Below are 56665 nucleotides of genomic sequence, written 5' to 3' on the forward strand. Positions count from 1 at the left end.
ATCGTTGCGCCTGCTGCGACCTGGCGGCCTGGTGTGCTTCGAGGGCGTCTTCGCGGACGGCCGCACGGTCGACTCCGCGGCCCAGCCCGCGGAGGTGCTGCGGCTGCGCGAGCTGCTGCGCGCGGTCCGTGAGAGCCAGGAGCTGATGGCCACACTGCTGCCGGTGGGCGACGGCCTGCTCTGCGCCGTACGGCGGGGCTAGCCCCGCTCGTCCGGATCGTGCCGGGCGGCCAACTCGTGCCCGCCCGCCCCTGATCCGCAGCGGGACGCCCGGGCGCCGGACACCTTCCCCGGAGGACCGCCGCAGCGGCCTCGCACGTCACCGGACGCACCGCTGCCCCGGCACGGAATCCGTACCGGGGCAGCAGCGAAGTATGGGCGCCTCTGCGTCAGCCGACGACCTTCTTGAGGGCATCGCCGAGCGCGTCGGCCTCGTCCGGAGTCAGCTCCACGACAAGCCGACCGCCGCCTTCGAGCGGAACGCGCATGACGATGCCCCGCCCCTCCTTTGTCACCTCGAGCGGGCCGTCGCCCGTCCGCGGCTTCATGGCCGCCATGCTCGTTCCCCTTCCTGAAACCAGCTCATCGCAACCGGCGGCCCCATGACAGGCGCTGCCTCACCGGCATCGAACACACATTGCTTCCAGGTCATTATCCCGCATCACAGACCCCGATGACCAACATCGCTCTGCATCGCTTGCGCAACGCGCTCACTCAAAACCACTCAATTCGGCGATCCGACTGCGATACTCCGGCCCCCTCACCCCTCCATCGGAGCGGAATTGTTAGACGCAGGTCACATGTTCGCCCTCGCCGAAGTCGGCCATGCTTGCCTCGACAGGCTTTGGACAAGGTGCAAAGGGGACCGCAAATGGCCGATCACGCCGACGCAATGGCCGACACCGTGCTCTTCGAGGTGAGCGACGGACTCGCGACGATCACGATCAACCGACCCGACGCGATGAACGCCATGAACACGGCGACCAAGGTGGCGCTGCGCGACGCCCTGCAGTCGGCCGCCGCCGATCCCGCCGTGCGGGCGGTTCTGCTCACCGCGGCCGGCGGGCGCGCCTTCTGTGTCGGCCAGGACCTCAAGGAGCACGTCTCCAAGCTGTCGGAGGCCCGCGAGTCGGGCAGCGGCAACGCGCTGAGCACCGTGCAGGAGCACTACAACCCCATCGTGCGGGCCATCACCGAGATGCCGAAGCCGGTCGTCGCGGGGATCAACGGGGTCGCGGCCGGTGCGGGCTTCGGCTTCGCGCTCGCCTGCGACTACCGGGTGGCAGCCGACACCGCGTCGTTCAACACCTCGTTCGCCGGGGTCGCCCTCACGGCCGACTCGGGGGTGTCCTGGACGCTGCCCCGGCTGATCGGCCACAGCCGCGCCGCCGACCTGCTGCTCTTCCCGCGTTCGATCTCCGCGCAGGACGCCCATGACCTGGGCGTCGTGAACAGGCTGGTGCCCGGCGCCGAGCTCGCGGCCGAGGCCGCGGCGGTGGCCCGCGCGCTGGCGGACGGCCCGACGGTGGCCTACGCGGCGCTCAAGGAGTCGCTCGCCTACGGAGCGGGTCACACCCTGGGCGAGGCGCTGGAGAAGGAGGACGAACTCCAGACACGGGCGGGCGCGTCGCAGGACCACGCGATCGCGGTGCAGGCCTTCCTCAACAAGGAGAAGCCCAAGTACCTGGGGCAGTAGCCGCGCCCCAGGGTCTGGCCCTAAGCCTCGGTGCCGCGTGCCACGCAGTCGGCGAGATGGTCGTCGACCAGCCCGCAGGCCTGCATCAGGGCGTAGGCCGTGGTGGGACCGATGAAGCGGAGTCCGCGTTTCTTGAGGTCCTTGGACAGCGCCGTGGACTCCGCCGTGACCGCCGGTACGTCCCCGAGGGTGCGCGGGGCGGGCCGGGCGGCCGGGTCCGGGGCGTGGGACCAGATCAGCTCGTCCAGCTCGCCGCCCTGCCAGCCGGCCAGCACCTTGGCATTGGCCAGGGTGGCGTCGATCTTCGCGCGGTTGCGGATGATGCCCGCGTCGGCGAGGAGCCGCTCCCGGTCCGTGTCGGTGAACTTCGCCACCGCGGGGATGCTGAATCCGTCGAACGCGCTGCGGAAGCCCTCCCGGCGGCGCAGGATCGTCAGCCAGGACAGCCCGGACTGGAACGCCTCCAGGCACAGCCGCTCGAAGAGCGCGTCGTCGCCGTGGACCGGGCGACCCCATTCGGTGTCGTGGTAGATGAGGTAGTCCTCGGTGGACAGGCCCCACGGGCAGCGCAGTCCGCCGTCCGCCGCCTCTTCGGCGCCGCCGCTCATCGCCCGGTCTCCTCGTCGGGGTACGGCGCGTCGGCCGGCGGCTGCTCCGGGGCGTGCCAGGCCGTCTGGGGGCGCTCCTGCGGCTCCTTGAGGAGGTCGGGGCGGCCGGCCCTGGTGGCCTGGGCGCCGGCGAGCGCCGACTCCAGCTCGGCGATCCGTGCGTCCCGCTCGGCGAGCTCGGCCCCGAGCCGGCCCAGCGCGTCGTCGACGTCCGCCATCCGGTAGCCGCGGGCGGCGACGGGCAGCCGCAGCGCCTCGACATCGGCGCGGCCGACCGGGCGCGTCGTGGGCAGCGGATCCGTCAGCTGCTCGGGCGCCACGTCCTGCAGGATGGCACTCTTCCCTCCGCCGACCACCGCGAGGGTGACCGCGGCAACCACCACCACCATCGCGAGCAGCAAGAACCAGAACACGCGTATCTCCCCGGGAGCGGAATTTCGTCCGGGTCCGATCGTGCCATGCGGCGCTGACAGCGGGTGCCTCGCCCGGCACGACAGGGCGGACGGCGCCGGACGAGGCATTAGGGTCGCAGTCGGTCCCGGCGGGTGATCCGCCGGCGGAACACACAGGGAGAGACACGGGATGCGAAGCGGTGCGCTCAGGGTTGGGCGGCGCGAGTTCGGTGCGCACGAGCCGGTGATCATGGCGATCGTGAACCGCACCCCGGACTCCTTCTACGACCAGGGCGCGACCTTCCAGGACGAGCCGGCCCTCGCCCGGGTCGAGCAGGCCGTGGCCGAAGGCGCCGCGATCATCGACATCGGCGGGGTGAAGGCGGGCCCCGGCGAGGAGGTCACCGCCGAGGAGGAGGCCCGTCGCACGGTGGGCTTCGTCGCCGAGGTGCGCCGGCGTCACCCGGATGTGGTGATCAGCGTCGACACCTGGCGCCACGAGGTCGGCGAGGCGGTCTGCGAGGCCGGAGCCGATCTGCTGAACGACGCGTGGGGCGGTGTCGACCCGAAGCTCGCGGAGGTCGCCGCACGGTACGGGGCGGGGCTGGTGTGCACGCACGCGGGCGGCGCCGAGCCGCGGACCCGGCCGCACCGGGTCGGGTACGAGGACGTGCTGGCCGACATCCTGCGGGTGACCGTGGGGCTGGCCGAGCGGGCCGTGGACCTGGGGGTCCGGCCGGACGGGATCATGATCGATCCCGGTCACGACTTCGGGAAGAACACCCGCCACTCGCTGGAGGCGACGCGCCGCCTCGGCGAGATGGCGGAGACGGGCTGGCCGGTGCTGGTCTCGCTGTCCAACAAGGACTTCGTGGGCGAGACGCTCGACCGCCCGGTGAAGGAACGCCTGATCGGCACGCTGGCGACGACCGCGGTGTCCGCGTGGCTCGGCGCGCGGGTGTACCGGGTGCACGAGGTGGCCCAGACGCGGGACGTCCTGGACATGGTGGCGTCCATCGCCGGGCACCGGGCGCCTGCCGTGGCGCGGCGCGGGCTGGCGTAGCCCCGGCGCGGGCCCCGGCCGCGCGGGGTACCGGGGCTCGGCCCCGGCCCGCTCCCCGGCCCGGTCCGGTCCGGACGGAAGGCCCTACCGCCCGACCTCCTTGGTCACCAGCGCGACCGCCTCGTCCACGTCGTCCGTGACGTGGAACAGCAGCAGGTCCTTCGCGGACGCCTTGCCCTGCGCGACCACCGTGTCCCGCAGCCAGTCCACCAGCCCGCCCCAGTACGCGGCACCGAACAGCACGATCGGGAAGCGCGTGACCTTGCCGGTCTGGACGAGAGTGAGGGCCTCGAAGAGCTCGTCCAGCGTGCCGAGGCCGCCGGGCAGGACCACGAAGCCCTGCGCGTACTTCACGAACATCGTCTTGCGTACGAAGAAGTAGCGGAAGTTGACGCCGATGTCGACGTGCGGGTTGAGGCCGGACTCGAAGGGCAGCTCGATGCCCAGTCCGACCGAGACGCCCTTCGCCTCCCGTGCCCCCTTGTTCGCCGCCTCCATCGCTCCGGGCCCGCCGCCGGTGATCACCGCGAAGCCCGCCTCGACCAGCGCCCTGCCGAGCCGTACACCGGCCTCGTACTCCGGCGCGTCGGCCGGGGTGCGGGCGGAGCCGAAGACGCTGATGGCGCTCGGCAGTTCGGCGAGCGCGCCGAAGCCCTCGACGAACTCCGACTGGATGCGCATCACCCGCCACGGGTCGGTGTGCACCCACTCGGAGTCACCCTCGGAGTCCAGCAGCCGCTGGTCGGTGGTGCCGGGCTGTACCTGGTCCCTGCGGCGCAGCACCGGTCCGAGTCGCTGTTCCTCGGGCCTGACCGCGCCCTCGGGGACCTCCGCGCCCTCAGGGATCCGTGCGTCCTCGGGGTTACCCATGACCTGCTCCCTACGCCGGCGTAAGAGACGCCCTTCGGCGCTCTGTCTCAGGCCAGCGTAGATCGCCGGAGGTTACGTGCAGGGGAATGCCGGAGGTCAGATCGTGAGCCAGGAGCGGAGCCGCTCCTCGCAGTGGGTGATCCGTTCGACCGCCACGTGCTCGTTGCGCTTGTGGGCGAGGATCGGGTCGCCGGGGCCGTAGTTCACCGCGGGGACGCCGAGCGAGCCGAAGCGCGACACGTCCGTCCAGCCGAACTTGGGCCGGGCGGTGCCGCCGACCGCTTCCATGAACGCCTTGGCGGCCGGGTGGGAGAGGCCGGGCATGGCCGCGCCCGAGTGGTCGTCGACGACGAATTCGGCGACGCCGCAGTCGGCGAATACCTCGTGGACGTGGGCCAGGGCCTGCTCGGGGCCCAGGTCGGGGGCGTAGCGGTAGTTGACGACGACGGTGCAGGCGTCGGGGATGACGTTGTTGGCGACGCCGCCCTCGATCCGTACGGCGTTCAGTCCCTCGTGGAACTCCAGTCCGTCGATGACCGGGCGGCGCGGCTCGTACGCGGCGAGCCGGGCGAGGATCGGCGCGGCTCCGTGGACGGCGTTGGAACCCATCCAGCTGCGCGCCGAGTGGGCCCGCTCCCCCTCCGTGCGCAGCAGGACGCGCAGGGTGCCCTGGCAGCCGCCCTCGACCTCGCCGTTGGACCCCTCCAGGAGGACGGCGAAGTCGGCCGTCAGCCAGTCGGGGTGGGCCTCGGCGATGTGGCCGAGGCCGTTGAGGTGGGCGGCGACCTCTTCGTTGTCGTAGAAGACGAAGGTGAGGTCGCGGTTGGGCTCGGGCACGGTCGCGGCGATCCGCAGCTGGACGGCGACGCCCGACTTCATGTCGGAGGTTCCGCAGCCCCACAGCAGGCCGTCGGCGTCGAGCCGGGAGGGGACGTTGTCGGCGATCGGCACGGTGTCGATGTGCCCGGCCAGGACGACGCGTTCGCCGCGGCCCAGGTTCGTCCGGGCCACGAGGTTGTTGCCGTGCCGGTCGACGGTCAGGTGCGGAAGGGTCCGCAACGCCGATTCGATGGCGTCTGCGAGGTCCTTCTCCTCCCCGCTGACCGAGGGGAAGTCGACGAGCCGTGCGGTGAGCGCGGGCCCGTCCAGTGTGAGGTCAAGGGTGCTTTCGGCCATGGCTACGACCCTAGTGCCTCGCGTACGGTGGCCCCGTGCCCCGGACCGATTCCGCTGCCCGCCGACACACCGGCCGCAGCCGCCGCCTGCGTGTCGTGGCCGCCTTCGCCGTACTCGTGGCGACGGGCGGTTATCTGGCCGTTCAGTACCTTTCGGGCGGAAAGAGCTCGGAGCAGTGCACCGTGCAGTCGGCGGACGGTTCGTCCGGCGAGGGGCGCACCTACCGCCTGAACTCCGAGCAGGCCGCGAACGCCGCGACGATCTCCGCCGTCGGCACCGCCCGGGGGATGCCGGAGCGCGCGGTGACGATCGCGCTGGCGACGGCGCTCCAGGAGTCCGGGCTGCGCAACATCGAGCACGGCGACCGGGACTCGCTCGGGCTGTTCCAGCAGCGCCCCTCGCAGGGCTGGGGTACCGAGAAGCAGATCCTGGACCCGGTCTACTCGGCCGGGAAGTTCTACCAGCACCTGGCCGAGGTCCCGGGCTACTCGCGGCTGCCGCTGACGGTGGCCGCACAGCGCGTCCAGCGCAGCGGTTTCCCGCAGGCGTACGCGAAGCACGAGCCGGATGCCGCGCTGCTGGCGGCCGTGCTGACCGGCCGGACGCCGGCCGCGCTGAACTGTTCGCCGCCGCGCACCACTGCCGGGACGGGCGAGGCGTCGAAGGTCCGGGCCGCGCTGGTGCGCACCTTCGGCAAGGACGCCGCACCCGCCGGGGACGCGGCGGATTCCCGGACCCCGGCGGCGGGCGCCACGGCTCCGGGCACGCTCGCGGTGCCGGTGCGGTCCACCCGTGACTCCGGGGACGGCAGCGCGCCGCAGCACGGCTGGGAGCTCGCCCACTGGGCGGTCGCGCAGTCCGAGGCGCTCGGCATCGACGAGGTCGCGTACGGGGGCCGGGTGTGGGACGCCGGGTCGGGCTGGCGGGACGAGGGCAAGGAATCGGACACCGCAGAGGTCCGTATGCGCCTCGTCCATTAGTGCGGACGGTCACCCGTACGGGGGGTCCGAGCATTCCCTGAGCGACCCCCGCGCAGCAGTTCGCACGACACCTTCCGCGCGCAGCAATTCCCTTGCGGAGAAAGCGAAGTGACGGTTCGTCGGGTGACCGGGGAATGCAATGTTTGCCCGGGTTCCTCCGTTTCGGATTATCCGACGCATTACCCACTCTTTACCTCGGTGCACCGCAACCTCCCCCGCCCCCACGACGGTTGTCATGGCGTCCGGTCCACGGACAGCCAGATTCCACACCCTGTCGAAGGAGCATCATGTCCCTCCCCCTGACCCGTCGGATCGTCCGTACCGCGCTGCTGATCGCGGCGGGTGCGGCCCCCGTGGTCGGTGCGGCCGGCGCCGCAGGTGCCGCGGAGCTCCCGCAGGCCCCGGAGCTCGGCGGTCTCACCACCGTCGACGGCGCCGGTCTCGGCAAGGCCGTCGACGGCGCGTCCCAGCAGGGCGCCGTCGCCGGCGGCAAGGTCGTCGGGACCACGCTGCCGGTGGCGACCAAGACCGTCGGCGACACGGGTGCCAAGGCCGCCCCCGCCGCCGCGAAGTCCGTCGGCAAGGCGACGGCCGGCGACACGACCGCCGCCCTCGGCGACGCGACCGGCGCCGTGACCAAGGGCGGCCTGCCCACGCAGGGCCTGCCGATCGGCTGACCCGCCGCGCGCCCGCAGATACGCGTGAGGGCCTCGGGAGTGCGCACTCCCGAGGCCCTCACGCGTATGCCGGCGTGGCGTCAGCCCAGCCGCTTGACCGCGGCCGCCACGCGCTCGTCCGTGGCCGTGAACGCCACGCGGACGAAGCGGTCGCCCGCCGGTCCGTAGAAGTCCCCCGGCGCCACCAGGATGCCGAGTTCCGCCAGGTACGCCACGGTCTCCCAGCACGGCTCGTCGCGGGTCGCCCACAGGTAGAGGCTCGCCTCACTGTGCTCGATCCGGAAGCCGTGCGCCTCCAGCGCGGTCCGCAGCGCCACCCGCCGGGCCGCGTACCGGGCGCGCTGCTCGGCCACGTGCGTGTCGTCGCCGAGCGCCGCGACGGCCGCCGCCTGGACCGGTGCCGGCGTCATCATCCCGCCGTGCTTGCGGATCAGCAGCAGTTCGCCGAGGACGGCGGCGTCGCCCGCGATGAAGGCGGCCCGGTACCCGGCGAGGTTGGAGCGCTTGGAGAGCGAGTGGACGGCGACGACACCCTCGTACGTGCCGCCGCAGACGTCGGGGTGGAGCACGGAGACCGGCTCGGCCTCCCAGCCCAGCTCCAGGTAGCACTCGTCGCTGAAGACGAGCACGTCGTGCTCGCGCGCCCAGGCGACGATCCGGGTCAGCTCGTCCTTGGCCAGCACCCGGCCGGTCGGGTTGGACGGCGAGTTGAGCCAGAGGAGCTTCAGTCCTGCCGGGTCCAGCTCGGTCGGATCGTCGTACACGACGGGCTCGGCGCCGCAGAGCCGGGCGCCGACCTCGTACGTCGGGTACGCGAGCCGCGGGTACGCCACCTTGTCGCCCGCGCCGAGGCCCAGCTGGGTCGGCAGCCAGGCCACCAGCTCCTTGGAGCCGACCACGGGCAGCACGTTCCCGTGTCCCACCGAGACCGCGCCCAGGCGCCGCTCCACCCAGCCGGTGAGGGCGTCCCGCAGCGCGGCGGTCCCCCACACCGTCGGATAGCCGGGACTGTCCGCAGCGGCGACCAGTGCCTGCTGGATCAGCTCGGGCACCGGGTCGACGGGGGTGCCGACGGACAGGTCCACGATGCCGTCCGGGTGGCCCTCGGCCGTCGACTTGTAGGGCACGAGCCTGTCCCAGGGAAAGACCGGGAGGCGGGAGGAGACTGCTGCGGACACGGATCTCTGCTTTCTCGTACGGGGTTCACGCTTCACGCTGATGACACGGCGAGGCTCAAAACGCCTCGGTCCCGCACGGTGACGAGCCGTACGGGACCGGGGCGACGCACGTGCCGGACGCTGTTACTGGTTCTGCGGCGGCAGCGCTGCGATGAACGCGTGGTCGCGCTCGATCAGACCCAGCTTGGAGGCACCACCCGGCGAACCGAGGTCGTCGAAGAACTCGACATTCGCCTTGTAGTAGTCCTTCCACTCCTCCGGGGTGTCGTCCTCGTAGAAGATCGCCTCGACCGGGCAGACCGGCTCACAGGCTCCGCAGTCGACGCACTCGTCCGGGTGGATGTACAAGGACCGCTGGCCCTCGTAGATACAGTCGACGGGGCACTCTTCGATGCAGGCCTTGTCCTTTACGTCGACACAAGGCTGCGCGATGACGTAGGTCACGCTGTCGTTCCTCCTCGGTAGGGCGTTGGCTCTCGCGCGGGAGCGCGGCGTCGTCGATGCCCGCACCTAGTATCTCCGTTCCCGGGCACGATCCGAACATGAGGGGCGGACAGAGCTGTGGAATTCACGATCGGCGGACAGCTGGAGGTCCGAATTACACCGGCTGACGTGGGCAAACGGGTATCTGTCCGGCGTCTACTCCAGGACGGTCCCCAGGGCCCGCAATTCACCGACACGGTCGGTGTTCTCACATCGTGGAACAACGGTGTGCTCTCAGTCACACCCAAGAGCGGCGAGTCGGTCCGCATAGTGGAATCCTCCCTGGTGGCGGGCAAGGTCGTACCGTCCGCGCCGGCCCGCAGACGAGGCCCCGCGGCCTCCTTCGGCGAACTCGCCCCGGTGTGCGCGCGGGCCTGGCAGCCGGTGGAGAGCGAACCGCTGGGCGACTGGCTGCTGCGCGCGGCCGGGGGATTCACCCGGCGCGCCAACTCCGTACTGCCGCTCGGCGATCCGGGCGTGCCCCTCGAAGCGGCGCTCGCGCGGGTCCGGCAGTGGTACGCGGACCGCGGTCTGCCGGCCTACATCCAGGCCACGACCGGCGCCGAGGGCACCCAGGAGAAGCTGTGCGCGGCGCTGGAGGAGCACGGCTGGCGGCGTGAGGTGACGGCCCAGGTGCGGATCGCGGCGCTGGCACCGATCGGTGATCTGCCGGCCGAGGTCTCCCGGGTGCGGCTGAGCCGGACGGTGGACGCCTCGTGGCTCTCCGCCTATCAGCGCTCCGGGACCTCGGCCCCGCAGGCGCTGCACGTGCTGGGCAGCGGTCCTTCGGTGTGGCTCGCCACCGTGCCGGGCGACACAGCGGACGATCCGCCCGCCGCGATCGGGCGGTGTGTGGTGGACGGCCGGTGGGCCGGTTTCACGGCCGTCGAGGTGACTCCCGCGCACCGGCGCCGGGGACTTGCCACCACCGTGATGACCGCGCTGTCGCGGCAGGCGATGGACGAGGGCGCCTCGGCGGCGTGGCTGCAGGTGGAGGCGGAGAACGAGGGCGCACGGGGGCTGTACGACGGGATGGGCTTCGCGACGCACCACCTCTACCACCACTTCCGGCCGGCGTAGCGCGATGGCTCCCCAAGGACAGGACAAGGACGAGCTCCGCCGCCGCTTCGCCGCGGAGGCGCGGGCCGAGCGGCCGGACCTGGCGCTGCTCTGCCTGCTGCTGAGCGCGGAGGCGGACCCCGCACTGGACGTGCACGGGACGGACGCGGCGCAGATCGAGCTGGACCGGCTCGCGGGTCTGCTGCCGTACGGACTGCGCGGCGGCCGCGCCTGGGCCTCCGCGCTGGCCGAACTGCTCGGTGAGCGGTACGGCTTCGAGGGCTCGTCGGCGGACTACGAGCACCTTCGGTCCTCGCTGCTGCACGAGGTGCTGCGGCGGCGGCGCGGGCTGCCGATCCTGCTGTCGGTGGTGTGGATCGAGGTGGCGCGCCGGGCCGGCGCGCCGGTGTACGGGGTGGCGCTGCCGGGCCATTTCGTGGTGGGTTTCGGCGAGCCGGAGGAGCGGGTGCTGGCTGATCCGTTCGCCGGTGGCCGTCCACTGACGGGCGAGGACGCTGAGCTGCTGGTGACGGGCGCGACCGGGGAGCCGCTTGAGCCTTCGATGCTGGTGCCGGCGCAGCCGCTGGAGATCGTGCTGCGGATCCTGAACAACATCAGGGCCTGGGCGGCGGCCCGCCCGGAGCGGACGGACGTGGCGCTGTGGGCGGTGGACCTGTCCCTCCTCCTCCCGTCGCACCCGGCCCGGCTGCGGTACGAACGGGCCCAGCTGCTGGTCCGGAGCGGGGAGTTCCTGCGCGGGGCGGCGGAGATGGAGGAGTACGCGGACGTGGTCGCTGAGGTCGAGCCGGCCGTGGCACAGGCGGTACGGCGCAGCGCGCAGGCGGCCAGGGCCCGGCTGAACTGAGCCCCCTTCGGGACGAGTGGTGCCGGGACCGGCAGCACCAGGCCTTCGGGCGAGTGATGCGCCGGGGCCGTCCGGCGGCCGGTCCTTCCGGGACCGACAGGGCCATGGGTCCGGAACGACCGATTCGGCCGGCTGCGCTTTGGGGGCGGCCGGCCGAATCGGTCAGTGCGCGGAGGTGAACCGACTGCCTAGAGGGTGGAACGCGGACGCCGCCTCTTCAGGATGAGGAGAGCGGAGCCGGCCAGGGTGAGCGCAAGCGCCGAACCGGCCGCGACTGCCACTTCCCCCTTCGGTCCCGTCTCGGCGAGCTGGTCCCGGCCCTTGCCGCCGTGAGCGCCACCGCCGTTTTCGCCGCCGCCCTGGTCGCCACCACCGCCGTGGTCGCCACCCTGGTCGCCACCGCCACCGCCACCGCCGTGGTCGCCGCCCTGGTCGCCACCGCCACCGTGGTCGCCGCCCTGGTCGCCACCGCCGTGGTCGCCACCGCCACCGCCGTGGTCGCCACCGCCACCGCCGTGGTCGCCACCGCCACCGCCGTGGTCACCGCCACCACCGCCGTGGTCACCGCCGCCACCGCCGCCACCGCCGGCGCCTGTCGGACCCGCGGGGCCTGCCGGGCCAGCAGGACCCGCCGGACCTGCCGGACCTGCAGGACCCGCCGGGCCCGCCGGGCCGGTGGCACCGGTGCCACCGTTGGGGCCCGTCGCGCCGTCCGGCCCCGTAGCACCTGTGCCACCCGTCGGACCCGTGCCGCCCGTCGGACCCGTGCCACCCGTCGGACCCGTGCCACCGTCAGGGCCCGTGGCACCCGTCGGACCGGTGCCGCCGTCGGGGCCCGTGGCACCCGTCGGACCCGTGCCACCGTCAGGGCCCGTGTCGCCGGTCGGACCCGTGCCACCGTCAGGACCCGTGCCACCCGTCGGACCGGTAGGTCCGGTCGGTCCCGTGGGCCCGGTAGGACCGACGGTGCAGGCCGCCCTGGTGATGGTGTTGGTGTCCAGCGTGACCGCACCGTTTCGCGCCAGGGCCCGGCCCTCGATCGCGGTGCCGGTCTGCGCCGCGATGGACGTCAGCGCCAGGATGTTTCCCTTGAAGAACGAGTTGGTCCCGATGGTGGCCGAGCTGCCGACCTGCCAGAAGACGTTGCACGCCTGAGCCCCGTTGATGAGGCTGACGTTGCTTCCGGAGCCGGTGATCAGGGTGCTGGCGATCTGGAAGATGAAGACCGCGCTGGGGTCGCCCTGGGCATCGAGCGTGACGGTTCCGGTGAGCCCCAGGGGGCCGGTGGAGTTGTAGACGCCTGCCGTCAGCGTCTGCCCGGTGAGGTCGCCCGCCACACTGGCGGTCGGCGCCCGGCCGGCCGCGTCGTCGTAGGCGGTCACCAGGTCGGCCTGGGCCTGAAGAGCAGGAGCATCGGCCTGGTGGATGGCACCGTTCACAATGCCGGGCGGAAATCCCGTGACCGCGGAACCCGGGCTGACCCCGAGGTCCCCGTTGATGACGGAGGGGCCGGTGTTGGTGACCGTCGAGCCGCCCAGCACCGCGTAGCTGGTGTCCGTCCCCAGCCCCACCGGGGCTTCGGCCGCGTACGCGGCAGGCGTGAACAAGGTGTTGGTGCTCAGCACGGTCACGCCCGACAACACGGCGAATGTGGCTCTGAGCCAGATACGTCTACGCCGGACGGACATCCGGTCAGGTGCGTGAGGGATCGAGGTCGGGGCAGCCACAGCCATGAAAGGTGGCCTTTCTGTTCCGGGAGGGTGATGCGGCTGCCGACCCGTAGTCAGTGAGTTCGGCCCTGGAAGGCCGACCTGATCTCACTGAGGCCGCTGGAGCGGGAGACCGCGGAACGCGCAACGAGATTCGGACAGCGGAGCTTGGACGCAGCCGTTCACTCGGCACGATTTATAGGAACATAAGATGAAACTAAAACCGGGAGGCGCGGTGTCCTGTGTGCGTCATATGACGCGCTGTCACACCATCGGCCTCATCCACGTCCCCTCCGGGGGCGGCGGTTCGAGGTGCTGGACGCCGCCCGGACCGCCCCCCGGTAGCTACCGGCAGCCCCCCTGGGATCCCACCCGCCGCACCGTGTGAAGCAGGTACTCCGCGCGATCGAGAGGGTTGTGGTCCGTGCGCGGCCGCTCCGGGGCGGTGCCGGTGACCGGCCGGTAGGAGGCGAACGCGGATTCCAGTACTCCTTCGCCCCGGGTGAGCCCCGGGAGCTGTTGCTGCAGTTCGTGCACCCGGGCTGCCGGGATCTCGCCGTCCAGCACACAGAGCGCGCCGTCCAGGGAGGGTGCGCCCGGGACGGCCCTCAGCCGGGCGAGTACCGACAGGAGCGGGCCGAGCGCGTCGGTGGGGAGTTCCAGCCGGAAGCGGTGCATCGGCTCGCACACCGTGGTGCCCGCCCGTTCGAGCGCCGCCATCAGGACCAGGGGGGTCAGATTGCGGAAGTCCCCGGCCGTGCTCGACATGGACTTGTCGAAGACGGCGTGCGAGTGACTCTGGCGGGGCCAGTAACCGGAGTGCGTCATGGTGACCGTGCAGTCCGTCACGCGCCATCCGCACAGACCCTGTTCGAGCGTTTCGACGACGGTTTCCTCGACCGCTCGCATAAGGGAGTACGGCATGGAGCCGAGTTCCACCTCCAGCCGGTAGTCCACGCCGCTGCCTACCGGGGCGGGGTCGACGCGCAGGCCGACCGTCGCAAGGAAGGGATTGTCGTCCGTGTCGATGATCTCGAATGCGGCGCCGGTGCCGGACGGGCGTTCCAGGCAGATGGTCGTGGTCCCGCGGAAAGTGACGTCGATACCGAATTCCTCCGCGAGCGTTGCCTGGATCACTTCCTTCTGCACTTCGCCGTAGAGCGATACGGACACTTCTTTGCGGATGTCGTCCTGCCGCAGATCGATCAGCGGATCCTGTTCGGCGAGTTGCGCCAGCGCGAAATGCAGCTCTCCCCTGGAGGCGGGCGCTGTGGGCACCACCACGGATTCCAGTGTCGGCGGGGCGAAATGGTGTTCCTGCGCCGCTTTCCGCGGGACACCGACCGCATCGCCGATCCTGATGTCGCCCGGTCCGCGGAGCTTCGCGATCCGGCCCGGTCCGACCGAGTCGCTGCGGATGTCCGCACCGTGCGCGAAGACGTCGATCCCGGTCACCTTGCCCTCCGCGACGGCGACCGGCCCCCGCGCGACCGGCAGCCGGTCGCGGGTCCGTACCGTCCCGGAGAACATCCGGACGTACGCGAGCTTCTCGCCCGCCGGTCCGCGTTCGACCTTGAAGACGGTGCCGGAGACCGGCCCGTCCGCATCGCCCCCGGCCGCGGGCAGCAGTTCCCTGATCCCGCGGGTGAGGGCGGTGATGCCCGCGCCCGTCACGGCCGAGCCGAAGTACACCGGGTGGACCAGCGCCCGCTTGGTCTGCGCCGCCAGCTCCTCGTGGAGCCGGGTGGGCGCGACCGACTCGCCGCCCTCGACGCAGGCGGCGAGCAGGGCGTCGTCGTGCTCGGTGAGCAGGTCCGTCAGCCGGCCGGTGAGCCGGCGGTCGTCGTCGGCGTACGGCGGGCAGCTCGCGTCGCGGGTGCCGAGGCCGGTGACCGCCGGGCCCATCGCGACGGCGTTCGGCGTGAGCTTCTCCGAGATGCTCCGCAGCACCTGTTCGTACCGGGCTCCGGCGCGGTCGGTCTTGTTGACGAAGACGAGCGTCGGAATGCGCAGCCGCTGCAGGGTCCGCATCAGGATCCGGGTCTGCGCCTGCACGCCCTCCACTGCGGAGATGACCAGCACCGCGCCGTCGAGCACGCTCAGCACCCGTTCCACCTCGGCGATGAAGTCCGGGTGGCCGGGGGTGTCGATCAGGTTGACGGTGACGTCGTCGAGGGCGAACGAGACGACCGCGGACTTGATGGTGATGCCTCGGCGGCGTTCGAGCGCGAGGGAGTCGGTCCGGGTGTTCCCGTCGTCGACGCGTCCGATCTCGTCGATGATTCCGGCGGTGTGGAGCAGCCGCTCGGTCAGGCTTGTCTTACCGGCGTCGACATGCGCCAGAATGCCAAGATTCAGCGTGTGCACAGAACTCCATGTTCTCAGTTTCGGTGTGAATTCCCGTCTGAATGAACATGTGAGATCGGCGCATCGAAGTCTCCTGGTCCTGTCGGCTGATGCGGCGAGTACAGCAGCCGGCCGACCGGCCGCGCAACAGGTTTTCGGCGGGACCCGATTCCCGTCCCGGCGCGGTGAAGCTCCGTCAGCGAACGAGTGATCCGGAAAAGTCCAAACCTCGCCTCGGCGCGTCGTGCCGTCCAACGGGTGATTATCCGCCCTCCGCCACTCGATGAGCCCACGGCGTAGCTCCAATGCGGCGCTCTCCGATGGCGCGCCCCGGTGTTCCGGCTGACGGTGGATCACGTAGCCACTGCGCCACTACGAGTCGGCATTCCGCCGCTCTTCGCAGTCGCGACGAAAGGAAATGTGTTCAGATGCGCTCTGCCCGCACACTGTTCGCTTCGGCCGCCGTCACGGCGGTCCTCACGATCACCGCTCCCTCCGCCTACGCCATGACCGTGGCCGGCGACTGGGAGCACGACAGCGGCTCGTCCTCCAGCAGCGACGAGCACGGCAAGTCCGACGACGGCGGCTGGGAGAAGGACAAGCCGAACGGCGGCGTCCACACCGGCGGCGGCGCCCTGGCCAAGACCGTGACCGGGGACCACGACAGCGACGAGCACGGCAAGTCGGACGACGAGGGCTGGAAGAAGGACAAGCCCAGCGGCGGCGTCCACACCGGCGGCGGCGCGCTGTCGCTGACCGTGGCCAAGGAGTGGCAGCCCGGCAACGACGACGAGGGCGGCAAGTACAAGGACGAGGACAAGGAGAAGCCGCACGGCGGCGTCCACACCGGCGGCGGCGCCCTGTCGCTGACGGTCGCCAAGGAGTGGCAGCCCGGCAACGACGACGAGGGCGGCAAGTACAAGGACGAGGACGACGAGAAGCTGCACGGCGGCGTCCACACCGGCGGCGGCGCCCTGTCGTCGACGGTCGCCAAGGAGTGGCAGCCGGGCAGTGACGACGAGAGCAGCAAGAGCGACAAGTCGGCGAAGTCCGAGAAGTCCGAGAAGAGCGACGAGGGCGGTTACCAGAAGTCCGAGGACGAGGGCTGGAAGAAGGACAAGCCCAGCGGCGGCATGCACACCGGTGGTGGCGCGATGGCCATGACCGGCAGTGGCCTGGCGGCCGGATCGCTGCTGCTCCTCGGTGGTGTCGGTGTCGGCGCGTACAAGCTGCGCCGTCGCCAGGCGACGGGTGGCGCGATGGCCTGACCGGACCGCACCGCCGGCCGGTCGCTCCACTGTCGCGGCCGCCGTCCCTCCGGACGGCGGCCGCGGCGCCTTCGTTTCCCCCCACCACCCGCACCGCAGCCACGCACCGCTGCTCCGCACGGACGAAAGGCTCGTTCCCATGGCCGCCCCGCAGTCGCCCGGTTCATCCTCCTCCCGGACTGCCTCCGACACCATCACGCTCGGCCGCGCCCTGCTCTGGCCCGCCGCAGCGGCCGGGCTCGGCATGCTCCTCATCTACAACTCCATCGGCTTCCCGGCCGACGACAAACCACCCGCCCCGCCGTCGATGGCCGCACCGGCCCCCCTCTACGTCTCCAGCGCCGCCCCCAGTGCCTCCCCGAAGCCGGCCGCCCCGAGCGTCGGTCCGGCCCTGCCCCGGTCCGTACCGACGCGACTGCGGATCCCGGCCATCGTGGTGGACGCACCGTTCACCCCCTTGTCCGTGGGCGCCTCGGGCCGGCTCGACGCCCCTCCCCCGAACGACAAGAACCTGGCCGGCTGGTTCAAGGACGGCGCGACGCCCGGTGAGCGCGGGGCCGCGATCGTGGCGGGCCACGTCGACACGACGACCGGTCCGGCGATCTTCCTCCAGCTGCGCTTCCTGCGGCCCGGTGCGACGGTCGACATCACGCGCGCGGACGGCACCGTGGCCACCTTCAAGGTCGACACCGTCGAGACGTTCAGCAAGGCGAAGTTCCCCGACAAGCGGGTCTACGCGGACACTCCGGACGCCCAGCTGCGGCTGATCACCTGCGGCGGCAACTACGACAAGAAGGTCAGGGACTACGAGGACAACGTGGTCGTGTTCGCCCACCTCGACTCGGCCAGGAAGGCCTGACCCGCCGTGCCCGGACGCCCCGGACGCCCCGGACGAAAAAAGACCCGCGCGGACTGCCGCGGCCCGCTGCTAGCGTCGCCCGTATGAAGCGCGCTGCCATGACGACGACGCCGGAGAGTGTCCCGGCGCGCTGACTGCTGACAGTCCGAAGCCCCGGGGCGAGTGCCCCGGGGCTTCTGCTTGCGGTGACTCGCCCTTCGTACGCGAGGAGACCGCCATGCACGACCACCGCAGACTCGGCCGCGAGCTGGAGCTGTTCGACACCGACCCGCTCATCGGGGCGGGGCTTCCCTACTGGCTCCCCGACGGCGCGGCACTGCGGCACACCCTGGAGGAGTACATCCGCACCGCCGAGCGGCGGGCGGGCTACCGGCACGTGTACTCGCCGGTGCTCGGCAAGCGGGAGCTGTACGAGATCTCGGGACACTGGTCGCACTACAGCGACGACATGTTCCCGCCGATGGAGCTGGGCGGCGAGCAGGTCGTGCTGCGGCCGAGCCTGTGCCCGCACCACGCGGTGATCTACCGCTCCCGCTCGCACAGTTACCGCGAACTCCCCCTGCGGATGGCCGAGCTGGGCGGCATGTACCGCTCGGAGCTCTCCGGGGTGCTCGGCGGGCTGACCCGGGTGCGGGCCATCCAGCTGAACGACGCGCACATCTTCTGCACCCTGGACCAGGTCGCGCAGGAGGCGCAGGCAGCACTGGACATGATCCGGCGTGCGTACGAGGCACTTGGCATCCGCCCGGCCCGCTTCCGGCTCTCCCTGCCGGGTCCGGGCGGGAAGTACGTCGCCGCGCCGGAGATGTGGCAGCGCTCGACCGCGCTGCTGACCGGGGTCCTTGAACGTTCGGGGCTGCCGTACGAGTCGGCCGGGGGCGAGGCCGCGTTCTACGGTCCGAAGATCGACGTCCAGGTCGCCGATCCGGCGGGCCGCGAGTCGACCCTGTCCACCGTCCAGGTCGATTTCCACCAGCCCGAGCGGTTCGACCTGCACTACATCGGCGCGGACGGGGCGAAACACCGCCCGGTCATGGTGCACCGCAGCATCGTCGGCAGCGTGGAGCGGGCCGTCGCCCACCTCATCGAGCAGCACGGCGGCGCGTTCCCGGCGTGGCTCTCCCCCACCCAGGTCGTGATCCTTCCGGTCTCGGACGCCGAACTGCCGAACGCCGAGGCGCTCGAGCGTCGTTGCACCGCGCTCGGGCTGCGCGCGGAGGTCTCCGGCCGGGAGCGCGGCAGTCTGGGCGCCCGCGTCCGGGAGGCCCGCCTGATCCCGTACCAGGCGGTCATCGGCGCCGCGGAGGCCGCCGGCGACCACGTCGCGCTGCGGCTGCGCGACGGCCGGCGGCTCGACCCGCGGCCGGCCGGGAACGCGCTCGCCCGGATCGGGGCGCTGGTCGCGGCGCACAGCACCGCGCTGTGGGAGGAGGAGGCCGGCGAACGCCCCTGAAGCGGGTGATTCAGGGGGCGGTCCGATCACGCCCCTGCCCCCGGCCGACGCCGCCCGCACCTCCCGGCGGCCGGGACCGAGCGCCCCGGCCAGGGCCGAGGCGACGATCAGCAGGGCGAGGACGACGGTCATCGTGAGCCGGAGCCCGAGGTGGTCGGCGAGGAAGCCGAGGCCGGGCGGGCCGACGAGGAAGGAGACGTACCCCGCGGTGGCGACCGCCCCGACCCGCGCCGCCGCGTCGTGCGGGTGGTCGCCCGCCGCGGAGAGGGCGACCGGGAAGCCCAGCGAGGCACCCAGCCCCCACAGCACCGCGGCGACGCCCGCCACCAGCGGGCTGGGCGAGACGATCACCAGCACCAGCCCCACGGCGGCGGTCCCGGCGCTGAACCGGACCACCCGCACCCGGCCGAACCGCCTGAGCAGCGGGCCGCCGGCGAAGCGGCCGAGCGTCATCGAGGAGGCGAAGGCCAGAAAGGTCAGCGAACCGGCCGTGGCGCTCACGTGGTAGCCGTCCACCATGAGCAGCGGCAGCCAGTCGTTGGCGGCGCCCTCCGCGAACGCCACGGCCAGGACGATCACCGCGATGAGGACCAGCCGCCGGTCCTGCCACACCCGCAGCTGCCCTCGCCGGCCACCCTGCCGGGGCGCGGCGCCGGCCGGCGCCCTCCCGGTGCCGTGCGGGATCCGGTGCACAGCCCTGACCGCGGCGGCGGCTATGAGCACCGCGACGAGCGCGAGGTGGCGGCCGACGGGGAAGTCGGCCGCGGTCAGCGCCATGCCGAGCAGCGCCCCGAGCACGGTGCCCAGGCTGAAGCAGCCGTGCAGCACCGGCAGGACGGGCCGGCCGATCACGCTCTCGACGGCCGCCCCCTCGATGTTGAACGCGACCTCGGACAGCCCCATCCCGGTGCCGAACAGGGCCAGTCCGCAGAAGACCCCGCCCGCCAGCGACAGGCTCGTGCCCGCGGCGACGACCAGCAGCCCGGCGACGATCAACGACGCGCCGAGGCTGATCGTCGCCCGTCCCCCGTGCCGTCGTACGAGCGGGCCCGAGGCCGTGACGCCTGCCATCGAACCGGTGGACAGGCCGAACAGGACGAGGCCCATCGAGCCGGTGGACACATCGAGGCCGTCCCGGACGGCCGGGGTGCGGGCCACCCACGAGGCCATGCCGACGCCGGCGGCCAGCATGAAGAGGAACAGGGCGGCTCGCCGGCGGCGAGTGGCGGCATCCATGGGTAGCGGGGCCTCAGCAGACGGATCGAAGAAGGGGAACGAGAGGAGCGTACGATCGTACGCCTTGAGTGTACGATCGTACGCATGACGGACCACTTCGCGGGAGACCCCCGTACCAACCATGAGCGGATGCTGGCCGGAGACCTCTACATCGCCGACGACCCGGACATCGCCACGGCCCAGCAGCGGGCGGTGCGACTGGCCGCCAGGTACCTGGCGGCGTACACGGAGGACGCCGGCGCCGCGCAGCCGCTCGTAGCCGAACTCCTCGGCGGGCTGGGCGCGGGCGCCCACATCCGGCCGCCGCTGTACGTCGACTACGGCACGTACCTCACCGTCGGCGAGGACACGTTCATCAACTACAACCTCACCGCGCTGGACGTCGCCCCCATCACCATCGGCCGCGACTGCCAGATCGGGCCGAACGTACAGTTGCTCACCCCCACCCACCCGGTGGAGCCGGAGCCGCGCCGGGACAAGCTGGAGGCGGCCGAGCCGATCACGATCGGCGACAATGTCTGGCTCGGCGGCGGGGCGATCGTGCTGGCCGGGGTGACCATCGGGGACAACAGCGTCATCGGCGCCGGAGCCGTCGTGACCAAGGACGTCCCCGCCAACGTGGTCGCCGTGGGCAATCCGGCCCGGGTGATCCGCTCGATCTAGGATCTCCCGTCCGGATCAGGGACCGGAACACGCCGGCCCGGCCCGATCCGGACGGGAGGCCCTGGAGCTCAGAAAGGCAGGCACGTGGCGACCGGACAGAACGACCCCGAGCGGCGGGAGCGCATCATCACCGCCGCGCTCGACCTGATCGCGGAAGAGGGGGTCGCCGGCACCTCGCACCGCAAGGTCGCCGCCCGCGCCGGAGTGCCGCTCGGATCGATGACCTACCACTTCGGCGGCATGGACGAGCTGCTGCGGGAGGCGTTCGTCCGCTTCTCCAGCAGCATCGTCGCCGTCTTCGAGGAGCGGCTCGGCGCCGCGCACACACCCGCCGAGGCCCGGGAGGCGGTGGCCGGTCTCGTGCACCACCTGTCCGGCGGCAACCAGCGCGAACTGGTCCTCACCCACGAGCTGTACACCCTCGCCGCCCGCAAGCCCGCCTACCGCGAGCTGACCCGGGAGTGGATGCGCCGGAGCCGTCGTGCGCTGGAGTGGCACTTCGACCCGGCGACGGCCCGCCAGCTCGACGCGCTGATCGAGGGCCTGTCCATCCACCGCGCCCTGGAGACCGAACCGCACGACCGCGCCCTGACCGTCGAGGCGATCGCCCGCATCACCCAGGGGTGAGGCGGGCGGTCAACGTCCGGCAGGGGCCCCGCGGGGAGCGGGGACGTCGGCGGGCCGGCGGCCGGACAGGCATGCCGAGGGCCACTTCGCGCCCTCGCCCGTCATCCGCGCGGTGACGGCGAGCCCGGCCCGCTCCAGCAGTTCGCCGACCCGGTCGGGCGACAGCAGGTGGATGTCGTAGGACGTCCCGTCCTCGCGCTCGCGCCCCGTGTACGGCTCGTCCTCGCCGGCGTGGAACCCCAGCAGGAACCGGCCGCCCGGAGCCAGCACCCGGTGGAACTCGGCGAAGAGCGCCGGGAGCAGCTCCGGGGGCGTGTGCATGATCGACCACCAGGCGACGACCCCGCCGAGCCCGCCGTCGGGGAGGTCGAGCGCGTTCATCGAGCCCACTTCGAACCGCAGGTCCGGGTAGCTCCGGCGGGCGATGTCCACCATCCGCGGCGACAGGTCCACCCCGGACACGGAGACGCCGAGGGCGGCCAGGTGCGCGGCCACGTGCCCCGGACCGCAGCCGAGATCGGCGACCGGCAGCCCGCCGTCGGCGCGTACCTCCTCGGCGAACGCGCCGAGCATCGCACGCCCGGTCACATCCTCGGCGAAGAGGCTCTGCACGCGCCCGGCGTAGTCCTCGGCCACGGCGTCGTAGTAGGTCCGGGTCGCGTTCAGCGGGGGGAGGTCCGTCATACCGCACGACCTTAGGGCGTCGACCCGGCTGCGGCGGACCCTGCAGGGGCTCCCCCGGGTCCGAACAGGCGCGTACCGCCGGCTCCGTAGCGACCCCCCGCAACCCAACATCAACTCCTAAAGCCAACCGCACCCGGAACTGAGCGCAGAACGGGCCAATTGCCTTTCTGCTGGCGTTAATTGTTGCGATCAGGCGGATCTGGTGAGGCTCATGTTGCACACCTCTTGACGTTTCCCGGGTAACGGCGGAACCATCAACTCCCGTCGGAGAGCGCTCTCAGAGCGCTCTCCGAGAAGCTCGTCGTGTCACCCGTACCACGACTCAGGAGACGTACGTCTATGCATGCTCCCCCCACGGAAACCCCCGCGGCACCCCCCACCGCACCCCGTCGCAGGCGCCGTACCCGCTCGTTCGGGTTCGCCGCTTTCGCCGTCTCGCTCCTCATGGCCGTCCCCACCGCGCAGAACGCCTTCGGCGCCGACGCGCAGGCCATCGAGGGCGGTGGCGACCTCGGTCCCAACGTCATGGTGTTCGACCCGTCGATGCCGGACATCCAGGCCAAGGTCGACGACGTGTTCAAGAAGCAGGAGTCGGCGCAGTTCGGTGACGGCCGTTACGCGCTGATGTTCAAGCCGGGCACGTACAACAACCTCAACGCGCAGATCGGGTTCTACACCTCGATCGCCGGTCTCGGCCTGAACCCGGACGACACCACCTTCAACGGTGATGTGACCGTCGACGCGGGCTGGTTCAACGGCAACGCGACGCAGAACTTCTGGCGTTCGGCGGAGAACCTCGCGCTCAACCCGGTGAGCGGCACGGACCGCTGGGCCGTGTCGCAGGCCGCCCCGTTCCGCCGGATGCACGTCAAGGGCGGGCTGAACCTGGCGCCCGACGGCTACGGCTGGGCGAGCGGCGGGTACATCGCCGACAGCAAGATCGACGGCCAGGTCGGGCCGTACTCGCAGCAGCAGTGGTACACCCGTGACAGCTCGGTCGGCAGCTGGGGCAACGGCGTCTGGAACATGACGTTCTCCGGTGTCGAGGGCGCACCCGCCCAGAGCTTCCCGGAGCCGCCGTACACCACGCTGGAGAACACCCCGGTCTCCCGCGAGAAGCCGTTCCTGTACCTGGACGGCGACGACTACAAGGTGTTCGTCCCCGCCAAGCGCACCAACGCACGTGGCACCTCGTGGGGCAACGGCACGCCGCAGGGCGAGTCGATACCGCTGGACCAGTTCTACGTGGTGAAGCCCGGCGCGACCGCCGAGACGATCAACGCGGCGGTGGACCAGGGCCTGCACCTGCTGTTCACGCCCGGCATCTACCACGTCGACCAGACCATCAACATCGACCGCGCCAACACCGTGGCGCTCGGCCTCGGTCTTGCCACGATCATCCCGGACAACGGGGTGACCGCCATCAAGGTCGGTGACGTGGACGGCGTGAAGCTCGCCGGCCTGCTCGTCGACGCCGGTACCACCAACTCCGAGTCGCTGATCGAGGTCGGCCCGCAGGGCGCGTCCGCGAGCCACGCGGACAACCCCACCTCGCTGCAGGACGTGTTCATCCGCGTCGGCGGCGCGGGGGCCGGCAAGGCCACCACCGGCATGGTGGTCAACAGCAACGACACGATCATCGACCACACCTGGCTGTGGCGTGCCGACCACGGCGAGGGCGTCGGCTGGGAGACCAACCGGGCCGACTACGGCCTCCAGGTCAACGGCGACAACGTCCTGGCGACCGGCCTGTTCGTGGAGCACTTCAACAAGTACGACGTCCGCTGGTCCGGGGAGAACGGCAAGACGATCTTCTTCCAGAACGAGAAGGCGTACGACGCCCCCAACCAGGCCGCCGTCCAGAACGGTGACGTCAAGGGGTTCGCGGCCTACAAGGTCGACGACTCCGTCACCACCCACGAGGGCTGGGGCCTGGGCAGTTACTGCTACTTCAACGTCGATCCGACGATCCGCCAGGACCACGGCTTCGAGGCACCGGTGAAGCCCGGCGTGAAGTTCCACGACCTGCTCGTCGTCTCGCTCGGCGGCCAGGGCCAGTACGAACACGTCATCAATGACACGGGATCACCGACATCCGGGACGACCACCGTCCCTTCGAATGTGGTTTCCTTCCCGTAACGAGACAGGCGTGGGGGGCCGGGTCGCCGACGGGCGGCCCGGCCCCTTCGTGCTTACCGGCCCGCGGACTTGGCACGCGCTTTACGCGCCGCCTGCAACCGCCGGGCCCAACTCCCTGTCTCTGTAAATGTTGAATCCTTGATGTAGTGACGCGAGTGGAGCAGGACATGCGGCGGGGCAAGGGCGTTATAGGGATCGCGTTGCTGGTCGGTGCGGTACTGGCGGGGACGAGCGCGTGCGGTGGCAACGCGTCGGACTCGGACAGCTCCCACGACAGTGCGAAGGGTGGTGCGTCCGGGCGGGCGTCCGCGAGTGCACGCCCCTCGCCCACGCACCCCACGGGTCCGCCGATGCTGCTGGACTCGATCGCGCCGCTGGACAAGGCGACGGTCGGCGTCGCCATGCCGATCTCCGTCGTCTTCACCAACCCGGTGGCCGCCTCGGCCCACAAGAACATCGAGAAGCACCTCAAGGTCTCCGCCTCGGTCCCCACCACCGGCGCCTGGCACTGGATGGGTGACAAGCGGGTCGACTGGCGCCCGGAGCAGTACTGGAAGTCCGGCACCAAGGTGCGGCTCGACGCCGACCTGAAGTACGTCTCCAACGGCAGCGGCCGGTACGGCACCCACCCCTACACCCACTCCTTCACCATCGGTGACGACGTCCGGGCCGACGCCTCGGTCACCGGTCACACCATGAAGATCACCCGCAACGGCTCCCCGGTGCGGACGCTCTCCATCAACGCGGGCAGCACCGAGTACCCGACGTGGAACGGCACGATGGCGGTGATCGACAAGCAGGAGAAGGTCCACATGACGTCCTGCAGCGTCGGCATCAGCTGCAACAAGGGCGATGCGAACTACTACGACCTGACCCTGCCCTGGGACATCCACCTCACCCAGTCGGGCACCTACGTCCACTACTCCACCGGCGACACCAACCCGGGCAGCGGCAGCGCCCGCGGTTCGCACGGTTGCGTCCACCTCTCGCTGTCCGACGCGAAGTGGTTCTACGGACAGGTCAAGCAGGGCGACCCGATCACGGTCACCGGCTCCCCGCGCGCCAAGGCGCCCGCCGACAACGGCTACGCCTCCTTCAACCTGTCGTGGTCGCAGTGGCTGGCCGGCAGCGCGAACGGCGGGCAGACCACCGCCGCCCTCTAGGGTCCCTGACGGCCGACACCGGCCCTCTTGCGAGCGGGGACCTGTACGGCAACAGGTCGGCAAGCCGCCCGATGCCGGGGCCTGCGAGGGCCCCGGCATCGGGCGGCCGGTCCGGTAGCAGGATGTCCTGGCACCACCCCGTACGGACCGCGCGGGCTCAGCCGTGCAGCGCCAGCGCGCCCTTCGCCGGTACGGTCGCCGTCAGCGTGCCGCCGTCGCCCACCTGCACCGTATTGCCGTCGCACGCGTCCGGGGCGGCGGCGGCGACGTTGCAGTAGGTGCCCGCGGGAAGCGAGGTGGTGAACGTCTGCTGGAGGGCGCCGTCACCGTTGTTGACGGCCACGAAGCCCTTGTCGCCGCGGCCGAAGGCGATGGCCGACGAGCCGTTGTCCCACCAGTCGGTCAGTCCGGCTCCCGCGGTGGCGTTGTGGAAGCCGACCATGCCGGTGATCGCCGTCCGCGCGTGCATGCAGGTCCAGCCGCCGCTGTCGCAGCCGGCCGCGCCGCCGTTCGGCGGGCCCGCGTCCTTGTCCGACCACTCGTAGCCGGAGAACACGTTCGGGGAGCCGTAGGGCGAGGCAAGCATGAAGACGTTGGCCAGGGTGTAGGCCGCGCCGTCCTTGTACGTCAGCGTGGACCCGTTGCGTTCGGTGTCCCAGTTGTCGACGAACGTACGGGCGGCGGCGCTCGCCAGCTTGCCGTCGGCGACGTTCTTCAGCCCGGCGATCGAGCCGCCCTGGAAGGCGCTCTTGAGATGGCCGCCGTAGCGGAACTCGTCGACGTCGCCCACGCCCGTGTACTCCTCGGGCTGGACGGCCTCGCCGCCGCCCTGGATGACCTCGCTGACCCAGAAGCCCGGGTCGGCCATCTTGCCCTTGATCGCGGCGATGTCGTCGGCGGCCATGTGCTTGGCCGCGTCGATGCGGAAGCCATCGACGCCCAGGGTGCGCAGGTCGGAGAGGTAGGCGGCGATCGTCGAACGGACGGCGTCGCTGCCGGTGTCAAGGTCGGCCAGGCCGACCAGCTCGCAGGTCTGGACGTCGTTGCGGTCCCCGTAGTTGCTGATGTCCTTGCGGCAGGCGTGGAAGTCCTGGTCCTGGAAGTAACCGGGGTAGTCGTACTTCGTGTACGCGGTGCCGCCGGTCCCGGTGCCGGAGCCGGACGACATGTGGTTGATGACGGCGTCGGCGACCACCTTCACCCCGGCCCCATGGCAGCTCTCCACCATCGACCGGAACGAGTCGCGGTCACCGAGCCGGCCGGCGATCCGGTAGCTGACCGGCTGGTAGGAGGTCCACCACTGGTCGCCCTGGATGTGCTCGGAGGCGGGCGAGACCTCCACGTAGCCGTAGCCGGCCGGACCCAGCGAGTCCTTGCAGGCCTGGGCCACCGCGTCGTACTTCCACTCGAACAGGGTGGCGGTGACGGTCTTGTCGCCCGGTGGGGTCGCCTGGGAGGTCCAGGGGGCGAGGGCGGTGATACCGGCGGCGGCGAGCAGGCCGGCCAGTGTCGCGCGAGCGGCGCGGGAACTCAATTGCGGCTCCTTCGGTCGCGGGTACGGAAGTGGGGTCCGTACCCGGTGTGGGTGGCCACGCGCCTGGCCACCGTGGGGTGGTCGGAGCCTGCCGTCCCGGCGATGAACACGTCAAGAGGTCACGCAAGAATTTCCAGCATGTTTCTGAAATTCTTTGCAGGCAAGGCGAGTGGGAGACCCGGGTGGGGCGAGCAGATGCCCCGCCACCCACCGTCACTGGTCTCGGCGGTGCACCGCGACCGTCGCGACCACGCCCGCCAGCAGAGCCCAGGCCGCGTAGACCGTCCAGGCTCCGGAGACCGTCCACGGGTAGAGGACGGACGCATGGAGATCCGAGGCCGACAGCCGCTCCCACGCGCTGAAGGGCAGCGTGTGCTGGAGCACCGCCGTGAGATGGCGACGGTCGCTGAGGACATTGGGGAGCAGGAGCAGCACCACCACGCATCCGATGACGGAGCCTCCGGTGTGGCGTATCACCGCACCGATCGCCAGGCCCGCGAGGCCCGCCACCGGGGCGAGCAGCGCGGAGGCCACCACGACGCGCAGGGCGCCCGGGTGGCCGAGGGTCACCGACGCGCCCCGGCCGGAGAGGATCGCCTGCGTCGACGCGAAGGACGCCAGGGCGACGAGTGCGCCGAAGACCGTGGTGACGGCGGCGAGTACGAGGGCCTTGGCGGCCAGCACCGAGCGGCGGGCCGGGACGGCGGTGAACGTGGTGCGGATCAGGCCGGTGCCGTACTCGCCGGTGATCGACACGGCACCGATGGCGGCGACGGCCAGCACCAGCACCATGGCGGCGTTCCCGGTGAAGGCGTCCATGAGGGGCGAGCCGTTGGCAATGAAGGACTCGCGGCCGCGGTCGCCGTACTGGTACCAGTACTTGTAGTGGTCGTAGGCCGTACCGGCGTTGAACGCGATGACGGCCAGCGCGGTGATCGCGTACATCCAGGAGGTGGAGCGCAGCGACCACGTCTTGAGCCACTCGGCGGCGAGCAGGTCGCGGAAGCGGGCGCGGGGTTCGTCGTCGCTCACCCGGGCGGATGGCGCGGTCGTGGCCTGTGCCATGGTCATCGGGGGTCTCCTGCGAGGTATTCGACGCTCTCTGCGGTCAGTTCCATGAACGCCTCCTCCAACGAAGCTCCGACCGTGGTGAGTTCGTGGAGCAGCAAGCGGTGGTGCAGGGCGAGCTCACCGACGCGGGCGGCGGTGAGCCCGGTGACCGTGAGGCGGTCGCCGTCCCGGACCACCTCGGCTCCCTCTGCGGTGAGCAGTGGGGTGAGCGCTGCGGAGTCGGGGGTGCCTACGGTCACGCTGAGGCGGGTGCTCCGGGCGGCGAACGCGGTCAGGCTCTCGGCCGCGATGAGTTTGCCGCGGCCGATGACCACGAGCCGGTCGGCGGTGTGCTCCATCTCCGTCATCAGGTGACTGGAGACGAACACGGTGCGCCCCTCGGCGGCGAGCCTGCGGAACAGGCCGCGCACCCACAGCACACCTTCCGGATCAAGGCCGTTGAGCGGTTCGTCGAAGAGCAGCACCGGCGGGTCGCCGAGCAGTGCGGTGGCTATGCCGAGGCGCTGGCGCATCCCGAGGGAGAAGCCGCCGATGCGCCGACGCGCCGCCCCCGCGAGGCCCACGTCCTGGAGAAGTTCGTCGACCCGGGTCCGCGGGATGCCGTTGCTGCGGGCCAGCATGGCCAGGTGGGCGCGTGCGGTGCGGCCGCCGTGCACGTCGCCCGCGTCCAGGAGGGCGCCGACGTGCCGCAGTCCGCGCGGATGGCCGCGGAACGGCCGGCCCTGGAGGGTGGCCGTCCCGGCGGTCGGCTCGACCAGGCCCAGCAGCATGCGCAGCGTGGTGGTCTTGCCGGCCCCGTTGGGTCCGAGGAAGCCGGTGACCTCGCCGGGCCGAACGGTGAAGGTGAGGTCCTTGACGGCGCTCGCGGCACCGTATCGCTTGGTCAGTCCGTTGACTTCGATCACACCGTCAACTGTGGCTTCCGCAGCTCTTGTTCGTCGTCGGACCACCGGTGACACCTGTCGGGTCCGGTGTCGACCCCGGGTGTACAACCGTGGTCCGATGCCGGTCCGGGGGGCGGTGGCTACGATCGGCGCATGTCCCACTTGCCTTCCGTTCCGCTGATGAAGCGCGTGCCGCCGGGTTGGTGGGTGGCACTGGCCTGGTACGCGGGCGTGCTGCTCACCTTCCTCGTGCGGGTGCGGTTGCCCGGGGAGTACGCACCGTCTGTCCGGCCCGGGGTCCTGTTCTACCGGTGGGACGGTCTGCTGACCCAGCTGCTCTCCACGGCACTGGCGATCGGCGGCTGCTTCGCCATGGAGCGACGCCCGTTGCAGGGCCTGGCCATGGTGCTGGGAGCCGCCGCACTCGCCAGCACCTCGCTGAGCGTGTCGGAAATTCCGCTCGCCCAGTTCCTGGCCGCCGACGTGGCGCTGTATTACGTCACCGCCACCCGACCGCGACGGACCGGACTCATAGCCCTCGCTATGGCGCTCTTCGTCGTCACCGGCTTCCTGGCCGTCCGGCTGCTGGCCGGGTGGCCTGCGGGAACGTCTGCGGGGCTGGTCGTCGCCCTGACCGCGGTCGTCGCCTGGCTGGTGGGCGGCTCGGCGTATGAGGCGCGCCGGCACGACGAGACCCTGACCGCACAGGCGGCCGAACAGGCGATCGTCGAGGAAAGGCTGCGCATCGCCCGCGAGATGCACGACATGGTCGCGCACAGCGTCGGCATCATCGCCCTCCAGGCGGGTGCGGCGGCCCGGGTCGTGCACACCCAGCCGGACGCCGCGCGCGAGGCGATGAGCGCGGTGGAGAGCGCGGGCCGGGAGACGCTGTCGGGGCTGCGCCGGATGCTCGGCGCGCTGCGGCAGACCGGGCCGGGGCAGGACGGGCCGGGGCAGGACGGGCCGGAGCGGGAGGCGGCTGTGCTGCGGCCCACGGAGGGGCTCGCCGACGTCGAGCGGCTGGCGCGGGCCACGACCGCGGCCGGCGTCCGGGTCGACGTGCGGTGGCGCGGAGACCGGCGGCCGCTGCCGCCGGACATCGACCTGTCGGCGTTCCGCATCATCCAGGAGTCGGTGACCAACGTGGTGCGGCATGCCGCCACCGGATCCTGCCGGGTGTCCGTCGAGTACGGCCCCGAGGATGTCGCGATCGAGGTGGCGGACCGCGGCCGGGGCGTGGGCAGCCCCGCGGACACCGGGTTCGGCCTGGTCGGCATGCGGGAGCGGGTCGCCCTGCTGCACGGCGAGTTCGCCGCCGCCCCGCGCCCGGACGGCGGATTCCGGGTCACGGCCCGGCTGCCGGTGCCGGCGCAGGACACGGCATGAGCGAGGAACGGACACCGGCCGGTACGGCCCCCGCGATCCCGGCCCCGATCCGGGTACTCCTCGCCGACGACCAGCCGCTGGTGCGTGCCGCACTGCGCATGGTCATCGCCGACCTCCCCGACATCGACGTCGTCGGCGAGGCCGGGACGGGCGACGAGGCGGTACGGCTGACCGGTCAGCTGGTCCCCGACGTGGTCGTGATGGACATCCGGATGCCGGGCCTGAACGGCATCGAGGCCACCGAGCTGATCACCGCGGGCTCCGGCCCGACGCATGTGCTGGTCCTGACGACGTTCGACGACGACGACTACGTCTACGGCGCGCTGCGCGCCGGCGCGGCCGGATTCCTGGTCAAGGACATGGCGCTGGAGGACATCCTGGCCGCGGTACGGGTGGTGGCGGCCGGGGACGCCCTGATCGCGCCGAGCGTCACCCGGCGGCTGATCAAGGACTTCGCGAGCCGCCCCGGCTCCGCGTCGCCGCAGCGGCCGCTCACGGCGATCACGGACCGGGAGCGCGAGGTGCTGGTGCTGGTCGCCAGCGGGCTGTCCAACACCGAGATCGCGGAGCGGCTGTTCATCAGTGTCGCCACCGCGAAGACCTACCTGACCCGGCTGCTCGCCAAGCTCGGCGCCCGGGACCGGGTGCAGCTCGTCATCATCGCGTACGACGCGGGGCTGGTGTCGCCGACGCAGTGACGCGGTGACGCCGCTCCCGCCGGCATGGGTGGGCTACAGCCAGCCCTTCTCGCGTGCCATCCGGACCGCCTCCGCGCGGTTGCGCGCCGCCATCTTCTGGATCGCCGTCGAGAGGTAGTTGCGGACCGTGCCCTGGGACAGGTGCAGCGACGCGGCGATCTCCGCGTTGGTCGAGCCGTCCGCCGCCGTGCGCAGCACCTCGCGCTCCCGGTCGGTCAGCGGGCTCGCCCCGTCCGCGAGGGCGGCGGCCGCCAGGGTGGGATCGATGACGCGTTCGCCGGCGAGTACCTTGCGTACCGCTTCGGCCAGTTGGGACGCCGGGGCGTCCTTCACCAGGAACGCGTCCGCGCCCGACTCCATCGCGCGGCGCAGGTAGCCGGGGCGGCCGAAGGTGGTGACGACGACGACCTTGACGTCCGGGAGTGCGCGGTGGAGCTCCCCGGCCGCCTCGATACCCGTCATGCCGGGCATCTCGATGTCCAGGAGGGCCACGTCGATGCTGTGCTCCCTGGCCGCGGCGAGCACCTCGTCACCGCGGGCCACCTGGGCGACCACCTCGATGTCGGGCTCCAGGCCGAGGAGCGCCGCCAGGGCTTCGCGCACCATGGACTGGTCCTCGGCGAGGAGAAGTCTGATCATGCTCATTCCCCGGATCCTAGGCCCGATCCGAACGGCACGCCGATGGCCATGGTGAAGCCTTTGCCGGAGCGAGAGTTGGTGGCCCGGGTGATCAGCGTCCCGTCGACGGTGGCGAGCCGCTCGGCGATGCCGGTGAGACCGTTGCCGGGCGTCGTGCCGGAGGTGCCGCGGCCGTCGTCGGCGACGGTGAGTTCGAGGATGCGTCCGTCCAGGGTCTGGCGCGGGGCCAGGGTGACCGTGCAGTGCCGGGCGTTGCTGTGGCGTACGACGTTGGTGACGGCTTCCCGCAGCGCCCACGCGAGCACCTCCTCCGCCTTCTCCGGGAGGTCCTCGGGGGCGTCGGCCGGGATGTCCGCGGTGATCCCCGCGGCGGCGAGGGCGGTGCGGGCGCCGGCCAGTTCGCCGGGGAGCGTCGGCCGGCGGTAGCCGGTGACGGCGCCGCGTACGTCCACCAGGGCCTGCCGGCTCACCTGTTCGATGTCGGCGACCTGGGCGGCCGCCTGGTCCGGGTGGTCGGGGAGCATCCGTCCGGCCAGTTCACTCTTGAGGGTGATCAGGGAGAGGGAGTGGCCGAGCAGGTCGTGCAGATCGCGGGCCAGCCGCAGCCGTTCCTCGTTGGCGGCGAGCTGGGCAACGGTCGCGCGGGCCTCGCGGAGCTGGTTCGTGGTGAGGATCATCTGCCGGACGCCGGTCATCGAGAACCCGCCGAGCAGGGCCGGGAAGACCAGGGCGGTGATGATCTCGCGGGGGTGGTCGCCGGTCAGACCGATGCCGACGAGCACGGCGGTGACGGCGGGGATGATCCAGCGGGCGCTCCGCAGGGGCAGGGTGGCCCCGGCGGAGACCGAGACGTACACGAACAGGACCAGCCACGGGGTGCCGAGCGCCAGGGACAGGAGGACGGCGAGGGCACCGAGGAAGCTGAGCACGACCCGGACCTGGAACGGGTTGAGCATCTTCGGGGCCGGGCGGAAGACGAGGACCAGATAGGAGCCGACGAAGACCGCCAGCCCGAGGGTGCCGAGCGCGGTCGCCCACGCGGTGTGGGAGCCGTCGGCGAGATCCTTGACCGGCGCGCTCATGAAGGCGAGCCAGACGCCGATCCAGAGGCCCTTGATCCCCACCTGCTTGCGGGTCTCCGGCGGACGCCCGATACCCACGGACATCTCGTCCTCGTTCACGCTTTCAGGGTGTCCTTCCGGTAGAGCCAGGCCGCACCGCCCGCGAAGAGCAGGAAGTAGCCGCAGAGGATCGCGACGTCCTTGCCGTGGGGTGCGCCGCCCAGCTCGATGGCCTGGCCGAGTGCAGCGTACGCGTGGGTGGGCAGCCATTCGGAGATGTTCTGGATCCACTGCGGGAAGGTCGCGCTCGGCATCCACAGGCCGCCGAGGATCGAGAGCACGAAGTAGATGATCATCGTGATCGGCCGGACCGCGTCACCGCTGGCGATGTAGCCGATGGCGACGCCGAGGGCGGCGAAGACCAGCGAACCGGCCCAGATGACACCGGCCAGGGCGAACCACTGCCAGGCGTCGAACCGCACGTGCTTGCCGACCGCGGCGACGAGGAAGACGACCACGATGCAGGGCAGGGTGACCATCGCGGCGCTGGCGATCTTGGCCAGGACGTACCCGCGGCTGGGCAGTGCGGTCAGCCTGAGCTGGCGGACCCAGCCCTTCTCGCGCTCCTTGGCGATGCGCTCGCTGTTGCCCATCAGTACGGCGGTCAGCGCGCCGAAGGAGGCCATCGAGACCATGAAGAAGGACTGCAGGGTCAGATCGGTGTGCGGCACCTTGTCGGTGGTGTTCTGGGTGCCGGAGATCAGCAGGTAGATCACCGACGGATAGATGATCGAGAAGAACATGAACTTCTTGTTCCGCAGGGTGCGGGTCACTTCGAGCCTGATGAGGGCCCACGAGAAGAAATTCAGCATGCGGTCCTGGCCTCCTCGGCCTCGGTGATGGCGACGAAGGCCTGCTCCAGTCCGAGTCCCGCGACTTCGAGTTCGCGCGGGTAGAGACCGAGGCCGTAGACGGCGTGCACGGTCGCGTCGGCGTTGTGCGACTGGATACGGATCCGGCGGCCGTTGATGTCGAGCGCGGCGAGGAACGGCAGGGCCCGCAGGGCCTCCTCGTCGACCGGGCCCTCCAGCTCGAAGGAGATCCGGCGGGCCCCGGCCATCGCCTTGATCTCGGCCGCGGTGCCGTCGGCGAGGATCCGGCCCTTGTGCAGGACCAGGACGCGGTCGGCGATGGCGTCGGCCTCTTCGAGATAGTGGGTGGCGAACAGGACGGTGCGGCCCTGGTCGGCCTGCTCGCGCATGGTGGCCCAGAAGGCCTGGCGGGCGGTGACGTCCATGCCGGTGGTCGGCTCGTCGAGCACGATCAGGTCGTTGGCCCCGGCGGTGGCGAGCGCGAACCGTACGCGCTGCTCCTGGCCGCCGGACAGCTTGTTGACCATGCGGCCGGCGATCGACGCGATGCCGGACCTGGCCAGCACCTCGCTCACCGGGTAGGGCTTGGGGTGCAGGGCGCAGACGAGCCCCACCAGCTCCTCGACGGTGACGTCCTCCATCAGACCGCCGGTCTGCAGCATGGCCCCGACCCGGCCGGCGGCGATGGCCGCCTGCGGGGTCGTGCCGAAGAGGCGGACCGTCCCGGAGTCCGCGGTGCGCAGACCCAGCAGGAGGTCGAGGGCGGAGGACTTGCCGGCGCCGTTGGGGCCGAGGAGCGCCACGGTCTCGCCGGGGTGCAGGTCGAGGGTGAGTCCGTCCACGGCACGCACGTCGCCGTAGGCCTTGCTCACCTGGTCGAAGCTGACCACTGCGGTCTTCGCCGCGGTCACTTCGGGGGCTGTCGTTGTCATACGCCCAGCTTGGCGGAGCAGGGGGTGCGCCCGGCAGGGTCAGCAGTCGTGGATCCGGGATGACAGATGTCATGCCGCGGGAGTGACGGGGCCGCCCGGAGACGGCACCGCCCCCGGCCGGGGTCCGGTCGGGGGCGGCGCCGTGCGGTACGGGGTGGTGTCAGCCGTTGCCGCCGAGGTCGATCGTGACGGTCCGCTCGGCGGGGGTCTTGCCGAGCAGTGCGCCCTTCATGGCGAAGGCCACGTCGTCCGCGCTGAGCTGGTGCTTCGCACCGTCTCCCTTGGTGATCATGATGCCGTCGAAGACGCCCTCGCAGAGGGCGTCGATGGCCTTCTTGTCGTAGTGGTCGACGAGCTTGGTGCCGCCGTCCACCGGGACCATCGAGAGGATCTTCGGCAGCGACTTGGCCGGGCCGAACTGGATCTGCTTGGGCCCGGCCTTGATCGTGATCAGACCGGACATCGCGGGCTCCGCGAACGCCTTCATCGCCCGGTCCAGTTCGGCCTGGTCGATGGTGGGCTCGCGGGTGGTGACCGGCAGCTCGACGGTGGCCGCCCGGCCGGTCTCCACCTGGGCCCGGTAGGCATCGCGCACCGAGCCCATCGACTGGTTGACGTCGAGCGCCTTGCCGGCCTTGCCCGGTACGGCGACGGCCTTGCCCGGCTCGAACTTGACCATGCCGTTGCTCGCCGAGCCGGAGGCGCCGGCCAGGTCGGTCAGCGCGACTTGGAGCTTCTCCTCGTCGACCGGGATCACCGGGTCGATGTCGCGCTTGCCGCCGAAGAGGGAGCCGATGACGGAGACCGGGTTGTAGTCGCTGCCCGCCGCGGAGCGCACGGTCGCCTGGTCGTCCAGGGCGAGGCCGGCCTTGTCCGGTGCGAGCTCCGTCTGCTTGCCGTCCACGCTCAGCCGGAGGGGGGCCTTGGTCCGTTCGCCGAGGGCGGTCTCCAGCTTCTCGACGGCGTCCTCCTTGGTGCCGCCGCCGATGTCGACGCCGAGGACGGTCGTGCCCTTGGGGACGTCGGAGTGGTTCATCAGCAGCCCGGCGCCGTACGCGACCCCGAGCAGGCAGACGGCTGCCACGCAGAGCAGCACCAGCTTCGAGCGGCCCTTCTTCGCCGGCGCCTTGGACGAGGCGGGCTCCGGTGCGGTGCGGGCGCCGGACTCGGGCGCCTGGGCGGCGAACCCTCCCGGGCCGGCCGGTCCGGTGCCCATCGGGTTGTCCGGGATCCGCGGGGTGAGATCGGGGCCCGGGAACGGCGGGGGCTGCGTCGAGCGGCGCTCCGACGGCACGACGGGGATCCCGCTGTTCAGCGTGTCCCCCGAGACGTTGCCACCGGACGGGGCGGCCGGGAACTGCGGCGTGAGGACCGCGGTGTCGTCGGACATCCGCGGCGGTACGCCACCGGGGCCGCCGGGAGCCTGCGGTCCGCCGGGCCCGCCCGGTCCCGCGCCGAAGGGCCCGAGTCCGTCGAGGTCCGGAGTGAGCGCGGAGTTGCCGGTGGCCGGTCCCGTGGTGGGTCCGGACGGGCCCGGCGTACGGACACCGAGGTTCGGCGTGGCACGCGGCCCGCCGGGGACGTCGGCGCCGGACTCGTCGGCTCCGGGCGCACCCGGGGCATCCGCGCGCTGCGGGCCGTCCGAGAAGTACGGCAGGTCGGCGCGCGGACCGGGGGGCGGGGTTGCCGGGCCGTTGCCCGGACCGTCCGCCCGGCCGCCGAAGCCACCGGGGCCGCCGGCCTGGAAGCCCGCGCCGTCCGTGCCGCCGCCCGGCGGGCTGCCCGCCGGAGCACCGGCGGACGCGTCCGGCGAGCCACCCGCCGGGGGCTTGCGCGGCGCGAACCAGTCGCTGCCGCCCTTCTCCCGGGCAGGCTTCTCGGCAGCCGGTTCCGCCGCGGCGGCCCCGTCCGCGGCGTCGGGTCCCGGTGCGGCCGGGGTGCCCGGCGCGCCGTTGGGCGCGGGGGCGCCGGGGCGCGGGGTGCTGCCGGTGCGCTCGTTGCCGGGGCCGGCGTCGGCGTCACTCATCGGCGTACGCATGACCACCGGCGGGATCGGACGCGAGCCCGGAATGTTGATCCGGATACGCGTCGTCAGCGTCGTCTCTGTCCTCGGCTCTTCGGGCTGAGGCGGATCCGCAGGCTCCGGGGTCTCCTCCGGAGCGTCCTGCGAAGGGTGCAGCGACGGATACTGGCGGGATCCGTACGGCGGCGTACCCGAGGGGTACGCGGCTCCTCCGCGGCCCTGGGGCCCGGAGGACGAACTGTCAGTTTCACGACTCAAAGCAGGTTCTCCCGATTGGCTCCGCCGCCCGTACTTCCCCCATGCCGCAGGCCAGGGGACGGCTCGGCGCGCGAACCACCTTACTGGCCGCGGCCGACAGACACCCCGCGACCGGGGGAAACGACTGCGCACCCCCCGGACGGACAGGGGGCATTACGGGATCGGACGTGGCACATTACTTGCCAGGTCGGCCGCTGTCGGCACCTAGTTGGGGTGACCGCGACATGGTGGCACAGATCACAGCCGCAGCCATCCCGCCCAGCATGAAGAGGGCGAGGCCGAGTTCGTCCCCGAAGACGTAGTCCCCTTCGGGGCGGCCACCCAGCAGAACAACGACCGAAATCAGCCAGCCCGCGGCGGGCGCCGCCGCACCGGGCTGGGTGCCCATGAGGCGTCGGCCGCCGCAGAAGAGGGCGGTGGTGGCGAGCAGCGTGAGCAGCAATCCGCCGGGGAACCAGGCGGATTGGACCAGTGTTCCGGCGATCCCGACGGCCGCGCCGAGGAGGGCGAGACCGAGCAGGGCGGCGATCCGGCGTGGGTTGAGGGGGGCGGCCAGGCCGGTGGCCGGAATGTCCCTGGTTGGTGCGTTGGTCCGGGCTGCCCGCTGTCTGCTGCTCATGTGTCCGCTCCCTGTACGCCTGCGAAGAGATCGTGTTCCCGCGCCCCCTGCTTGGCGCCCGGGGCACCGCTCACCAACTGGTAGTACTCGGTGGTGAGGACGGGCTGGCCCAGGTCGTTGGACAGGGCGAAGAAGGGGCCGCTCAGCGCGATCTGGGTGGCGTGCGCCCGCATCGCGGCGGTCTTCACCTCCTCGTAGCCGGCGCCGTCGATCTCGGTGGTGATCAGGGTGTCGTTCACCACACCCGGCACGTCGTCGATCGCGGCGATGCCGGGGAAGGCGTCGGGGGCGGTGGCCCGCAGGCGGGCGAAGGCGTCCTCGGCGACCGGACGCGGCACCCGGTTCCAGTAGATCTTGGCGATGGCGTGCGGGGCTCCGGAGCCCGCCCGGTACGCCGGGTCGGCGGCCAGTGCGGCGGCGCGCATCGCGACCCGGTGCGCCTGGATGTGGTCGGGGTGCCCGTAGCCACCGTCGGGGTCGTACGTCACGAGCACCTGGGGGCGGACCGAGCGGATCACCTCCACGAGGTACCCGGCGGCCTCGTCCACGTCGGCGGACCAGAAGGCGCCGGGGCGGTGGTTCTGCTCGGCGCCCATCATCCCGGAGTCGCGGAAGCGGCCGGGACCGCCGAGGAAGCGGTGGTCGGTGACCCCCAGCTCCTTCATCGCCGCCGCGAGTTCGCCCTGCCGCCAGGGGCCCAGGGAGTCGTCCCGGTCGGCGGCGAGGTGCGCGAGCGCGGGCGGGATGACCTCGCCCTCCTCGCCGAGCGTGCAGGTCACCAGCGTCACCAGGGCGCCGTCGGCCGCGTACCTGGCCATGGTGGCGCCGTTGTTGATCGACTCGTCGTCGGGGTGTGCGTGCACCAGGAGCAGACGCCGGGCGGGAAGGTCCGTCATGGGGACCACCCTACGAGCCGGCGGCCCCGGTGGCCGACGGCACCCACGCGCCGGGCGCCGACGAACCGCGGACGGGTGGCACGGTCAGAATTTGATCCCCCCGATCATGCCGGCCACGTTCGTGGTCAGCTCGGAGATGGTGGGCGCCACGGACGAGCTGGCGAGATAGAAACCGAGCAGCATACAGACCACCGCATGTCCGCCCTTCAGCCCGGATTTCCGGACCAGCAGGAAGACGACGATCGCCAGCAGCACCACCGCCGAAATCGAGAGTGCCACGGCGGTTCACCTCCATCAGTACGGTCGGGACGGGCAGCACGCATGGAGCCAGCAGGTTCTTACCCACCGAGCGCTACGGATCATAACTATCCGTGGCAACGCATTGATCGGGGCACAGCAGCACGAGGGGCGCACGGGCGGGGAGCGGCCGATAGGTTCGGTACATGACTTCGCCAGAGATCACCTTCCCGCTGCAGTTGGCCCGGACGATGCGGTTCACCCTGGGCGCACCCCGCGCGTTCACGGTGTCACCCGACGGTGAGCGGGTGGTGTTCCTGCGCTCGGGGTCCGGCACCGACCGTTCGGGCCGGCTCTGGGTGCTCGACCTGTCCGACGGCGGCGCACCGCAGGAGCGGGTCGTGGCCGACCCGGCGGCGCTGCTCGGGGGTTCGCAGGAGCGGCTGTCCGTGCAGGAGCGCGCCCGGCGCGAGCGCAGCCGCGAGGGGTCGTCCGGGATCGTGGGCTACGCGGTCGACGGGGCCGCCGAGTTGGCGGCGTTCGCGCTCTCCGGGAAGCTGTACGTCGCGGAGTTGCGGGCCGGTACGGCGCGCGCGCTGCCCGTGCCAGGTCCGGTGATCGATCCGCGACCCTCCCCCGACGGGCGACACGTCGCATACGTGTCCAAGGGCGCGCTGCGCGTCGTGGGCGCCGAGGGAGACGGGGACAGGGCACTCGTGGAGCCGGAGGACGCGCATGTCTCCTACGGCCTCGCGGAGTTCATCGCGGCCGAGGAGATGGCGCGCTCGCGCGGCTTCTGGTGGTCTCCGGAGTCGGACCGGCTGCTTGTCGCCCGGGTCGACGACAGCCCGGTGCACCGGTGGTGGATCGCCGACCCCGCGCACCCCGAGCGCAAGCCCGCCGAGGTCGCGTACCCGGCGGCCGGGACGCCCAACGCGGTGGTCCAGCTCTTCGTCGTGGGGCTGGCCGGGGAGCGTACCGAAGTGGTGTGGGACCGGGCCCGGTTCCCCTACCTGGCGCGGGTGCACTGGTCTTCGGACGGGGCGCCGCTGCTGCTCGTGCAAACGCGTGACCAGCGCAGTCTGCTCTACCTCGCGGTGGACCCGGAGACCGGGACGACCCGGACGGTGCACGTGGACGAGGACCCGGTGTGGCTGGACCTGTTCCCCGGAGTGCCCGCGTGGGCGCCGGACGGGCGGCTCGTGCGGATCGCGGACGAGGGCGGGGCGCGGGTGCTCTCGGTCGGCGACCGGCCGCTGACCGGGGCGCAGTTGCAGATCCAGACGGTCCTGGACATCGGGGATTCGGACATCCTGGTGACGGCGTCGGAGGGCGAGCGGGCCCTCGTGCCGGAGACCGGCGAGAGCCATGTGTACCGGGTCAACGAGCTCGGCGTCGAGCGGGTCTCGGAGGGTGCGGGGGTGCATTCCGCGGTCCGCTCCGGCGGGGTGACGGTGCTGGTCTCCACCTCCCTGGACCGGCCGGGAGCGACCGTGCGGGTGTTCCGGGACGGGAAGCAGGTCGCCACCGTCGCGAACCACGCGGAGCAGCCGGTGCTCTCCACCCGGGCGCAGCTCACCGAAGGGGGCGCACGGCGGATTCCGTGCGCCGTGATGCTCCCCTCCGGATACAAGGAATCGGATGGTCCGCTTCCGGTTCTGATGGATCCGTACGGCGGGCCGCACGGCCGCCGGGTGGTCGCCAGCCACAACACTCATCTCACCTCGCAGTGGTTCGCGGACCAGGGCTTCGCCGTGATCGTCGCGGACGGCCGCGGCACACCGGGCCGTTCACCCGGCTGGGAGAAGGCGGTCAAGAACAACCTCGCCCTCACCCTCGACGACCAGGTCGAGGCGCTGCACGCGCTCGCCGGGCGGTTCCCGCTGGATCTGGACCGGGTGGGCATCCGGGGCTGGTCGTACGGCGGCTTCCTGGCCGGCATGGCCGTGCTGCGGCGGCCCGACGTGTTCCACGCGGCGGTCGTGGGCGCCCCGGTGACCGATCAGCGGCTCTACGACACCCACTACACGGAGCGCTACCTCGGCGACCCGGCGGCCCAGCCCGAGGTGTACGCGTACAACTCGCTGCTCACCGACGACGGACTGTCGCACGCCGCCGAGCAGGTGCGGCCGATGATGATCATCCATGGGCTCGCGGACGACAACGTGGTGGTCGCCCACACCCTGCGGCTGTCCTCGGCGCTGCTCGCGGCGGGGCGCCCGCACGAGGTGCTGCCGCTGAGCGGGGTGACCCACATGACCCCGCAGGAGAAGGTGGCGGAGAACCTGCTGCTGCTCCAGGTGGACTTCCTGAAGCGGTCGTTGGCGCGCCCGTCCGCGTAGGGCCTCTCGTTTGGATCATGCCGGGCTCGCATGCCCCGGCACCGCACCTCGCGGCTACCAGCCCGGCGGCGGCTGCGAGGGCGGCGGTGGCGGTCCGAAGCCGCCGCCCTGCGGGTACCCGTAGCCGGGGGCGGGCGGCTGCGGGCCCTGGTACGGGCCGGGGTTCTGTCCGGGGTAGGGCGCGTTGCCCTGCCCCGGGTACGAGCCGGGCCCGTAGGCCGGCTGGCCGTACCCGGGCCCCTGCCCCTGTCCGTACGGGCCGGGGACGTCGGCGAAGCCCCTGGGAGCCAGCGCGATCAGCACGACCACGGCGGCGAACACCTGGAAGACCCAGCTGACCAGGGTGAGCTGGGTCTCGGTCGGCAGCGATCCGAAGTGGTCCAGCAGGTCGTAGTGCACGATCCGGACCACGCCCAGCGCCCCTCCGGGCAGCAGCAGCGCGGCCGCCACCAGGCCGAACGGCCGTGCGTGCACGGCGTGGAAGAGTGCGCTCACCCCCGCGACCAGGCAGAGCAGGGCCAGTGCGGCGCTACCCCAGCCGGGCGGCGGATCGACCACCCCGTGCGGGATCCGGTCGCCGCCGAGGTACCAGTCGGGGAAGATCTCCGAGTACTTCACGACCTGGCGGATCTCCCAGGCGATCAGCACCGCCCCGGCCGCGCACAGCAGCAGGAAGGCGGCGACGGACGCGCCCGGCCCCGGCCGGGAGGGCGTCTGCTCGTAGGAGTCGACCGGCGGCCGGCGGCCGGCCCCGGCGGTGATGATCAGTGCGATGCCCGCAGCGAGGCCGACGAAGGCGCAGATCAACGCCCTTGAGCGGAGATCGTCCGAGAACGACGACTCCATCGCCCGGCTGCTGATGTTCCAGAGTCCGGGCAGTTGCAGGGCAAGCGTGATCACGCCGGCGGCGACGAGCGTGGTGGCGGCGACGGAGGAGCGCAGTGCGGCGACGGCTGCGACCACGTACACCACGAACAGGGCGACATCCAGGGCCGAGGTAGCGGGCATCGCACGCGGGCGGGCGTTGTAGAACCCGGCCCAGTAACGCCAGAGCTGGTCGAAGTCCACGGCCCGGATGTCCCGTACCAGCCAGCTCGCGACGATCACGGCGAGCACGCCGCAGAGGACGGCACCGGTGACTCTTGCTCCGCGGGTGAGTATCACCCGAGCGATACTCCACCGCGTCCGGCCTCCCGACAAGAGGGCGGCCGCCGCACGGTCCTGGCGGGCGACCGGCCGGGGGAGTTGACGTCCCCCGGCCGGTCCACGGCACCCGCACGGCCGTACGTCGTCCATGCTGACGGGTCCGTATATCGGACGTGCGACGGACGAGTTGCCCGCGCGTTAACGGACCTGCGGTCAGCCGGCCCGGCTGCTGCCGGAGGGCGGCGGACCGTCGTCCTCGCTTCCCGGACCCGCCGACGCGGGCGGGTCCGGCTCGCTCACGGGCCCGGTGGACGCGGGCGGACCGTCGTCCGCGCCAACGGGGCCACCCGGCGTGGGCGGACCCTCGTTCCCGTTCGCGGGGCCCGCGGACGGTGGCCTGCGGGCCTCCCGGTCCACCTTCTCCACGTCCGGTCCTGGCCTCGACTCCCCCGGCACCGCGTCCTCCTGCAGTGGCTCCAGCGTGCCCTCCGGCGGCACCACCCGCTTCTCCTCCGCGAAGTGACAGGCCGAATCGTGCCGGGCCGGGGTGTCCGTCAGCCGGAACACCGCCGGGACGGCCAGCAGCGGCACCTCCAGCTCGCACCTCTCCTGCGCCTTCCAGCAGCGGGTGCGGAAGCGGCAGCCGGAGGGCGGGTTGGCGGGTGAGGGCACATCGCCGTGCAGGATGATCCGCTCGCGGTACTCGCGCGCCATCGGGTCCGGCACCGGCACGGCGGAGAGCAGCGCCTGGGTGTAGGGGTGCGTGGGGTGCTCGTAGATCTCCTCGTCCGTGCCGATCTCGGCGAACCGGCCGAGGTACATCACCCCGACCCGGTTGGAGATGTGCCGGACGATCGAGAGGTCGTGCGCGATGAAGACGTAGCTCAGGTTGAACTCCGTCTGCAGCCGGTCCAGCAGGTTGACGACCTGCGCCTGGACGGAGACGTCGAGGGCCGAGACCGGTTCGTCGGCCACGATGATCTCGGGGTTGAGGGCGAGCCCGCGGGCGATGCCGATGCGCTGGCGCTGTCCGCCGGAGAACTGGTGCGGATAGCGGTTGATGTACTCCGGGTTGAGACCGACGACGTCGAGCAGGTCCTGCACCTTGCGGCGCCGGTCGCCCTTCGGCGCCACCTCGGGGTGGATCTCGTACGGCTCCCCGATGATGTCGCCCACCGTCATCCGGGGGTTGAGGGAGGTGTACGGGTCCTGGAAGACCATCTGGATGTTGCGGCGCACGGCCTTCAGGGCGCGGCCGGAGAGCTTGGTGATGTCCTCGCCCTTGTACCGGATCGCCCCGGCCGTGGGCTCTTCCAGGTGGACCAGCAGCCGGGCCACGGTCGACTTCCCGCAGCCGGACTCCCCCACGATGCCGAGCGTCTCGCCCGCCGCCAGGTCGAAGGAGACCCCGTCGACCGCCTTGACGGCGCCGACCTGCTTCTTGAACAGGATGCCCTGGGTCAGCGGGTAGTGCTTGACGAGGTCGCGGACCTCCAGGATCGGCTCGTTGCCGGCGTGGGCGCTGGTCTCCCGCGACTTGGCCAGCAGGGCGCGTGCCATCTCGCCCTCTTCGCGCGCTTCCTTGCGCCCCGAGTGGTCAGCGTGCATCGAGCGTCTCCTTCCAGAAGTAGCAGGCGCTCTGACGGTGCTCGGCCACGTCGAACAGCGGCGGTACGTCGGTGCGGCAGACGTCCTGGGCCATCGGGCAGCGCGGGTTGAAGGCGCAGCCGGGCGGGATGTGCAGCAGGTTGGGCGGCAGGCCCTTGATCGCGTACAGCTCCCGGCCCTTCTGGTCCAGGCGCGGGATGGAGCGGAGCAGGCCCTTGGTGTACGGGTGCGCGGGCGCCTTGTAGATGTCGTGGACCGGTGAGGTCTCGACGATCCGCCCCGCGTACATCACGGCGATCTTGTCGGCGACGTCGGCGACGACGCCCAGGTCGTGGGTGATCAGGATCAGACCCATGTTCAGTTCGCGCTGGAGCTCCGCGAGCAGGTCCATCACCTGGGCCTGGACGGTGACGTCGAGGGCGGTGGTGGGCTCGTCCGCGATGATCAGCGAGGGCTCCAGGGCCAGCGCCATGGCGATCATGATGCGCTGGCGCATACCGCCGGAGAACTGGTGCGGGTAGTTGCCGACCCGCTCCTTGGCGGCCGGGATCCGGACCCGGTCCATCAGCTCGACGGCCTTGGCCCGCGAGTCCTTGCGGGACATGCCGCGGTGCACGACGAACATCTCGCCGAGCTGCTCCCCCACGGTCAGTACCGGGTTGAGGGAGGAGAGCGCGTCCTGGAAGATCATGGCCATCTCCTGGCCGCGGATCTTCCGCCGCTCCTCCTTCTTGAGCTTCAGCAGGTCCCGGTCCTTGAAGAGGATCTCGCCGCCACTGATCTTGCCCGGCGGCATGTCGAGGATGCCCATGATGGCCTGTGCGGTGACCGACTTCCCGGAGCCGGACTCACCGAGTACGGCGAGCGTCTCGCCTTCGGACACCGAGTAGTTGACCCCGTTGACGGCCCTGGCGACCCCGTCCCGGGTGTGGAACTCCACGTGCAGATCGCGCACTTCGAGCAACATGGGGCGGACTCCTCAGCGCATCTTGGGGTCGAGGGCGTCGCGCACCGCGTCGCCGAGCATGATGAACGCGAGCACGGTGACCGCCAGCGCGCCGGCGGGCCAGAGGAGCATGTGCGGGGCGTTGCGGATGTTCTGCGAGGCCGACGAGATGTCGATGCCCCAGCTCACGGTCGGCGGTTTCAGGCCGACGCCGAGGTACGAGAGCGTGGCCTCCAGGGCGATGTAGGTGCCCAGCGCGATGGTGGCCACCACGATGACGGGCGCCACGGCGTTGGGGGCGACGTGCCTCAGCAGCATGCGGGTGTTGGACGCCCCGAGGGCGCGCGCGGCCTGGACGTAGTCGTTCTGCTTGGCCGTGATGACCGCGCCGCGGGCGATCCTGGAGATCTGCGGCCAGCCGAGCAGCACCATGAATCCGATGACCGGCCAGACGGTGTTGCTGGTGACGACCGACAGCAGGACCAGACCGCCCAGGACCACGGGAATGGCGAAGAAGATGTCCGTGACGCGGGACAGGATGGCGTCCGAGGACCCGCCGAAGAAGCCCGCGAGTCCGCCGAGCAGGCCGCCGAGCAGCGCCACGCCCAGGGTGGCGCAGACGCCGACGGTGACCGAGGCACGGGCGCCGTAGACGACCCGGGTGTAGACGTCGCAGCCCTGCGCGTTGAATCCCATCGGGTAGCCCGGCTGGGACCCCTGCTGCGCCTTGGCCAGGTCGCACTTGAGCGGACTGCCGGACGCGATGAGCGAGGGCCAGATCGAGATGATGACCAGGAAGACGATGATCAGCGCCGAGATGATGAAGACCGGGTTGCGCCGCAGGTCCCGCCAGGCGTCGGCCCAGAGGCTGCCCGCCCGGCCGTCGGCCCCACCGCCCTCCGGCCCGCCGGGCTTCTTCTCCAGGGTGGTGCCTTCGCTGACGGCCAGGTCCATCGCGCCGCCGGCGCCGGTGCCGGCGATCGCTCCCTGCTGCTGCTCGGGCTGAGGCTCAGGCATAGCGAATCCTCGGGTCGAGTACGGAGTAGAGGAGGTCGACGACCAGGTTGGCGACCAGGAAGACCAGCACCAGGATGGTGGCGAAGCCGACCACGGTCTGGGTGTTCTGCCGCAGGATGCCCTGGTAGATCTGGTAACCGACGCCGTGGATGTTGAAGATCCGCTCGGTGACGATTGCGCCGCCCATCAGCGCGCCGATGTCCGTACCGATGAAGGTGACGACGGAGATCAGCGAGTTGCGCAGCAGGTGCCGGACGATGACGCGGCGCCTGGGCAGGCCCTTGGCCTCAGCCGTGCGGATGTAGTCGGCCCGGGAGTTCTCCGCGATGGACGTCCTGGTGAGTCGTGTGACGTACGCCAGGGAGACCGAGGCGAGCACCAGCCCGGGCAGGATCAGTTCACCGAACGGCGCCGCCGAGGAGACCGTCGGGGAGATGACGGACCACCTCACGCCGAGCAGGTACTGCAGCACGTAGCCGGTCACGAAGGTGGGGATCGCGATCACGACCAGGGTCGCGACCAGGACCGAGTTGTCGACGACACGGCCCCGCTTGAGTCCGCTGATGACGCCGAGCGTCACGCCCACGATGATCTCGAAGAGGATGGCGACGATGGTCAGCCGCAGGGTGACCGGGTAAGCGGCCGCCATCAGCTCGGTGACCGGCTGTCCGTTGAAGGCGGTACCGAAGTCACCGGTGAAGACGTTGCCCATGTAGGTCAGGTATTGCTGCCAGACGGGCTTGTCCAGGCCGAATTCCTTCTGCAGCTGCGCGGCCGTCGTGGGGTCGCACTGCCGGTCCCCGCAGAGGCCCGCGATGGGGTCGCCCATCACGTTCACCATGAGGAAGAGCAGCAGCGTGGCTCCGATGAAGACCGGAATCATCTGGAGCAGACGGCGGATCACATAACGCCCCATGTCACCCTCCGCACATCGGTCGGGCAGCGGACCCCGGCTGTCGGTTCGGCCGTGCTCGGCGGGATGCCGCCGTCGGCCGGTGCTCGCTCCGCGGCAAACCGGGGCCTGATGAATGGCTGCATCGCACCGTCACCTCCCTGTTGCCACCGGCCGCCCCGAACGGCCGTCGATTCGATTGCCGGATCTCGCCCCGGACGGCGGCGCCGTCGGGGCCACCGCCGGTTCACCGTCCCGGCGTCAACCAAATACATCCCATTTCGTAGTGCATGGCATCTTCTGTTCCCCCTCACGGGAACAAAGGGGGACCCGATGCCGCCACTCGCGTGAAAGCGGCCGGGCGGCGGGCGTGACGATCTGGATTCCGCCGAACGGGACCCCGTCGGCCCTCACCCGCCCCGCACCGGTTCACGCCCCGCGGCCCGGCACCCCTGGAGGGTGCCGGGCCGCGTGCGTCACGGGATCAGTTGACCTTGATCTCGTTGTAGACCGGCACGCTGAACGGGTTGAGCGCGACGTTCGAGACGTTCGTGGAGTAGCCGGCGCTGCCGTTCTGGTACCAGAGCGGGATGGCGGCCATGTTGTCCCGGACGACCGCCTGGGCGTCCTGGAAGGTCTTGACCGCCTTGGCGGTGTCGGACTCGGCGTTCGCCTGGTTGACCAGCTTGTCGAACTGCTTGTTCGACCACTTCCCGTCGTTGGACGAGGCGTTGGTGTAGTAGAGCGGCTGCAGGAAGTTCTGGATGAGCGGGTAGTCCATCTGCCACCCCGCACGGAACGGCCCGGTCATCTTCTTCTGGGTGATCTTGTTCCGGAAGTCGGCGAACGTGCCGGTCGGGCTGCCCACACACGCCTTGTCGTTGCCGAGGGCGTTGTTGATGCTGTTGCAGACCGCGTCCACCCAGTCCTTGTGGCTGCCCGTGTCGGCGTTGTAGCCGATCTTGACCTGCCCGCCGGGGATGCCGCCGCCCTCGGAGATCATCTTCTTGGCCTCGGCGGGGTTGTAGTCGCACAGACCGCCGCAGAACCCCGCCTTGTAGCCACCGTCCGCGCCCAGCACCGGCGAGGTCCAGTCGGTGGCGGGGGTCCGCGTCTTGTTGAAGATCGTGTCGGTGATCTGCTTGCGGTTGATGGCCATGGACAGCCCCTTGCGGACCTTGTCGCTGTCCGGCTTGTTCCACGCGTCGTCGTAGAACGGGAAGGCCAGCGTCTGGATGATGCCGGCCGGGGTGTTGATGTAGCGGTCCCCGAGGTCCGCCTTGACGTTCTTCAGCTGCGAGGCGGGGACGTCGTCCACGAGGTCCAGGTTGCCGGCCACCAGGTCGGTGTAGGCGGTGTTGTTGTCGGTGTAGACCTTGAGGTCGATACCGCCGTTCTGCGCCTTGTCGGTGCCGGGGTACTTGGCCCACTTGCGCAGGGCCATCTGCGAACCCTTGGTGTACGAGTTGATCGTGTACGGGCCGTTGCCGACCGGCTTCTTCAGCCAGGCGGCGTGGTCGTCGAAGAAGGCCTGGGGCAGCGGGGCGAACGCGGCGTAGCCCAGCGTGTCGGGCCACAGGGAGAACTTCTGGTTGAGCTTGACGGTGAACGTCCTGGTGCCGGTGACCTTCAGCCCCGACATCGCGCCGGCGCTCTGGGAGCCGGAGTCCGGGTGCACCTTGTCGTAGCCGTCGATCTGGCCGAAGAAGTAGGCGTTCTTCTGGTTGTTCTTCAGGCTCGCGCCGTAGTTCCAGGCGTCCACGAAGGACTTGGCGGTGACCGCCTCACCGTTGGAGAACGTCCAGCCGTCCTTCACGGTGACGGTGAAGTTCTTGGAGTCGGAGCTGTCGATCTTCTCCGCCAGCATGTCCTCGGCCGCGCCGGTCTTGGAGTTGTACCGCTTGAGCCCCCGGAAGAGCATGTCGAGGACCTTGCCGCCCTGCACCTCGTTGGTGTTGGCGGGCTCCAGCGGGTTCTGCGGGTCACCCCACGAGGAGCTCACAATCCCATCGGCGCCTCCGCCACCCCCGCCACTGTCGCCTCCGCCGCCACAGGCCGTCGCCGCCAGAGCGACGGCGACCGCGCATGCGGCCCACTTGACCTGTGTGGCTCCGCGCATGGACTGCCTCCTCATAGTGCTCCGTCTTACTTGGAGTCAAATATCACCTCATAGAGGGGCTTACGCATATTTACTCCCGCCATCCGGGCACGACAGGAGCCGTCCGGATGGCAGCCGAGGGGCCCCGCACGCGTACTTTTGACGCGTACGCGCCATGCCGCACGGACGGCCGAAGCGGGCCTGACGAGCGGCGAAGCGATAACGGCGACGCAACGAACGCGCATCGACCCGGCACCCATGCGACCGGATGCACGAATTCCGAGACATCACCGCCCGGATATCGAACTCATTGACGGTTTTTCATTGATTTGCCGGAGAATAAGACCTTGATCGGGTAAACCAACAGTAAAGACATGACCACGTCAAAGTCATGCATTGGTCAAGCTTCCAAAGAGCGGCTCAAGGCAGTCCGACATTCATTGACCCTGCATGAATTGCGTTGAAAAAGTCCGGGTAGCCCGTAGGTGTGCCCTGCGGAGTCCTTCGACCCTCCGGGCCAGGAGCACCATGACGATTCCAACCTCGAACGCAGCCAACCCTCTTGAGGCGGCTCACTCGACGACGCTGTTGGCGCCCACCGCTTCGGCGCCCAAGGGCGGCGACGGCCGGTCCCCGGGAAAGCTGGCCTGGCGGCGATTCAAGCGCGACCGTACCGGCGTCATTTCGGCTTATGTAGTTATTTTCTTTTTCGTGGTGGCCATCTGTGCGCCGCTGATCGCCAAGCTGTACGGGAAGGATCCGTACACGACGTACGGGGCGAACGACACCAGCCTGCTGGACGACTTCGGCTCCCCGGTGCTGCCCAACGGCGGTATGAGCAGTGACTTCTGGTTCGGCATCGAGCCCGGGCTCGGCCGGGACGTGCTCACCTTCCTGCTCTACGGCATCCGCAACTCCCTGCTCATCGCCACGGCCACCACGCTGCTGGTGGCCGTGATCGGCATCGCCGTCGGCATCACCGCGGGCTACCTCGGCGGGAGGACGGACTACCTGGTCGGCCGGGTCATCGATGTCCTGCTTGCCTTCCCGTCCACGCTCTTCTTCATCGCCTTCTGGCCCGTGATGCTCTCGATCCTGGTCTCCCCCGAGGAGTCCACCCCGGTCTGGCTGACCGTCGTCAGCCTCATCACGATCATGACCGCCTTCGGCTGGGCGTCGATCGCCCGCCTGCTGCGCGGCGAGGTCCTCGCCCTGCGTGAGCGCGAGTTCGTCGAGGCTGCCAGGGTGACCGGCGCCTCCCCGGCCCGGATCATCTTCAAGGAACTGCTGCCCAACCTCTGGACGCCGATCCTCATCCAGGCCACGCTCGCGCTGCCCGCATTCGTCACGGCGGAAGCCGGTCTCTCCTTCCTCGGTGTCGGTCTCACCGAGCCGACGCCCGACTGGGGCGTCATGATCGAGCGCGGATCGGACGTCTACCAGAGCGACATCACCTTCATGCTCTTCCCCGGCGCGACGATGGTGATCTTCGTGATCGCCTTCAACCTGCTGGGCGACTCGGTGCGCGACGCACTGGACCCGAAGACCAAGCGCTGAACCGCACTTCCTCCGGCCGGGCGACGGGGCCCACCGGATCGATCGTTCTCCCTCGAACAGAGCAGGAAGCCATGTCCCTCTCCCGCAGAAACTTCGTCATCGCCACGTCGGTCGCGGCCGCCGGTTCGATGGTCCTCTCCGCCTGCAGCAGCGGCAGCTCTACCGACAAGGGCGGCAAGGACAAGGGCCACGGTGGCACCGACAAGTACACCGGTGCGGTCGTCGTCGGCACCAAGGCCGACTCCACCGGCCCCGCGGCCGAGATCCCGGGCGCGAAGAAGGGCGGCACGATCCGCGGCATCGCCCCGGACGACTTCTCGCACCTCGACCCGCAGCGCATCTACTTCTCGTGGAACTCCGCCGTCGGCGACCTCTTCATCCGCGGCCTGACGGGCTACAAGATCGCCGCGGACGGCTCGATGAAGCTCGTCGGTGACCTCGCCACCGACGCGGGCACCATGAGCGACGCCGGCAAGACCTGGGCATTCACGCTCAAGGACGGCCTCAAGTGGGAGGACGGCAAGGAGCTCACGGTCGAGGACGTGCGCCACGGCATCGAGCGCGGCTTCGCCAGCTTCACCACCGAGGGCGCGGGCTACGCCCAGCAGGCACTGACCGGCTCGGCCGACTTCCGGTCGAAGTACAAGGGCCCGTTCAGCGGCAAGCACCTTGAGTCCGTCGTGACCGACAAGGCCGCGAAGACCATCACCTTCAAGCTCGCCGAGTCCCGCCCGGACTTCAACTTCACCCTCGCGATGAGCTCCTACGGCGCCGTCCCGGTCAAGGGCGACAGCAAGGAGAAGTACGACAAGGACCCGGTCTCGGCCGGCCCGTACCGCATCAAGGCGCACAAGGTCGACAAGTCGATGACGCTGGTGCGCAACCCGCACTGGGACCCGGCCACCGACTCGATCCGCAACGCGTACCCGGACAGCTTCGTCTACGAGTTCGGCCCCGAGTCCCTGCAGGCCGCCGACCGTCTGATCGCCGACGACGGCGACGACCAGTACGCCGTCATGGCCTACAGCGGTGTCCCCGCCGAGCGCATCCAGAAGGTCATCACCGACCCGGAGCTGAAGAAGCGCACCTTCAACGGTCTGCTCACCGGCATCTACTACTACGCCATCAACACCAAGCGGATCACCGACCTGAAGGTGCGCCAGGCGCTCATCCACGCCTGGCCGCTGGAGCAGATCCGCAAGATCTACGGTGGCCCCTCGGCAGGTGACTACGCGACGTCGATCCTCAGCCCGGACATCCTCGGTTACGCCAAGGACGACGTCTACGGCAAGCTGAAGAAGCCGCAGGGCGACCCGGAGGCAGCGAAGAAGCTGCTGAAGGAGGCCGGCAAGACCGGTCAGAAGGTCGTCTACGCGTTCCCGCAGGGCGCCAACTACGACAAGACCAAGGTCGTCATCGAGAACGCCCTGAAGGCGGCCGGCTTCACCCCGGTCATCAAGCCGCTGGACTCCACCAGCTACTACGACCAGATCCAGCAGATCGACAACAAGTTCGACGTGATGTGGTTCGGCTGGTCCCCGGACTGGCCGACCGGCTACACGCTGATCCAGCCGCTGTTCGACGGCGGCACGATCGCCAACGGCGCCAACAACATCTCGCAGCTGAAGGTCGACTGGGTCGACGCCGCGATCAAGAAGAACGTCGTCATCGCCGACCCGGCCGAGGCCGGCAAGGCGTGGGCCGCCCTGGACAAGCGGATCATGACGGAGGAGGCGCCGATCATCCCCGAGACGTTCCAGCGCCGCTTCTACCTGTACGGCTCGAAGGTCGGCGGCGCCATGTTCCACCCGAACTGGTCCTCGGCAGTCTTCTACAAGCTGTTCGTGAAGGCCTGACGCCGACACTCCTGAGGCGGGGCGCCCCTGCGGCGCCCCGCCCGCTCCCCTCCCCCTCGTCGGCGTCTGCCAGGGAAATCGATCGCCATGTTCCGCTTCCTCATCCGCCGGGCAATCGGCGCACTGGTCATCCTGCTGATCATCAGTGCCATCACCTTCGTCCTCTTCTACGTCGCACCCCGCGACCCAGCTCGCGTGGCCTGCGGCAAGGTGTGCACGCCGGAGACGCTGGCGCTGGTCAAACGCAACCTGGGCATCTCCGACCCGCTGCCCGTGCAGTACTGGCACTGGCTCCAGGCCGTGTTCGTCGGCCGGGACTACAGCTCCTTCGGGCACTGCCCCGCGCCGTGCCTGGGCTACTCCTTCCACAACCGTGAGCCGGTTCTCGGCACCATCCTGGACCGTTTCCCGACGACCCTGTCCCTCTCGCTGGGCAGCGCGTTCGTCTTCGTGATCTTCGGTGTGGGCACCGGCATGCTGGCGGCGGTCAAGCAGGGCAAGACGCTGGACAAGGTGGCGTCCTCGGCCTCCCTGATCGGCTCGTCCATGCAGATCTACATCGTCGGCGTCGTCGCCATGTACTACCTCGCCGACCAGTGGCACATCCTGAGCCGCCCCAAGGACGTCCCCTTCACCGAGGACCCGGCAGCCTGGTTCAGCGGACTGCTGCTGCCCTGGCTGGTGCTGGCACTCATCTTCACCGCCAACTACACGCGCATGGCCCGCTCCCAGCTCGTCGAGACCCTGAGCGAGGACTACGTCCGCACCGCGCGGGCCAAGGGCCTCTCCCGGCGCACCGTGTTCTTCAGATTCGCCTGGCGCGGGGCCATGGGTCCGATCGTCACCATCTTCGGCCTCGACCTCGGTGTCCTCTTCGGCGGCGCGATCATCACCGAGAAGACCTTCGGGCTGCACGGCATCGGAGCCCTCTCCGTCAAGGCGGTGGGCGACAACGACCTTCCCCTGCTGCTCGGCGTCGTGCTGGTGGCGGCCGGAGCCATCGTCGTCTTCAACATCATCGTCGATGCCCTGTACGCCCTCATCGACCCACGCGTCCGCCTCGCCTAGGGAGAGATCCAGTGAGCACCCCCTTCCTCTCCGTACGCGATCTGCGCGTGCACTTCTCCACCGAAGACGGCGCGGTCAAGGCCGTCGACGGGCTGTCCTTCGACGTCGAGAGGGGCAAGACGCTCGGCATCGTCGGCGAGTCCGGCTCCGGGAAGTCCGTCACCAACCTGACCATCCTCGGTCTGCACCACCCCGAACACACCCGGATCGAGGGGGAGATCCTGCTCGACGGGCAGGACCTCCTCACCGCCCCGGAGCGGGAGCTGGAGCGGCTGCGCGGCAACAAGATGTCCATGATCTTCCAGGACGCGCTGGCCTCGCTCTCGCCGTACCACACCATCGGCAAGCAGATCGGCGAGACGTACCGCAAGCACACCGGGGCGTCCAAGCGCGAGGCGCGGGCGCGGGCGGTGGAAATGCTGACCAAGGTGGGCATCCCGCAGCCGGATCTGCGGGTCGACGACTACCCGCACCAGTTCTCCGGCGGTATGCGCCAGCGCGCGATGATCGCCATGGCGCTGGTCTGCGACCCGGCCCTGCTGGTCGCGGACGAGCCGACGACGGCGCTGGACGTCACCGTGCAGGCCCAGATCATGGACCTGCTCAAGGACCTCCAGCAGGAGACCGGCACCTCGATCATCTTCATCACCCACGACCTCGGCGTCATCGCCGACATCGCGGACGACGTACTCGTGATGTACGCCGGCCGGTGTGTGGAGCGTGGCACCAAGAAGGAGGTGCTGCGCGCGCCGCAACACCCCTACACCTGGGGCCTGCTGGGGTCCATGCCGACACTGGAAGGACCGGTGGACGTACCTCTGTCGCCGATCCCCGGCACCCCGCCCAGCCTCCTCAACCCGCCGACGGGGTGCAGCTTCCACCCCCGGTGCGCCTTCACCGAGCAGGTCGGCGGCACCCGCTGCTCGACCGAGCTGCCGCTGCTGCACCTGTCGGACGGGCGCGGGTCCGCCTGCCACCTGACCGCGGAGCAGCGCTCGGAGTTCTTCGCCGACTTCGCCGGCACCCGGCCCAACTGACGTACAAGAGACGGGACTTCCCTACTATGAGCAGCACCGATCCCCTCCTTGACGTCTCCGGACTGACCAAGCACTTCCCGATCAAGGGCGGCTTCCCGATCCGGCGGACGATCGGCGCGGTCCAGGCCGTGGACGGGCTGGACTTCACGGTCTCCGAGGGCGAGAGCCTCGGCCTGGTCGGTGAGTCCGGCTGCGGCAAGTCGACGACGGGCCGGCTGATCACCAGGCTCCTGGAGCCGACCGCCGGCCGGATCTCCTACCGCGGGCAGGACATCAGCCATGCCTCGCGCAGGGAGCTGGCGCCGATCCGCTCCGAGATCCAGATGATCTTCCAGGACCCCTACGCGTCGCTGAACCCCCGCCAGACGGTCGGCAAGATCATCTCGGCCCCGATGGAGATCAACGGCATCAAGCCGGCCGGCGGTTTCGAGAGCCGCGTCCGCGATCTGCTGGAGACCGTCGGGCTCAACCCGGAGCATTACAACCGCTTCCCGCACGAGTTCTCCGGCGGTCAGCGACAGCGCATCGGGGTGGCCCGCGCGCTGGCCCTGGAGCCGAAGCTGATCGTGGCGGACGAGCCCGTCTCGGCGCTGGACGTGTCGATCCAGGCCCAGGTGGTGAACCTGCTGCAGAAGCTGCAGAAGGAACTGGGTATCGCGTTCCTGTTCATCGCGCACGACCTGGCGATCGTGCGGCACTTCTCGCAGCGCGTCGCCGTCATGTACCTGGGCCGGATCGTGGAGATCGCCGACCGCGAGGACCTGTACGGCAACCCGCGCCACCCGTACACCAAGGCACTGCTGTCCGCCGTCCCCGAGGCGACCGCCGACGACGTGCCGGCCCGTGAACGCATCCGGCTCACCGGCGACGTGCCGTCCCCGGTCAACCCGCCGTCCGGCTGCCGCTTCCGCACCCGCTGCTGGAAGGCGACGGACAAGTGCGCGAGCGAGACACCGCCGCTGATCCAGGTCGGGGGCAGCCGGGAGGGCCACCTGACGGCCTGCCACTACCCGGAGGACGCCCGGGCCGAGGACTCCCGCTCCGCCGTGCCGCAGGCCCGCAGCGCCGGAGCCACGGTGCTCGACAAGAAGACCTTCCAAAACCCCAAGGCCGAAGGCTGACACCCCTCTCCTCGGCCCCGGGGCGGCCCCGCCGGACACGGACCTGACCGGTCCGTCGTCCACGGGAATCCCCCGGTCCAGGGAACCGAGCACGTCGGCCCATTGACCCGAGCCACCTGCGAGCCCGGTTCCCGGGTATACGGGAAAGGCGCCCGGAACCGATCGGTTCCGGGCGCCTTCTCGTTTGCTATTCACACTCGCACGCGGATATGAGCCATCCTCACCTCAGATTTCCCTCAAGCCGCAAGACATGAACATGCTCCCAGGTGATACTTCACAAGAGCACATCGGACCACGAAAACCGGGGAGAATCATGAGGATTACCAGGCTTGCGGCGGTCACCGCGACGTTTGCAACAGCAGCCCTAGGCTTCACCGCCCCTCAGGCGCACGCCGGCACCATGCTTGAGTTCCGGATCAAGAACGTGACCACCGGCAAATGTCTCCAATGGAACGGTTACAACAAGCCTGTCACCCAGGTGAAGTGCAAGGTGACGATGAAGCAGTACTGGGGCAAGGCGGGGTACATGATCCAGAGCATGGGCACCGGCCTTGTAGGTGAGGGGTGCCTCACCGCGCCGACAAAGCACGAGGGCCAGGTCTACGGCAGGGTCTGCTCGAATCAGAAGCGCAAGTACATTGGCTGGTCGATCCTGTCGACCGCACCGAACGCCAAGGGTGTGATCGGCAGCGCGTCCCCCGGATATCTGAAGGTACCCGCATCGAACAAGGTGGTCGTAGGCAAGCGGGTCAGCGGAAACCGCGACCTCTGGAAGTTCATCAACTGAACCGGAAACCTCTGGCGCCTCGCGCCATGAAACGGACCCCTCTGGGGGCCTGTTCCGGTTCCCAAAAGGGGTCCGGCGTATCCACAGAAGGCGCCCGGAACCGATCGGTTCCGGGCGCCTTCTGTTGCCCTGGAGCTCACCCTCGCGGGCGGCGGGTGACGGCTACGAGGCCGCCGCGCCCACCACGTCCTTCTCCTCCGCGAAGTGGCAGGCCGACTCGTGCGCGGCCGGCGTCTTCGAGGTCTTGAAGCGCTCGGGGATCGCCAGCAGCGGCATCTCCTCGGCGCACCTGGCCTCGGCCTTCCAGCAACGGGTGCGGAAGCGGCAGCCCGACGGCGGGTTGGCCGGGGAGGGGACGTCGCCGGAGAGGATGATGCGCTCGCGGCCCTCACGGGCCTCCGGGTCCGGGACCGGGACCGCCGACAGCAGCGCCTGGGTGTAGGGGTGCGTCGGGTGGTCGTAGATCTGCGTGTCCGTACCGATCTCGGCCATCTTGCCGAGGTACATGACGCCGACCCGGTCGGAGATGTGCCGGACGATCGACAGGTCGTGCGCGATGAAGAGGTAGGAGAGGTTGAACTCGTCCTGGAGCTTCTCCATCAGGTTGATGACCTGTGCCTGCACCGACACGTCGAGCGCGGAGACCGGCTCGTCGCAGATGATGATCTCCGGGTTGAGCGCGAGGCCGCGGGCGATGCCGATGCGCTGGCGCTGTCCGCCGGAGAACTGGTGCGGATAGCGGTTGATGTACTCCGGGTTGAGACCGACGACGTCCAGGAGCTCCTGCACCTTGCGGCGCCGGTCACCCTTGGGGGCCACCTCGGGGTGGATGTCGAAGGGCTCCCCGATGATGTCGCCGACCGTCATACGCGGGTTCAGCGAGGTG

The 56665-nt window shown here is 70.5% G+C and carries 51 protein-coding genes and 1 pseudogene (2 of these 52 only partly in view); 23 read left to right on the forward strand and 29 right to left on the reverse strand.

The window, feature by feature from the left end; genetic code table 11:
- On the forward strand, positions 1-202 hold the 3' end of the coding sequence (locus LNW71_RS09380) for an O-methyltransferase (protein ID WP_250967814.1). The gene continues 464 nt to the left of window position 1, outside the view; 202 of the gene's 666 nt are visible here — the last part of the coding sequence; its start codon lies off the left edge, out of view; its stop codon occupies positions 200-202.
- A gap of 187 nt (positions 203-389) precedes the next feature.
- Here the strand turns inward: LNW71_RS09380 and LNW71_RS09385 are convergent, their stop codons facing one another.
- A complete protein-coding gene (locus LNW71_RS09385; RefSeq protein WP_003966491.1) occupies positions 390-557 on the reverse strand; it encodes a DUF3117 domain-containing protein in 168 nt (55 codons plus the stop codon).
- A gap of 335 nt (positions 558-892) precedes the next feature.
- On the opposite strand from LNW71_RS09385, the gene LNW71_RS09390 reads away from it, so the two are divergent.
- Complete coding sequence (locus LNW71_RS09390; protein ID WP_250971948.1) at positions 893-1696, forward strand: enoyl-CoA hydratase/isomerase family protein; 804 nt, start codon at positions 893-895, stop codon at positions 1694-1696.
- A 20-nt stretch (positions 1697-1716) separates the two neighbouring features.
- Here LNW71_RS09390 and LNW71_RS09395 read toward each other — a convergent pair whose 3' ends face one another.
- Positions 1717-2304 (reverse strand): DNA-3-methyladenine glycosylase I, encoded by a 588-nt coding sequence (locus LNW71_RS09395; RefSeq protein WP_250967815.1) that lies wholly within the window; start codon positions 2302-2304, stop codon positions 1717-1719.
- Positions 2301-2717 carry a hypothetical protein gene (locus tag LNW71_RS09400; protein WP_250967816.1) on the reverse strand — a complete coding sequence of 139 codons (417 nt, stop codon included), beginning with the start codon at positions 2715-2717 and terminating at the stop codon, positions 2301-2303. The genes LNW71_RS09395 and LNW71_RS09400 overlap by 4 nt, the downstream gene beginning before the upstream one ends.
- A 169-nt stretch (positions 2718-2886) precedes the next feature.
- Here LNW71_RS09400 and folP point away from each other — a divergent pair, with 169 nt between their 5' ends.
- Positions 2887-3759, forward strand: a complete 873-nt coding sequence (gene folP, locus LNW71_RS09405) for a dihydropteroate synthase (RefSeq protein ID WP_250967817.1) — start codon at positions 2887-2889, stop codon at positions 3757-3759.
- A gap of 84 nt (positions 3760-3843) precedes the next feature.
- On the opposite strand, the gene LNW71_RS09410 is transcribed toward folP, so the two are convergent.
- Together LNW71_RS09410 and dapE are read right to left on the reverse strand one after the other, a co-directional pair.
- Positions 3844-4629 (reverse strand): TIGR00730 family Rossman fold protein, encoded by a 786-nt coding sequence (locus LNW71_RS09410; protein WP_250967818.1) that lies wholly within the window; start codon positions 4627-4629, stop codon positions 3844-3846.
- A gap of 96 nt (positions 4630-4725) precedes the next feature.
- Positions 4726-5805, reverse strand: coding sequence for a succinyl-diaminopimelate desuccinylase (gene dapE / locus LNW71_RS09415; protein WP_250967819.1), 1080 nt, complete (start codon positions 5803-5805; stop codon positions 4726-4728).
- A gap of 35 nt (positions 5806-5840) precedes the next feature.
- On the opposite strand from dapE, the gene LNW71_RS09420 reads away from it, so the two are divergent.
- Both LNW71_RS09420 and LNW71_RS09425 read left to right on the forward strand, forming a co-directional pair.
- A complete protein-coding gene (locus LNW71_RS09420) occupies positions 5841-6785 on the forward strand; it encodes a hypothetical protein (RefSeq protein WP_250967820.1) in 945 nt (314 codons plus the stop codon).
- A 287-nt stretch (positions 6786-7072) separates the two neighbouring features.
- Positions 7073-7462, forward strand: a complete 390-nt coding sequence (locus tag LNW71_RS09425; RefSeq protein ID WP_250967821.1) for an ATP-binding protein — start codon at positions 7073-7075, stop codon at positions 7460-7462.
- An 80-nt stretch (positions 7463-7542) separates the two neighbouring features.
- Here the strand turns inward: LNW71_RS09425 and dapC are convergent, their stop codons facing one another.
- Entirely contained in the window at positions 7543-8640 is a 1098-nt protein-coding gene (dapC, locus tag LNW71_RS09430) for a succinyldiaminopimelate transaminase (protein WP_250967822.1), read from the reverse strand.
- 123 nt (positions 8641-8763) lie between these two features.
- Positions 8764-9084 (reverse strand): ferredoxin, encoded by a 321-nt coding sequence (gene fdxA / locus LNW71_RS09435; RefSeq protein WP_018956287.1) that lies wholly within the window; start codon positions 9082-9084, stop codon positions 8764-8766.
- 117 nt (positions 9085-9201) lie between these two features.
- On the opposite strand from fdxA, the gene LNW71_RS09440 reads away from it, so the two are divergent.
- The gene (locus tag LNW71_RS09440; protein WP_250967823.1) at positions 9202-10203 is read left to right on the forward strand and encodes a GNAT family N-acetyltransferase; all 1002 of its coding nucleotides are present in this window, start codon (positions 9202-9204) and stop codon (positions 10201-10203) included.
- A 4-nt stretch (positions 10204-10207) separates the two neighbouring features.
- A complete protein-coding gene (locus tag LNW71_RS09445) occupies positions 10208-11047 on the forward strand; it encodes a transglutaminase-like domain-containing protein (protein WP_250967824.1) in 840 nt (279 codons plus the stop codon).
- 188 nt (positions 11048-11235) lie between these two features.
- Here LNW71_RS09445 and LNW71_RS09450 read toward each other — a convergent pair whose 3' ends face one another.
- Positions 11236-12690, reverse strand: coding sequence for an ice-binding family protein (locus tag LNW71_RS09450; protein WP_374119372.1), 1455 nt, complete (start codon positions 12688-12690; stop codon positions 11236-11238).
- Positions 12691-13101: 411 nt separating this feature from the next.
- A complete protein-coding gene (locus LNW71_RS09455) occupies positions 13102-15123 on the reverse strand; it encodes a translation factor GTPase family protein (protein WP_250967825.1) in 2022 nt (673 codons plus the stop codon).
- Between the two features lie 407 nt (positions 15124-15530).
- Between LNW71_RS09455 and LNW71_RS09460 the strand changes: the two genes are divergently transcribed.
- From LNW71_RS09460 to thrS, 3 genes are all read left to right on the forward strand, one after another.
- Positions 15531-16370 carry a hypothetical protein gene (locus LNW71_RS09460; protein WP_250967826.1) on the forward strand — a complete coding sequence of 280 codons (840 nt, stop codon included), beginning with the start codon at positions 15531-15533 and terminating at the stop codon, positions 16368-16370.
- A 139-nt stretch (positions 16371-16509) separates the two neighbouring features.
- Positions 16510-17229: a class F sortase gene (locus LNW71_RS09465; protein WP_250967827.1), complete on the forward strand. Its 720-nt coding sequence runs from the start codon at positions 16510-16512 to the stop codon at positions 17227-17229.
- 130 nt (positions 17230-17359) lie between these two features.
- Positions 17360-18682, forward strand: a complete 1323-nt coding sequence (gene thrS, locus LNW71_RS09470; RefSeq protein WP_285802538.1) for a threonine--tRNA ligase — start codon at positions 17360-17362, stop codon at positions 18680-18682.
- 66 nt (positions 18683-18748) lie between these two features.
- On the opposite strand, the pseudogene LNW71_RS09475 reads toward thrS, so the two are convergent.
- Positions 18749-19918: pseudogene (locus LNW71_RS09475) on the reverse strand (MFS transporter); the annotation flags it as partial.
- A gap of 84 nt (positions 19919-20002) precedes the next feature.
- On the opposite strand from LNW71_RS09475, the gene LNW71_RS09480 reads away from it, so the two are divergent.
- Both LNW71_RS09480 and LNW71_RS09485 read left to right on the forward strand, forming a co-directional pair.
- Positions 20003-20581 carry a sugar O-acetyltransferase gene (locus LNW71_RS09480; RefSeq protein ID WP_250967829.1) on the forward strand — a complete coding sequence of 193 codons (579 nt, stop codon included), beginning with the start codon at positions 20003-20005 and terminating at the stop codon, positions 20579-20581.
- An 84-nt stretch (positions 20582-20665) separates the two neighbouring features.
- Positions 20666-21208 (forward strand): TetR family transcriptional regulator, encoded by a 543-nt coding sequence (locus tag LNW71_RS09485; RefSeq protein WP_250967830.1) that lies wholly within the window; start codon positions 20666-20668, stop codon positions 21206-21208.
- A gap of 9 nt (positions 21209-21217) precedes the next feature.
- On the opposite strand, the gene LNW71_RS09490 is transcribed toward LNW71_RS09485, so the two are convergent.
- Positions 21218-21892 carry a class I SAM-dependent methyltransferase gene (locus tag LNW71_RS09490; protein ID WP_250967831.1) on the reverse strand — a complete coding sequence of 225 codons (675 nt, stop codon included), beginning with the start codon at positions 21890-21892 and terminating at the stop codon, positions 21218-21220.
- Between the two features lie 339 nt (positions 21893-22231).
- Between LNW71_RS09490 and LNW71_RS09495 the strand changes: the two genes are divergently transcribed.
- Together LNW71_RS09495 and LNW71_RS09500 are read left to right on the forward strand one after the other, a co-directional pair.
- Positions 22232-24031, forward strand: coding sequence for a coagulation factor 5/8 type domain-containing protein (locus LNW71_RS09495; protein WP_250967832.1), 1800 nt, complete (start codon positions 22232-22234; stop codon positions 24029-24031).
- A 167-nt stretch (positions 24032-24198) separates the two neighbouring features.
- Positions 24199-25194 (forward strand): L,D-transpeptidase, encoded by a 996-nt coding sequence (locus LNW71_RS09500; RefSeq protein WP_250971950.1) that lies wholly within the window; start codon positions 24199-24201, stop codon positions 25192-25194.
- 157 nt (positions 25195-25351) lie between these two features.
- Here the strand turns inward: LNW71_RS09500 and LNW71_RS09505 are convergent, their stop codons facing one another.
- From LNW71_RS09505 to LNW71_RS09515, 3 genes are all read right to left on the reverse strand, one after another.
- Entirely contained in the window at positions 25352-26728 is a 1377-nt protein-coding gene (locus LNW71_RS09505; protein ID WP_250967833.1) for an alpha-amylase family protein, read from the reverse strand.
- Positions 26729-26941: 213 nt separating this feature from the next.
- Positions 26942-27793 carry an ABC transporter permease subunit gene (locus LNW71_RS09510; protein ID WP_374119517.1) on the reverse strand — a complete coding sequence of 284 codons (852 nt, stop codon included), beginning with the start codon at positions 27791-27793 and terminating at the stop codon, positions 26942-26944.
- Positions 27794-27795: 2 nt separating this feature from the next.
- Positions 27796-28704, reverse strand: coding sequence for an ABC transporter ATP-binding protein (locus LNW71_RS09515; RefSeq protein WP_250967835.1), 909 nt, complete (start codon positions 28702-28704; stop codon positions 27796-27798).
- Positions 28705-28836: 132 nt separating this feature from the next.
- On the opposite strand from LNW71_RS09515, the gene LNW71_RS09520 reads away from it, so the two are divergent.
- Both LNW71_RS09520 and LNW71_RS09525 read left to right on the forward strand, forming a co-directional pair.
- Entirely contained in the window at positions 28837-30069 is a 1233-nt protein-coding gene (locus LNW71_RS09520) for a sensor histidine kinase (protein ID WP_250967836.1), read from the forward strand.
- Positions 30066-30767, forward strand: a complete 702-nt coding sequence (locus LNW71_RS09525) for a response regulator transcription factor (RefSeq protein ID WP_250967837.1) — start codon at positions 30066-30068, stop codon at positions 30765-30767. The genes LNW71_RS09520 and LNW71_RS09525 overlap by 4 nt, the downstream gene beginning before the upstream one ends.
- Positions 30768-30800: 33 nt before the next feature.
- On the opposite strand, the gene LNW71_RS09530 is transcribed toward LNW71_RS09525, so the two are convergent.
- From LNW71_RS09530 to LNW71_RS09565, 8 genes are all read right to left on the reverse strand, one after another.
- Positions 30801-31412, reverse strand: coding sequence for a response regulator transcription factor (locus LNW71_RS09530; RefSeq protein WP_250967838.1), 612 nt, complete (start codon positions 31410-31412; stop codon positions 30801-30803).
- The gene (locus tag LNW71_RS09535; protein WP_250967839.1) at positions 31409-32587 is read right to left on the reverse strand and encodes a sensor histidine kinase; all 1179 of its coding nucleotides are present in this window, start codon (positions 32585-32587) and stop codon (positions 31409-31411) included. The genes LNW71_RS09530 and LNW71_RS09535 overlap by 4 nt, the downstream gene beginning before the upstream one ends.
- On the reverse strand, positions 32584-33339 hold the full coding sequence (locus tag LNW71_RS09540; protein WP_250967840.1) for an ABC transporter permease: 756 nt from the start codon (positions 33337-33339) through the stop codon (positions 32584-32586). Before LNW71_RS09540 ends, LNW71_RS09535 begins: the two co-directional genes overlap by 4 nt.
- Complete coding sequence (locus LNW71_RS09545) at positions 33333-34271, reverse strand: ABC transporter ATP-binding protein (RefSeq protein WP_250967841.1); 939 nt, start codon at positions 34269-34271, stop codon at positions 33333-33335. The genes LNW71_RS09540 and LNW71_RS09545 overlap by 7 nt, the downstream gene beginning before the upstream one ends.
- A 160-nt stretch (positions 34272-34431) precedes the next feature.
- Positions 34432-36297 (reverse strand): hypothetical protein, encoded by a 1866-nt coding sequence (locus LNW71_RS09550; RefSeq protein ID WP_374119373.1) that lies wholly within the window; start codon positions 36295-36297, stop codon positions 34432-34434.
- 430 nt (positions 36298-36727) lie between these two features.
- The gene (locus tag LNW71_RS09555; RefSeq protein ID WP_250967843.1) at positions 36728-37171 is read right to left on the reverse strand and encodes a DUF6113 family protein; all 444 of its coding nucleotides are present in this window, start codon (positions 37169-37171) and stop codon (positions 36728-36730) included.
- The gene (gene mshB, locus LNW71_RS09560; RefSeq protein WP_250967844.1) at positions 37168-38067 is read right to left on the reverse strand and encodes an N-acetyl-1-D-myo-inositol-2-amino-2-deoxy-alpha-D-glucopyranoside deacetylase; all 900 of its coding nucleotides are present in this window, start codon (positions 38065-38067) and stop codon (positions 37168-37170) included. The genes LNW71_RS09555 and mshB overlap by 4 nt, the downstream gene beginning before the upstream one ends.
- A gap of 84 nt (positions 38068-38151) precedes the next feature.
- Positions 38152-38346: a hypothetical protein gene (locus tag LNW71_RS09565; protein WP_250967845.1), complete on the reverse strand. Its 195-nt coding sequence runs from the start codon at positions 38344-38346 to the stop codon at positions 38152-38154.
- A gap of 209 nt (positions 38347-38555) precedes the next feature.
- On the opposite strand from LNW71_RS09565, the gene LNW71_RS09570 reads away from it, so the two are divergent.
- Positions 38556-40646, forward strand: a complete 2091-nt coding sequence (locus LNW71_RS09570; RefSeq protein ID WP_374119518.1) for a prolyl oligopeptidase family serine peptidase — start codon at positions 38556-38558, stop codon at positions 40644-40646.
- A gap of 54 nt (positions 40647-40700) precedes the next feature.
- Here LNW71_RS09570 and LNW71_RS09575 read toward each other — a convergent pair whose 3' ends face one another.
- From LNW71_RS09575 to LNW71_RS09600, 6 genes are all read right to left on the reverse strand, one after another.
- Entirely contained in the window at positions 40701-41810 is a 1110-nt protein-coding gene (locus tag LNW71_RS09575; protein WP_250967847.1) for a hypothetical protein, read from the reverse strand.
- A 195-nt stretch (positions 41811-42005) separates the two neighbouring features.
- Entirely contained in the window at positions 42006-43400 is a 1395-nt protein-coding gene (locus tag LNW71_RS09580; protein WP_250967848.1) for a dipeptide ABC transporter ATP-binding protein, read from the reverse strand.
- Positions 43390-44367, reverse strand: a complete 978-nt coding sequence (locus LNW71_RS09585; RefSeq protein WP_250967849.1) for an ABC transporter ATP-binding protein — start codon at positions 44365-44367, stop codon at positions 43390-43392. The genes LNW71_RS09580 and LNW71_RS09585 overlap by 11 nt, the downstream gene beginning before the upstream one ends.
- A 12-nt stretch (positions 44368-44379) precedes the next feature.
- The gene (locus tag LNW71_RS09590; RefSeq protein ID WP_250967850.1) at positions 44380-45363 is read right to left on the reverse strand and encodes an ABC transporter permease; all 984 of its coding nucleotides are present in this window, start codon (positions 45361-45363) and stop codon (positions 44380-44382) included.
- Entirely contained in the window at positions 45356-46279 is a 924-nt protein-coding gene (locus LNW71_RS09595; RefSeq protein WP_250967851.1) for an ABC transporter permease, read from the reverse strand. The genes LNW71_RS09590 and LNW71_RS09595 overlap by 8 nt, the downstream gene beginning before the upstream one ends.
- A gap of 460 nt (positions 46280-46739) precedes the next feature.
- Positions 46740-48374 (reverse strand): ABC transporter substrate-binding protein, encoded by a 1635-nt coding sequence (locus LNW71_RS09600; RefSeq protein ID WP_250967852.1) that lies wholly within the window; start codon positions 48372-48374, stop codon positions 46740-46742.
- A gap of 507 nt (positions 48375-48881) precedes the next feature.
- On the opposite strand from LNW71_RS09600, the gene LNW71_RS09605 reads away from it, so the two are divergent.
- The 6 genes from LNW71_RS09605 (at position 48882) to LNW71_RS09630 (ending at position 55779) form a co-directional block, all read left to right on the forward strand.
- The gene (locus tag LNW71_RS09605) at positions 48882-49910 is read left to right on the forward strand and encodes an ABC transporter permease (RefSeq protein ID WP_250967853.1); all 1029 of its coding nucleotides are present in this window, start codon (positions 48882-48884) and stop codon (positions 49908-49910) included.
- A 71-nt stretch (positions 49911-49981) separates the two neighbouring features.
- Entirely contained in the window at positions 49982-51766 is a 1785-nt protein-coding gene (locus LNW71_RS09610) for an ABC transporter substrate-binding protein (protein WP_250967854.1), read from the forward strand.
- Between the two features lie 87 nt (positions 51767-51853).
- Positions 51854-52834, forward strand: a complete 981-nt coding sequence (locus tag LNW71_RS09615; RefSeq protein ID WP_250967855.1) for an ABC transporter permease — start codon at positions 51854-51856, stop codon at positions 52832-52834.
- 11 nt (positions 52835-52845) lie between these two features.
- On the forward strand, positions 52846-53871 hold the full coding sequence (locus tag LNW71_RS09620; protein ID WP_250967856.1) for an ABC transporter ATP-binding protein: 1026 nt from the start codon (positions 52846-52848) through the stop codon (positions 53869-53871).
- 26 nt (positions 53872-53897) lie between these two features.
- Positions 53898-54992 (forward strand): dipeptide ABC transporter ATP-binding protein, encoded by a 1095-nt coding sequence (locus tag LNW71_RS09625; protein ID WP_250967857.1) that lies wholly within the window; start codon positions 53898-53900, stop codon positions 54990-54992.
- 313 nt (positions 54993-55305) lie between these two features.
- Positions 55306-55779 carry a hypothetical protein gene (locus tag LNW71_RS09630; RefSeq protein ID WP_250967858.1) on the forward strand — a complete coding sequence of 158 codons (474 nt, stop codon included), beginning with the start codon at positions 55306-55308 and terminating at the stop codon, positions 55777-55779.
- Between the two features lie 162 nt (positions 55780-55941).
- On the opposite strand, the gene LNW71_RS09635 is transcribed toward LNW71_RS09630, so the two are convergent.
- On the reverse strand, positions 55942-56665 hold the 3' portion of the coding sequence (locus LNW71_RS09635; protein ID WP_250967859.1) for a dipeptide ABC transporter ATP-binding protein. It continues 425 nt past the right edge of the window; the window shows 724 of its 1149 coding nt (coding positions 426-1149); its start codon lies off the right edge, out of view; it ends in the stop codon at positions 55942-55944.

The organism is Streptomyces sp. RKAG290 (genome assembly GCF_023701695.1).
GTDB lineage: Bacteria > Actinomycetota > Actinomycetes > Streptomycetales > Streptomycetaceae > Streptomyces.

What these genes read in the sequence shown, in the direction of transcription:
- LNW71_RS09385 (WP_003966491.1), bottom strand. Translation starts at nt 557, where the DNA reads ATGGCGGCCATGAAGCCGCGGACGGGCGACGGCCCGCTCGAGGTGACA.
- LNW71_RS09390 (WP_250971948.1), top strand. Translation starts at nt 893, where the DNA reads ATGGCCGACACCGTGCTCTTCGAGGTGAGCGACGGACTCGCGACGATC.
- LNW71_RS09395 (WP_250967815.1), bottom strand. Translation starts at nt 2,304, where the DNA reads ATGAGCGGCGGCGCCGAAGAGGCGGCGGACGGCGGACTGCGCTGCCCG.
- folP (WP_250967817.1), top strand. Translation starts at nt 2,887, where the DNA reads ATGCGAAGCGGTGCGCTCAGGGTTGGGCGGCGCGAGTTCGGTGCGCAC.
- LNW71_RS09410 (WP_250967818.1), bottom strand. Translation starts at nt 4,629, where the DNA reads ATGGGTAACCCCGAGGACGCACGGATCCCTGAGGGCGCGGAGGTCCCC.
- dapE (WP_250967819.1), bottom strand. Translation starts at nt 5,805, where the DNA reads ATGGCCGAAAGCACCCTTGACCTCACACTGGACGGGCCCGCGCTCACC.
- LNW71_RS09425 (WP_250967821.1), top strand. Translation starts at nt 7,073, where the DNA reads ATGTCCCTCCCCCTGACCCGTCGGATCGTCCGTACCGCGCTGCTGATC.
- LNW71_RS09445 (WP_250967824.1), top strand. Translation starts at nt 10,208, where the DNA reads ATGGCTCCCCAAGGACAGGACAAGGACGAGCTCCGCCGCCGCTTCGCC.
- LNW71_RS09460 (WP_250967826.1), top strand. Translation starts at nt 15,531, where the DNA reads ATGCGCTCTGCCCGCACACTGTTCGCTTCGGCCGCCGTCACGGCGGTC.
- LNW71_RS09465 (WP_250967827.1), top strand. Translation starts at nt 16,510, where the DNA reads ATGGCCGCCCCGCAGTCGCCCGGTTCATCCTCCTCCCGGACTGCCTCC.
- LNW71_RS09480 (WP_250967829.1), top strand. Translation starts at nt 20,003, where the DNA reads ATGACGGACCACTTCGCGGGAGACCCCCGTACCAACCATGAGCGGATG.
- LNW71_RS09490 (WP_250967831.1), bottom strand. Translation starts at nt 21,892, where the DNA reads ATGACGGACCTCCCCCCGCTGAACGCGACCCGGACCTACTACGACGCC.
- LNW71_RS09495 (WP_250967832.1), top strand. Translation starts at nt 22,232, where the DNA reads ATGCATGCTCCCCCCACGGAAACCCCCGCGGCACCCCCCACCGCACCC.
- LNW71_RS09500 (WP_250971950.1), top strand. Translation starts at nt 24,199, where the DNA reads ATGCGGCGGGGCAAGGGCGTTATAGGGATCGCGTTGCTGGTCGGTGCG.
- LNW71_RS09510 (WP_374119517.1), bottom strand. Translation starts at nt 27,793, where the DNA reads ATGGCACAGGCCACGACCGCGCCATCCGCCCGGGTGAGCGACGACGAA.
- LNW71_RS09520 (WP_250967836.1), top strand. Translation starts at nt 28,837, where the DNA reads ATGTCCCACTTGCCTTCCGTTCCGCTGATGAAGCGCGTGCCGCCGGGT.
- LNW71_RS09525 (WP_250967837.1), top strand. Translation starts at nt 30,066, where the DNA reads ATGAGCGAGGAACGGACACCGGCCGGTACGGCCCCCGCGATCCCGGCC.
- LNW71_RS09530 (WP_250967838.1), bottom strand. Translation starts at nt 31,412, where the DNA reads ATGAGCATGATCAGACTTCTCCTCGCCGAGGACCAGTCCATGGTGCGC.
- LNW71_RS09540 (WP_250967840.1), bottom strand. Translation starts at nt 33,339, where the DNA reads ATGCTGAATTTCTTCTCGTGGGCCCTCATCAGGCTCGAAGTGACCCGC.
- LNW71_RS09545 (WP_250967841.1), bottom strand. Translation starts at nt 34,271, where the DNA reads ATGACAACGACAGCCCCCGAAGTGACCGCGGCGAAGACCGCAGTGGTC.
- LNW71_RS09550 (WP_374119373.1), bottom strand. Translation starts at nt 36,297, where the DNA reads ATGAGTGACGCCGACGCCGGCCCCGGCAACGAGCGCACCGGCAGCACC.
- LNW71_RS09555 (WP_250967843.1), bottom strand. Translation starts at nt 37,171, where the DNA reads ATGAGCAGCAGACAGCGGGCAGCCCGGACCAACGCACCAACCAGGGAC.
- mshB (WP_250967844.1), bottom strand. Translation starts at nt 38,067, where the DNA reads ATGACGGACCTTCCCGCCCGGCGTCTGCTCCTGGTGCACGCACACCCC.
- LNW71_RS09570 (WP_374119518.1), top strand. Translation starts at nt 38,556, where the DNA reads ATGCGGTTCACCCTGGGCGCACCCCGCGCGTTCACGGTGTCACCCGAC.
- LNW71_RS09580 (WP_250967848.1), bottom strand. Translation starts at nt 43,400, where the DNA reads ATGCACGCTGACCACTCGGGGCGCAAGGAAGCGCGCGAAGAGGGCGAG.
- LNW71_RS09585 (WP_250967849.1), bottom strand. Translation starts at nt 44,367, where the DNA reads ATGTTGCTCGAAGTGCGCGATCTGCACGTGGAGTTCCACACCCGGGAC.
- LNW71_RS09590 (WP_250967850.1), bottom strand. Translation starts at nt 45,363, where the DNA reads ATGCCTGAGCCTCAGCCCGAGCAGCAGCAGGGAGCGATCGCCGGCACC.
- LNW71_RS09595 (WP_250967851.1), bottom strand. Translation starts at nt 46,279, where the DNA reads ATGGGGCGTTATGTGATCCGCCGTCTGCTCCAGATGATTCCGGTCTTC.
- LNW71_RS09600 (WP_250967852.1), bottom strand. Translation starts at nt 48,374, where the DNA reads ATGCGCGGAGCCACACAGGTCAAGTGGGCCGCATGCGCGGTCGCCGTC.
- LNW71_RS09605 (WP_250967853.1), top strand. Translation starts at nt 48,882, where the DNA reads ATGACGATTCCAACCTCGAACGCAGCCAACCCTCTTGAGGCGGCTCAC.
- LNW71_RS09610 (WP_250967854.1), top strand. Translation starts at nt 49,982, where the DNA reads ATGTCCCTCTCCCGCAGAAACTTCGTCATCGCCACGTCGGTCGCGGCC.
- LNW71_RS09615 (WP_250967855.1), top strand. Translation starts at nt 51,854, where the DNA reads ATGTTCCGCTTCCTCATCCGCCGGGCAATCGGCGCACTGGTCATCCTG.
- LNW71_RS09625 (WP_250967857.1), top strand. Translation starts at nt 53,898, where the DNA reads ATGAGCAGCACCGATCCCCTCCTTGACGTCTCCGGACTGACCAAGCAC.
- LNW71_RS09630 (WP_250967858.1), top strand. Translation starts at nt 55,306, where the DNA reads ATGAGGATTACCAGGCTTGCGGCGGTCACCGCGACGTTTGCAACAGCA.